We start from the raw sequence: 57671 nt of genomic DNA, 5'->3' as shown, positions 1-57671 counted from the left end.
ATGTGCGCACACGAGTGATGAGCGACCAACCGACAGACCAGATCGTCCGCCTTGGCGACGTCCCGTAAATAGCGGGCGCCGTCGAGCTGATGCATACCAGTCACGACCAGGTCGGGTGCGTAACCGACATCGTGGAGCCAGGCAGACGCCACCAACACCGACGCCTGATCTCCGGCCAGGTGCGCAACCGATGCGGCCTTACGCCCCACGCCCTGACTATGCGCCCACCGGCGCGGAATCGACTCCGCCAGCAACCGACGCGCAAGGTCCGGGGCACGTTCCACCTGATCCACACAGGCAGACTATGCGACCGTCCGAGCAGCAACCCAAGGTCACGTACCGACGTCACTTCCCCGCCAGCGCTTGCCCGGCCAGCACCTCGGAGAGCCGGTCCGCGACTGCCGGCGAGATATCGCCGATCCGCACCACCGCTGCACCCCGGCGCCCCACCGCGTGGTGCAGAGCCGGGAACTCTTGGCCGACGTCGAAGCCTGCCTCTTCAAGGGCCAGCGCCAGCCGGTCAGTCGACCTTCGGGCGGCCTCCTCCCCTGGTGCATCGCCCATCGCTACCGCCATTCCGCCCATCCGTTCAACGCTCGCCGTTGGAATCGATTTTTCGCGGTCGGTGACGGAACGTGAACCGCACCTCTAGGACGTCTAGGGACTTCTTGGCTACGATGACGCTCTCGCCAGCGATGGGAGTCGTTGCGTGAACCACCCACTCGCACGAGCGCTCCACAGCGCCGGACTCACCGTCATCGACGTCGCAGCACGCCTCAACGTCGACCCGAAAACCGTCCAACGGTGGACCAGCGGTCGCATGCCCTACCCCCGCCACCGCGACGCCTTGGTAAAACTCACCGGCTGGACGGCCTACGACCTATGGCCGGGACTCCCCCGCCCACAGGCAGCCAGTCCGACGACTACCGAGGTGCGCGTCGTCTACCCGCATCGTTCCTCCGTGCCCTCGGATGCCTGGGCTCGCCTTCTCAGCCGCGCCGAGCGTGAGATCGATATCCTCGCGTATAGCGCACTATTCCTGGCCGAAGACGCATCCGTGCCCTCCCTGCTGCGGGACAAGGCATACGACGGCGTACGCGTACGCATCGCCCTCGGCGACCCAGACGGCCACCACATCGCCAACCGCGGAACCGAGGAACGCGTCGGAGCCGGCATGAGCGCCCGCATCCGCACAGCTCTCGTCAGCCTTCAACCCCTCACCAGCGCACCCGGCATCGCCGTACGCCTACACGACACCGTGCTCTACAACTCCCTCTGCCGCGCCGACGACGAAATGCTCGTCAACCCCCACGTGTACGGCAGCCCAGCCTCCCACGCTCCAGTGCTCCACCTCGCCGGCGCCGCCAACGACGGCATGGGACCGACTCACATCACCGCGTTCGAACGAGTCTGGGCCTCGGCAAAGCCGTTGAAAGTCTGAGCGGCTGAAGCGGTAACACCAGCCGCACCGGGTCGCCGCCTCGGGAGAACCCAGTACCGATTGAGAAACCGCAAGGCGTCGTAACGCGCTCGGCACGGCTCCGGCTCCCTACATGCGGCGCACAGCCCATCGGCGGTGACCGAGAGATGTTCATAGAGGTCCCGCTCGGCCTGCCCAATTCGATCAAGCACCACACGGCCGAGGTAGACACCCTCGCTACTCGCTTCGGAATCCATCACAACCCCTCGGCCTCGCCCTGGGTGATCCGCGCGTAGGCCTCCGGGCGATGCAACCTGACCCAGGCCACGACATCATCCCTACGCCAGATCCTCCCTGACGCAAGTTCTGCGACGGGCTTAGGAAACCCATCCCGGCAGGAGACCATGAACGCCCGCTGACGGCTGACACCAAGCAGATGCCTGATCTCGTAGGTCCCGACAAGATCCGGCATCGGGTCCGACACGGGACTTTCGTCGGCGTCGGCGCAGATTCGGAGGACAGCCTCAGGAATGCTTCCTTCCACGATCACTCCGATCTACGGTCACGGCAAGCTCATTGGTCCGGTGACGTTCAGCAAGGATCGGCCGAGGCAACACCGTCGAAGGACAGCCCGACCGCCCGGAAACTGCACACGGACGGCCGGGGTCCTCAGCCACCGGTGTCCCAATCCCTCCTGCGACCTGAATACCGGCTGCTCACAACCCTGCATCCTGGAACCAGAGATGCCGACTTCTTCCATAAGGACGTCTCATCACGTCTCCGCGTCCTTCGACGTCCGAAGGCACCGACCTGCCAAACCTCAGCGAGGACTCTCCGGAGCAACTACCAGGTAGCCAGGACCTCAGAACGACGTCTGGCCGGCACCTCGATCAAAGACGGTGGATCACCTGGGACCTTCGCCGACACGGAATACCGGCAACACCGATCGCTTGACAGCCAAACTGGACCTCTAGACTGTTGCCGCCGTGGGCGCCCCGGAGAACTTGCGCCGGAGACACCAGACGCGCCGGCGTCGGTGGTAGATTTCCCGTCGGTCCAATGTGGAGTTGACCGGAAGGGTGGAGGGGTGATAGGGCCTTCTTCGCGGCGCGTCGCAAGCTCGAAGCCGATTGAAGGCTCGATAGAACTAGAATCCCTGAAAGACAAGGTGCTACGCCATCTTGAAGGCATGGGTTTCTCAGTCAATAACGGTCGCCTTGTCGCGCCGAATTTTGAAGACAAAGAGCGTCTGCGCAAGTTGCATTCGGAAGCCGTGGATTTTCAACGGGCGAAATCTGCCGGCGCTCTACGCACTCATGAAGACCTTTTTCTTCGGAAAATGGCGCGCGGCGAGACGATTGACGTCCAGCGCATTGATCCTATATTAGTGCCTGTGATTGACCGGCGTTCGTTCGAGGGTCTGCTGTGGCGATGGTGTTCCCTCCATTGGTCCGTGCCAGTATCGGCAGGGTATGGTCGGAGGCTGCGATTCCTTGTCATGGACAGAGGCCATGCGAACAAAGTCATGGGCCTCATCGGATTGGGTGACCCTGTGTTCGCCCTTAGGGCGCGTGACAATTGGTTGGGCTGGACTGCTGAGCAGCGGCGCGAGCGACTAACTAATGTCATGGACGCTTTCGTCCTCGGAGCCGTGCCCCCTTATAGCAATCTTTTAGGCGGGAAACTTGTAGCTCTGTTAGCCACCAGCCTCGAGGTGCGTCAGGCGTTCGAACTTCGATACAGCCATCGGCAGACTCTGATAACCCAAAGGGATCCGAACGCGCAGTTGGCCCTAGTGACTACATCTTCGGCGCTTGGCAGGTCATCAATTTACAACCGACTGACCCGACCGGACGGCACGCTTGCGTTTCTCCCAACCGGCTACACGGAGGGCACGGGCGATTTCCACCTATCTGGCAGCATCTATGATGAACTCGCCCAGCTTGCGGCAGCGGCGAATCCGCAGAAGGCGAGTCATGCGCACGCCCGCTGGAAGGAGTCCGGCGCCCGCAACCGACGCGAAGTGATCCAACGGGCGCTGCACACGCTCGGCCTAGATGGCAGGCAGCTACGAGTCCATGGCGTGCGCCGACAAGTGTTCCTAGCTCCCCTAATGGCGAACGTCAGTGATCATCTTATCAAGGGCGTGGATGCGCAGTGGATCACGTCATCAGTATCAGAAGCTTCTTCATACTGGCTCAAACGGTGGGCGACCCCGCGTGCCGCGAGAGCCGACAGTTGGCGCGACTTTCAGCCAAGCGATTGGCGGCTCTACAAGCAGTGAAAGAAGTTTTAGTACTCATGCCGTAGCCTCATCCGGTGACCCTCGAACACCCTCTTGATGGCACGCCGCAACTGCCCGCCGAGGTACTGGCGACAATGTTGCGGGAGATCAGACCCTTGAGCGACGAGGCGCGCGGTCTTCTGCTGCCCATGATCGAACAGCGGGACGAACTTCGCGATCGGCTACTCGGACGAGGCTGGATTGAACCCGTTGACAACAGGCGGGCCATCGGTTCGACGGTTGCCGTTGACGGTGCTCAAGTTCAAGAGCCGCTTTACGCTGGAGATCTGGTAGTCGCTGTCGCTGTCGCCGCCGAAGGACTCACCCCGGCCGGCCGACTGGGTGAATCTCCCGTCCACAGTACGTGGCAGCGGTTCCTTAATCATGACGGCGATAACGACCGTCTAGCCAAGGTCGCGATGGGCGCGCAAGAGCTCAAATTGCTTCAAGGGCTTCGGCATGACATGTGCATACTCGACGGATCCCATCAGACACCGGTCATTGTAATCAACTCAGCCTTGTCTTCTCAAAGCGCACAAGTCCGTGAAAAGTCTCTAGAAGTGCTACAGCGGTATGATTGCGCTGCCGCCCTTCGTGATCTTTGTGATCCAGAATTAGGCGGGAAGATAGTTGCGTCCCCAAAGTCAGATTCATCACGCGACTTGATCGGTCTGCTGCAGGAAAGATTTGCGCAGGACCGGGTATTCGACTTGCCTGGCACCGATAAAGTTCTAGCGTCCTTGGTACTCGAACAAGGCGAAATGTTCCAAGCTTTTCGAGTCCCAAAATCATGGGAAGGCCTACACATAGCCACTCGAGAGGAGCTACGCAGAAACAGAGATGACCCATTGGTAAAGATTGCGAACGAGCTCAATCAGGCGATCCAACCTCTACGCGATAGGAAGATCCGCATCACCTATGTGAAGCCGTTTGGATCTAATACAGCAGTCAAGGTTGAGTTCAAAGAGCGGAAAGGTGCGGACTGGCGGAGAGATGTCGGTGCCATGGTTAGTGCCGAAACACCAGCGCCCCATCTTCAGGAGCCTTTCGCACAACATCTTGCTGACCAATGGGCAAAATCGATTGGAGTCGGTGTTCAAGCGCAACTCCAAGGCATGCGGCTGGATCTTGCCGAGAGTAGCGATCCAATGTTTCTCGAATATGTCCTTCGTTCCTACCGCACAACTGGAGGGTAGCCCGTGGCGTTCGAGGGTGCTGAAGAAGTGGGTGTTGTGGGCAGTCCGTCGACAACGAGCGAAGTGACTGTCGACGTTGTTGGTGACGCCGGAAGTCGCCCACTTGTTGGTGCGATGGTGCTGCTGCAACAGCAGATGGATACGCAGGTTGAGTGCGCTTTAGGGACGGTCACCGAAATTACAACTCGGAATCAATGGCACGAGAACACCTCTATGCGAGGTGTTATCGCCTTGCAGGGCAGGCTCTTGGCGCTATCAGGACGCGCCGACGTCAAGGGAGCGGAAATCAATGTACAGGCGGTTTACGCCTCCGAGGACGGAGCGTACCGACCAGCCGGCTCCACGCTTTCGATGTCACCTACGACCGGAACTGGAGTTATACGAGTTACTGACGAAATTCTTCAGGAGTTGACCGTCCAGGCCAACGAGAATATTTTCTACCTAGGTGACATTTATCGGATGGCCGGTGTTCGGCTTCCTCTCAACCCTAGCGACTTCTCCGGAGCACGCGGAGCTTTCCATGCCGGAGTCTTCGGACCGTCCGGTGTGGGTAAATCGGTCTTCACTACGTACTATATTGCTGGCCAGCTGCGGCATACTGACCTAGGTGTACTGATCATTGATCCTCAAAGTCAGTTCACGAGAGAGCGAGGTTTCACGTTCTCACTTCAAAGCCTCGCTCGACTCCAAGGACGTGAGGTGATTACGAAGACCCTGTCGACCGAAGTAAGGCTGCCGCAGGATAAGGGCTTGTTTTGCGAACTCCTCAGCAAAACTCCTTTCTTCCGAACGGGCCTCGTGTTCAGAAGCGCTGGGCCCCTCGAAGGCGCTCTGGCCGCAGTCGAGGATTCTTTGGACAGCCTGGCCAACTGGGCCAACCAAGATCTTGATGTAGTGCTCGATGCCGTGCTTCGGGGCTTAAGAGACGCTACTACGAACGGTGACGTCTACAAGACTATGAAACTGGACAGAGATGGGAACATCAAACCGGAAGGTCCGGCATATAAGCTCATCCAGATTCTGGACGAAGCCTTGAACCAAGGAAGCCGGCGCAACAGGTTGATGCGGTACTTCGGGCCAATCGCTTCATTGTTTTCCGCCTCCGGCCCGAACGGTGAACAACGTGTAAAAATGCTGCAGCTACTGCACCAGGCGTTCGAACGCGACCCGTCTCGAGCTCGCCCAGTCATCATTCTCAACATGGCCTTCTCTGCACCGCCAGGAGACGCAGACACAGAGATGATTGAGGCGATCAAGAAGCTAAATAGCGAGAGCACAAAGGCCAGGATTCTGCGAACAGTATTCGATCATCTTGAGAGGATTGCCGCAGACGACTATCAAAGGGGCGAGAAACTGCTCAATACTCTTATAGTATTTGATGAGGCGTGGCGGTACGCACCCCGTTCGGCTACGGATCCCGAAATCAAGTCCTTGGCTGACCAACTGGCCGGATACGCTCGGGAGACGCGCAAGTATGGCGTCGGCTGGATGTACGTTCTACAGTCGCCACATACATTACATCCTGATGTTTGGGATCAACTTAAAAGCGGTTTTCGCGCACTAGGGTACGGGCTTACCGGCGCAGACTTAGACCTCGTTCGCGCGCAAGTTGATAGAGCTGAGTCGATCTCACTGTATCGCAGCTTCACTCAACCCAGTGAATCGAATCGGCAATACCCATTTATGCTAGTTGGCGCTATCAGTCCGCTTTCTTTTACGATGGCACCGCTCTATACCTCCATTTACAATGAGTTCAAGAGTTGGGTTGAGGCTAATAGGGAATGGCTACCTCCCAACGCTATCAACGTCGAGCTGGATCCAGTGACTGGATCACTGCTGTCAGGCGGGAATTTAATTCCGACCCAACGCTCGGTCGTTGCGAGCCACGCGATCGTGAGTAAAGACGGCGACGACTTCATATAGAGTATGGGCTTTCTGCACTGGCCTGCGTGGATTTCGCCGACTTCTCCACCTGGGAGGCGCCTGTGCCACCTTCCTAATGCGGTGATCTGGCTTTCTCGGCCGGCCTTGCCATGCCTTGAGCTTGTCGCGGTGTCCGGCACCAGGTGGCCGCCGGATACGCCGCAGGACCCCCGCGTTGGCAGCACTCCTCACAGACGGACCCACCCTGGATAAGGTTAAGAAGGTCGCAACGAAACCGACCGGCAGGAGGATCTTTGAATCTCAACGAGGAATTTATCCGCGGCGACGGGTACAATGCTCCACGCGCCTTCGCAGATTACTCGACAATGACTCCGATTGTCGATGTTCATTTCCGCAATCTTGAAAGCAAAATTGTAACTCTAATAGGCGAACACGGGTGGGCAGCAGGGAACGTCGCGTGGCTCACCAGCCTTCCCATATTGGAGGCTTTATCACGCCTGGATCGAGTATCGATCATAGTTCAGAAGGAAGATTTTCTTCGGCCGGACGCGACCTCCTGGAGGCAGCTACGAGCCGCTTATGGCAAACTTCCCACAAGCTACAGGCTGGACTGGCCGCATGTGGGTAAACTCAGTTTAGCTAGCTATCCGGACCTGGAGCCGATCCGTTGCGTGGGTAATCTCAATACAGAGAAGAACCCTGCGCATCCTCGGGCACATAATAAATTCGTCGTACTTGGAAACGGTAGTTCGAGCCACCGACGGATGCTTCCGGCAGGTAGCTCCAACCAATACGGCGACGCATGTTGCGTATGGACCGGATCCTTCAATTTCACGAACAATGGTCGCAGATCACTTGAGAACGCTGTCGTGATTCGAGATCGTTCGATCGTGGAAGCGTACCTCGCCGAGTGGGGGCAAATAGCATCAATATCGGAGTCATTGGATTGGTTCCAGCCGTGGATCGAGCCGGATTTCCGTATAGGTACTTGACTTATCTTGCAGTGAGGGTGGCAAGGTGTCACAGCTTGCAAGCCAGGCCCGATAGGCGAATCGCCATGTAGACCGGTCCTCGGCTGGCACCATCGGCGCGGCGCCTTATATCTTCCCCTCCCTCACCGGCGACTCGGTCGGCACCGCATTCTCGGCCGGGATGCCGTCCGCCTGCACCGCTTCGGCGGGGGAAGGATCCGTCGGCTCACCACCAGTGGCCTCCTCGATCATTTGAATGCCGGGGCCGCAGACGACCACCATGTCCCGTGCCTGTAAATACGCCGCCACCTCGCCGGCATCTGCCAGATCGACCAGGTCCGGGTTCGCTGCGATCAGATCCTCCACGAGGCGCGCTTCGGACCGGTACACCCAACGCGGCGCATCCTCGGTGACCGGCTGGGCGCTGGTGTGCCGTGACGGCAGCGGTAACTAGCACGGCTGTTATCGGATCCGGGTCGCATTCTCGAAATTAGTATTTTGAAATTGGTTCGTCCGGCGAAGGCCTCGAGCCGAGATTTGCTCAACCCTCTGACTTCCCTTGCAAGGCGGCAATGAAGAGATCAGAGCGTTCTTCTGATTTGTCGCGAACAACCATACCAACCACCGACGAGGACAGTACGTTCGGATTGCCGATCAGCCCGCTCAGTCTAGTGTGGTTACTTTCGGAGAATCTGGCATAGTCGCGCGACTTGAAGACGCAAATGATCTAGTACCTGATTTTTGAGCAGAGCTGCTGCAGCGCTAGCATGGCTCGGTCTTCTTCGTATAGGCTCGATTTCATGGTTAGCCCTGCTCTAGTCGACCGACGTGAACTGCTTCAGTGGGCGGACACTGTCGCGGCACGAAGTGATCTTCCGAGGCTGATTCGACGCCTTATACTGGAAACTGGCCGTGACGTGTTGCGGCTGGGTTTTCCTGCGGGGGAAGGTGTGCAACTGGGCGGTTGGGACGGGAACCTAATCGCCACTGAGCCCTCCGCCTATATTCCCCGAGGGCTCTCAGTATGGGAACTCAGCGTTGAAAAATCGCCTGGAACAAAGGCGGATAAAGATTACGACAAGAGAAATGCCACGCCAGATGGCTCCCCGCGGTCGGACTGCACTTACGTGGCCCTCATCGTGAGACCGTGGAAAGACCGCCAGACTTGGGCGAATCGTCGCACTGCCGAGGGAGTATGGAAAAAGGTAATCGCGCTTGGAGTCGACGACCTCGAAACATGGCTTGAGGTTGCACCTGTCACACAGGCATGGCTTGCACAGCATCTGGGCTCTAACCCATACGGCCTCCGCCCCGTAGATTTGTGGTGGGAGACTTGGGCGCAGGCCACGACACCGCCGATATCACCGCATTTGATTATTGGCGGTCCGAATTCGAACCAGCCCTCGCGTGCTCTACTGACTACTTCTTTGATCGAGCGTCTCGCCGGAATGCCGCAAGTAACAACCATCAAGGCAGACAGCCTCGATGAGGCCCAAGCCTTCATCGCCGCCGCGCTGCTCAATGCTGCAAAAGAGGGCGACGATCAACTGCTTGCCAGAGCAGCATTCGTTGATGACCTTAACACTTTGCGGGCACTCATGTCCCGGCCGAATTCACTCATAATTATTCCAGTCACCGCTGAGACACGGCGTGAGGCTGAAACAGCGAAACGGCATCACATTCTGACGCCTTTAATCGATACTGTTAACGCCGACATTGCGCTTCCCCCGATTGACCCCGACGCCGCTCTCGAAGTCCTAAAAGACGCGGGGCTAGAGCAACATAGAGCCGCGCGGCTAGGCCGGGTTGCTCGGCGAAGCCTGCTCGCTATGCGCCGAGAGATTGCTAATAAGCCGGAATTGCATCAACCGCCATGGGCGCGGCCACCCGTCGATAGAAGCCGACGCGGATTCCTCCTTGCCGGCCGATGGCATGACGGAAATGATCATGACCAAAGTGTGGTGGCTGCTCTTGCCGGAATGAGCCATGACGAGGCTCGTGAGCGCGCCGACGAGCTGTCTACCGTCGCAGACCCCATGATGGGCCGGATCGACAGAATCCGCGCACTGATTAGTCCGTACGATGCTTGGAGTCAGATGGGTCCTAGGATCCAGCCGGACGACTTCGACCGGCTTGAGTTTCACATGCTCTCAGTGCTAGGCGAGGTGGACCGTCGGTTGGAGTACCCCGCCGGCCGAGAGAGGTTTCGTGCTGGCCTAGAGGGAGTGGGGCCCAAGTACTCCGCTCACCTTCGTAATGGGCTAGCGTCATCGTTAGCTTTGTTGGGTGCATCCGGTGAAACCATCGACGCTGGATCAGGGCGGACTGGGGCGAGCTGGGCTTCTGCGGTAATATCTAAACTCCTACGAACAGCCAACGACGACCTTACCGGAAATACGTGGAGGTCAGCCGCCCCTATCCTTCCGTTGTTAGCCGAGGCCGCCCCAGACGCCTTCCTTGCAGGTACTGCCAAAGGCCTTGAAGGGGAGCCGCCACTCTTGGCCTCTCTTTTTGAGTCACCGGAAGAAGATGGCCTCCTAGGCGCAGGAAGTCATCACACACACCTGTTGTGGTCATTGGAAAACATCGTGTGGTCCGCGCCGCACTTCGGACAGGCGGTAGAAATTATCGCCAGGCTGGCCGAAATTGACCCTGGCGGACGCCTAAGTAACCGGCCAGCGGCCACGCTAGCGGCCATCTTCAGCCCATGGCATCCAGACAACTCTGTCGATGCGGTACGACGTCTCGCCGTTCTGGACGCGATGAGACGCCGGCATCCGTCGGTTGCGTGGCGCCTAATGATCAACATGTTGCCAAGGACGCATAGTATTCACTTCCCCATACACGAGCCAGCGTACCGTAGTTGGAAGCCCTCCAGCGCTACAGTTACGTATGGCGAGCTGGCCACCGTAATTGAGAATGTTGTCGAGCGGCTAACGCAGGACGCAGGTGGCGACGCCGCTCGCTGGGGTGAGTTGATCGTCAGGATATCGGATATTGCGCCGGCGGAAAGAGCACGGCAACTGGATCAGCTTACGCACCTTGCGGCCGAAGGTGCATTTTCGGAGACGGATAGAGCAAAGCTGTGGGATTCGCTCAGGGAAGTCGTGGCGAAGCACCGCGAATACGCTGATTCTTCCTGGGCGCTTCCTGCCGATGAGGTTGCGAAAATTGAGGAAGTCATGGCTCCTCTGGAGCCTCCGCCATCCGAACTCCATTTCCTCTGGCTTTTCCAAGACTATACGCCAGAGCTGACGGAGTACTCTATTCGCAATGACCACAACGCCTACTTTATTACTCTCGCGGAGCGGCGCCGGAACGCCGTTCAGCAGATTTACGAAAGCGAAGGATTCGTGGCGGTGCGGGAGCTGGCCGTCCAGGCGGAGCAGGTTGCATGGGTTGGGACCGCCTTAGCGGACGCTGCAGAGGATTACTGCGTCGACATTCTATTGCCGCTGGTTGGATCGACCGACCGCGTTGACAGAGAGCTGGCCGCCAGCTTTGTCTGGCGTAGGTTCCACGCCAGTGGATGGCCTTGGCTCGAGGACGTGCTATCGCGCAGTACGTTGACGGACTCACAGCGCGGGATCGCTCTCCTGGAGTCCCGGGATTTTCCTCTAGCCTGGGAGCGAGCGGACGAACTGGGAGCGGAAGCTTCGCACGCCTTCTGGCAGAATTTCCAACCGTACGGTCTAGGTGGCGACTTTGCTAGCGTGGATATCGCTGCAGAGCGTCTCATTGGCGTAGGGCGCGCTAACGCTGGGATAGCGCTGATAAATTTGTATGTTAAGCGAGGAGGGCAACAGACGATTCGGCTTCTCGGGCTTGCCGCCGATGCGCTTGAGGCGCTTTTAGTGCAGGAGGATATTGATTTCAGAACTTTGCGTCAGCACGACTTCCAGCAGCTTTTCGATCTATTCTACGAACACGAAGATGCCTTGGGCTGGGAGCGTATTGGACGACTTGAGTGGCACTACTTGCCCGCCCTGGGATTCGACGCTGAGCCAAGAATGCTTGGAGCAGTTTTAGCTCGCGATCCGAATTTCTTTGTGCAAATTGTGAAGTTGGCGTTTCGACCCGAATCTCAAGAGATCGTGGAGGATCCTTCGCCCTTCTCGGAGCTAGAGCAGTACCAAGCGACGAACGCCTACAGGCTTTTGAGGGAGTGGTCAGTTCCGCCGGGTTATCAGGCTTCGGGTCAACTCGATGCGCAGCAGCTTCGAAATTGGATTGAACAGGCGAAACGTGGACTGAAGACTTCGGATCGATCGACCGTGGGTTTACAATTTATCGGGTCCGTTCTTGCCAAGGCGCCAGCGGACCCTGACGACAGTTGGCCACGTCTGGTCGTTCGTGACTTGATCGAAGAGGAGCGCAGCGAGGCTCTAGAGGCTGGCTTTTTTATGTCTGTCGTCAACTCGCGTGGCGTCACATCGCGTGGGTTGGGCGATGGAGGACAACAAGAACGAGACCTGGTAGAAAAATACCGACGTTATGCGGATATGTTGGCAGACGAATGGCCGAGGACCGGAGCGGTGCTGCGGGCACTCGCGGACCAGTACAGCGAGGATGCAAGGAGGCAAGATGCTTCGGCAGAGTATTTCCGTCGCGGGGAAGAACGTCCGTAGGTAGTAGCGGTACTCGACCAGGTCGTGGGGTAGTGCTCCCGCAGCAGGCTGTCGACGAGTTGATGAAAACTCGGCAAGCCGGTGCCGCGTGCGCGGGAGCAGGACCTACGCGACGCTCTACTCAAAGCCATGACAGGACGACATGGCGTCAACACCACGCGCTCCAGGCGTGGCGTGTCGACCTATATCTCAATTCGATCTTGGATCGAAGGTCACGCCCCAATCCAGGATTACGACGGGCATGACAGCGTTGCGGCGGCGATTACAGTGTGCGTGTTGCCAGTGTCGGGCCTCGGACACAAACCGAATGCCAACGGTGCTGGGCAAGATCTACATCTGCCCGCACCGTTCGGCTTTCAGGCTGAAATGTCAGCCGCAGCCCTGAATCCCGATAGACGTCCAGTTTGTCGTCGGGGTTGGCCTCTCGTAGAGCGGTGACCACACCGCCCACCTCGTCGATCATCGCGTTCAGCTCGTCGCTGGTCATCCGGTAGGTCCGGTCGGTGTCCGACTTCTGCGCCCGCGCCCGTTCCAGGGACTGGACGGCGCGACGCTCGGTCTCGACTTCGGCGATCCAGCCGGCGACCACCACCGGATCTCCTCCGGCGTCCAACGTCGCCCGATACCGGGCGAGCTTCGCATCCAGTTCCGCAAGGCTGGGCCCGCCCAGATCCGACATCGGCGCGGAGACGGGCAAACCGATCGCCGCTTGTTCGAGAATCGTCGCCACCGTGTGATCGCGGTGCAGCGGCCCGAACGCTTGAGCGAGCCACGCGTCCAGCGGCCCGACCAGTGTGTCCTCGCGCAGCACCACCGTACGGGGGTGCTGCACCTGTCCGCCACCGGTCCGGTCATTCCCGCGGCCGAACGCGAACGACTCTTCCAGCGCTTCTTCCGCACCAGAAGGCCATCAGCAATACCGTTCCCGGTACCGGGCTGGGACTCTCCCTGGCCCGCGTCATCGTCGAACAGCACCGCGGAACGATCACCGCCAGCACCGACGACGACCCGCCCGGCACAACGATCACCGCCCGGCTGCCCATGGAACGGCCCGGCGAGTGACCTGGCGGTTCTCTTCTCGCCGAGCCGTATCGGGCGGAAGGGCACCGCCACCCTTATCATCGATGGCAGCGGTGACGCTGTATGCGGTGCCGTCAGCTGCCCCAGACCCCGGCAGTGCGCCCTATTGCCGGTGCGTTCCCGGGAGCTGCCTTGATCGTCAACCTTCGTCTCACCCGCCTGGTGCCGTCGCTCCCCCAGCGTCACCACCATCAGAACGACCGGACCGCCGGTACCGGCGCCTTCATCGCGGTCGCTGCCGTCCGATGAGCGTCATCGATCGTGATCCCTCCGGTGCGCACGCCCCTCCTCCATACCTCTTCACCACGCCGGGGACGCGCATCGGCCCACTGGTCTCAGTGACCGCGGACTCCGACACCACCCTGGTGGAGATCGGCGTGCACGGCCGCTGGTCGCGGAGCCTCGGCGCCGACGTGTCCGCAGCGATCGGAAAGTGCCTGGCCGAACCACCGGCGGGCATCATCGCCGACCTGTACGACCTCGGTGACCCCGATGCCGCCAGCATGCCGCTGTGGCTGGCCGCCCGGCGTGCCGTGAGCGCGGTGCAGCCGGCCGTGCAGTTCGCGTTGTGCCTGCCCACCGCCACCGCGTTGAACCGCCGGCTCCGACGCACCGACGTGGTGCCGCATGTGTTCCTGTTCGCCACGTTGGCCGAAGCCCGCGCGGCCGTCACCCGCCGGCTGGCGCCGGTGCCACGACGCCAAGCCGACATGCCCCCACACTCGGCCTCCGCCGGCCTGGCCCGCGACCTGGTGACCCGGGCAGGTGCCGACTGGAATCTGCCGGAGCCGCTGCTGATGCGAGCCAGGCTGGTGATGTCCGAACTCGTCGTCAACGCCGTCGAGCACGCCGGCACCCGCATCCGCGTCACCGTGTCGCACCGGGGCGCCGATCTGCACCTCTCGGTACACGACGGCACTACCAGCCGTCCCAGCCTGCGATCCGCTCAATCCTCGTCCGGGACAGAGGTGTTGACACGGCCGGGTACGAGGCTCGGGATCGTCCAGGCCGGCGCCGACGCCTGGGGGTCGATGCCCGCCCGCGGCGGTAAGGTCGTCTGGGCGGTCGTCCGTCCTCGGTCCGGTGACTGCACCGCCCCCGGCCTGTAGCGGCGGCTATGTGGAGAGGAATTGTCGCAGGGTTTGCGGGTCGATGACGATGGCGTGGGCGACCTCGGTCAGCCGGCGGTTGTGGTTGCGGGCGTAGGCACGGATGACCGTGAACGCGTCGTCGACGCTGATGCCGCGGGCCTGCGCGACCGCGCCTTTGGCCTGCTCGATGATGATCCGGCTGTTCAAAGCTCCCTGAAGTTGCTCGGTGAGGACCTCGCCGTGGCTGACGGCACGTTCCTGCAGCAGCCCGATGGTGGCGGCGTCAGCCAGGGCTTGCATGATCATGACGTCGTCACGTCCGAACCTCTCGCCGGCGACGTCACCGAAGACGTTCAACGTCCCGATCACCTGCTGGCGCAACCGCAGCGGGAAGGCATGCACCGACTGGAAACCCGATGCGACGGCGAGCGGAGCGAAGCGTGGCCATCTGCCGCCGGCATGGTCGAGGTCCACGTTCACCACCGGCTCGCCGGTACGGAACGATTCCAGGCATGGCCCTTCCTCGTTCTGCACCACGAACAGTTCGACCAGGGTGACGCTCTCGTTCGACCCGGCGACGAACTCCAGCCGGCCATGCTGGTCGGCGAGCAGCATCCCGACGGCCGGCGCCTCCGTCAGGTCGGCGACCCGCTCGGTGATCATGTGCATGTAGTCGAGCACGTCGAACTCGTCGACCAGCGTGTCGGCGATCTCGACGAAGATCGTCGCCAGTTTCTGTACGGATACGGTCATCATGCCTGCCTCCCGGCCTGGCCGGCGGTCACCTGCGCGGTCATGGACGCTCCCGGTCGAAGTGCAGCCGACGAGCGACCACGTCACGGGCCACATCGTCCAGACGGCGGCCGTGCACGAACGCATACGCCCTCATCCGGGCCATCGCCTCCCCGATGGACACCCCCAACTGCACCATGACCATCCCCTGGGCCTGGAACAACTCCGCACGATGCTCCCCCGCGTCGGCCAGACCGTCACCGGAACCGCTCGCCGAGGCCTCCTCGTGCCGGTCCAGCAACGCCGCCATGGTCACCTCCGCGAGAGTGATCGCATCAGCGAGTTCCTCTCCGGTCAGCGAACCGGTTCGTTTCCGGAACACGTCGAGCACCCCGAGCCGTATGGCGCCCATCTGCAGCGGGAACGAGAAGACCGCCCGAATCCCGCTGTCCTGGACGGCCGGGATGTACATCGGCCAGCGCGCCGGCGACACCTCCCCGAGGTCGGGCACCAGCACCGGGCGCCGCAACGAGAACGCCTCCCAGCAGGGTCCCTCGCCGAGGACGAACTGCAGTTCCTCGATGTGCTCGGTCAGCGGGTCGGACGCGGCGTACAGTCCCCGCGCCCCTTCCCCGGTCATCATGCTGATCCCGGAGCCCGAGGCCGCCAGCGTCTGCGTGGCGGCGGTGCAGACCCGGTACAGCAACCCGCTTCCGCCACCCGGTGGGAGGGGCTGGTCATCGATCAGGTTGCGGATCATGTCGCGGCGGTCAGTCACCGCCGCCCCCTGTCCGGCCCCCGCCGGCACGGCGACATCCTGGCGAGCCGGCGCTATCACGCTGCTCACGACGTGACACGGCGACACCTCCACACCGGGGCCCGGTAGACGGGCCGGACAGTAAGGGCGAACACCACACAGCTTACAAACCGTACCGTGCCGCTGGACCCGCCTGCCCCTCGACACGATCGCTGTGCATACTCTCCACCACCACCGCCCGTCGGCGGCCGGAGCCTACGCCGCCGACCGGTCATTCATCCGGCGCAATAACATGCCTGTTGCGGCCCCGTTAGGCCGTTCCCGCACGAGAAACGCACCGCGTGGGAACGGTTCATCGACGCCGGCTGTCAAGACACCGGGCCGGTGGAGCACCTCGGCGAGCCGCCCCTGGCGGACAAGTCGGTGACGGCGCCGGTGACGCTGGCCGCGGCAAGGGCCGTGGCGGGCAGGACGAGCTGGTTGATGATGTTGAGGGAGTACAGCAGTCCCACCGTTCCGCGACGGGTATTCGGGCAGGCGCCACACCTTGCGGATGGACGACCGCATGGCATCGACCAGAACCACCCGGTGATCGGTAGTCCCAGGAACGCGATCACCCCGATGGTGCCGCGGGCTACACGGATCTGCTCGACGTCGAGGCTGGGCAGCAGGTTCTCGGCCAGGTACCGCTGCAGCGCCTGCTGCGCCTCCGGCCGGTCGAGGACGAACCCGAAAGCCGAGAAACCCAGCAGGACGAACGCGAACGTCGCGAAGAACGCGTAGTAGGTGACGGCGGCAGCTAGGCCTCGTCGTACCGAACGGCGGCGCGGGCGAGGTGATCGAGCCGGCCGTGGCGGCGCGGGGCACGCTGCCACGCCGCAGCGACGCGCCTCACCATCCGACCGTCGGTGCCGCCATCGGGTGGGTCCCTCCTCCCCGCCGGCACGGCTGCGCTTCTGCCTCGATGAGTGAGGTGTCCGATGGACTCGCCGGTCCGATGGGGAACTCGTTCGGCTGCGGCATCGCGGCCAGCCGGTTGTGGCCTCACGTCGCCGGTCACGCACGCTTCCGTGCGAGTGCGGTGCCCTGTGTCATCCGGAGGTCGTCGTCATCGGTACGCCGTTGATCAGTGGCATACCGGCCGGCGCGCTCTCCCGTTGGATGTCCTTGAGTTCGACCAGGGTGACCTGGACACCCCAGTCCTCGGTGGCGATGTCCAGGACCGTCTTGATGTCGATGGTGATCCGGTCGGTCTCGGAGAGGGTCTCGTCGAGAGTGTGCCGGCCGACAACCTTGCGCAGGGTGATCTGGGTGATCTGATTGATCGCCGCACCGACGTTCTCGATCGCGACGACGGACTTCCGCACGTCGACGATCCGGAAGTAAACGACCGCAAAGACGTCGACGCTGACGTTGTCGCGGGTGATGATGCCCGGTGATTGGATCGGCATCGTGACGATTCGCAGGCTCACCCGGTCAAGCACGTCGACGAACGGGACGATCACGGTGAGGCCGGCCTTCCGGACGGCGATGACCTTGCCGAGCCGAAAGAGCACTCCCTGCTCATACTGCTTGACGACCTTCACAGCGAGGTAGGCCAGGCCGAGAATGAAGAGAACGAGGAGGGCGATCCACAGGTACCACACGGTGGAATCCTGACTTCGGCCGTAGCCGGATATTCGTGCCCGGGAACAATCTGCATGAGGAACGCAGCCGATCGCTGCGGAGGCGAGAGCCCAACCACGCACAGCAGCCAACCACCTGGCCACCGGGGTCCCGGGCGACAACCTTGACACTACGCCTGTTCGCGACACCCGGCAGCGTGGCTGTCGCACGGGTTCGGCAGGCCCGGCAAAGAGGGCGTACGGTCGAAGGGCCGCCCGGGACCCCGGTGGCCGCTGAGACCCACCGTCGCTGAGCTGGGAACTCCGCCGTGTAGCTGGGGAGAGCACGGCTCGCCGCCTGAGCAGGTGGCGCCGCTCCCCGCTCGATCCGTGGATGCGCGGGACCCGCCACGGTGCCTGTGCCATGGAGGCCGGGGAGGAACCCTATGCGCCTTCAGCAAACCCGCCAGGCGCACACCACCGCGCCCAGACACCGCATCGTTGAGAAGAGGGAAATGGCCGACACCGCTGTCGAGAGCAGCCACCGCATCGTCGTGTGAGTCGACGGTTCGCCGGGATCGAAGAACGCATTGAAGTGGGTCATGAACCAGGCGCGACCGTCGAAGCGGTCACCAGCTGGCAGGACCCCGCCAAACAGGGAACGGCCTTCGGCTGGACTTCCGCAGCCTTCGAAGGTGACACGTACGCCACCACGATGGTCAGGGTCCTCGCCGACACCATCGCCGAGGCCGTCACTCAGACGTCATATCCCGGCAAGGTTCTCGCCCAGGTCGTCGAAGGCCACCCAGCCGAGGCGCTGGCGCGCGCGGTCACCGGAGCGGATCTGCTGGTGGTGGGCAGTCGCGAGCACGGCACGTTCGCGGGCATCATGCTCGGCTCGGTCAGCCAGCAGTGCGTGCAGCACGCACCGTGCCCGGTCGTCGTCGTCCGGTGAACGGATGACGACCATCCCGACGGGAACGGTGGTCGAGGCGACAGTCGATGGCGAGGCTTCCGCTCGCGCCTTGACACGCAGATGATCACGCCGCCCGCACCACCAACGAGAGGAAGAGTCATGACCGCCACACACGCCAGAAAAGCAGAGATCGTCTCCATCCTGCGGTCCAGGGGAAAGCTCGCACGCGCCGACTGGTTCGATCGCACGCTGCCCGACATCGGCGACATCGGCGAGAACAGCAGCCTCCTGGCGAATCTCGGGATCGACGCGGACGTGTTGGCCTCAGCGGGCCGTATCCCTCAGAACGCGTGAGCACGGCGGTCCGCCCGGCGAGCCGCCGGCCACGGGTCAGGTGCGCCGCGTCCGGGCCGAGCGGCCCGAAGGGCACGGCGCATGCCGGGACCGGCGCGCTTCACGCCGCGGCGACACGCAAGGCGATGGAGAGGCCGATGCAATGGGCGGCGAACGCGGCGATGGTCAGGGCGTGAAAGACCTCGTGAAAACCGAACCAACGCGGGTTGGGGTCAGGTCGCCTGAGGCCGTAAACGACGGCTCCAAGAGTGTATAGAACGCCGCCGAGGAACAGGAAGGTGACGACCGGAGCGCCGCCGGAGCGCCAGAACCCGGGTAGGTAGATCACAGCGACCCAGCCCAAGGCGATGTAGACCGGCACGTACAGCCAGCGCGGGGCACCGACCCACAGGACACGAAAGGCGACGCCGGCCAGCGCGCCGCACCACACGATCCACAACAACGTCCGAGCCTGTCCGGGCGGCAACACCAGCACGCAGAACGGCGTGTACGTCCCGGCGATGATGAGGAAGATATTGGCGTGGTCGAAGCGTCGCAGCATGCTCTCGACGCGCCCGGTCCAATGGCCGCGATGATAGAGCGCACTGATGCCGAACAGCAGCGCCGCCGACAGCGTGAACAATGCCAAAGCCACCCTGGATCGGTCGTCCGGGGACAGAACGGTCAGGAAAGCGCCGACCGTGACGGCGACCGGGAAGGTGCCGGCATGCAGCCACCCACGAAGGCAGGGTTTGACGATGGCGCTGATGTGCTCCAGGCCCTGCTCGACCCGGTCCTCCAGCTGACTCGGACCGGCATCCCGGCCGGGCTCCGGCCGGCCGCCCGATTCTGCTCGTCGGGCGCGATCGGTACTCACGACACTACGGTTACCCCTCCACCCGCCGCAGCTAACTCGGTCGCGGTCGTGAGCATCGGCATCGCAGGGCTCGGCAGCGTCGGCCTGGGCGACGAGAAAGCCTGTGGAGAGGGCCTCGCCGGCGCGCAGCCAGCCGATCACGTTACCGCTGGACCCCTGCAGGGCCGCAAGGTCCCAGCCCGGTCGCTCACACCCGGTAGTTGCTGACGGCTACACCAAGCCGTTGGGCCATACCGGCGAGTTCAGTGGCGGCATAGCGGGCTTCCGAGTGCAGAAACCATGGTCGACGGCGTGCACGCCTTCATCAGGGCGTACGGCAGGCGTTGAGCCGGCGGCGGTACCGAGCCGGAGCTCACACGGCAGCCGGTGATGGCGGCGATGCTGCAATTGACGCGCACACCCCCCGTAGGCGGCCGTCGACTAGCCGAAGATCGCACCAGTGTCACCCCCATCGACCGGCATGCAACCTCAGCCACCTGACCAGCCGTCAAGGGCACGTGAGAGCGAAGAGGAAGCCGTGAGCACCGACCATGACGAGCCTTTTGACGAGTTCGTGCGCAGCCGCCACTCGGGGTCTGCGCGTACCGGCACGCTGCTGATTGCCGGCGACAAGCACCTGGCCCAGGATCTCGTCCCGTCCGCGTCGACGAATTCGGACGTCGCCCGCACACGGTCCCGGCCCGCCTACTACCCCGAGCCTTGTCCGTGCCGGACCCGGGCCAACGCGGCCGCGGCTGAGCAGGTGCAATGACGCTTCTGACCCATCCCGACGAGAGCACCCGGCGTCTTCTTCCCCCGGTCGAGCCGCGGCGCCGGTGGCGGGACGCCTCGCTGGCTGCCGCTGCCGTGTGGGCCGTCCTCACCGTCGCCCACGTAGGTGTGCAGATGCTGGCCTGGCTGCCACGCCGCGACGGCGGTTCCACTCCCGCGACGACGCAGCTCCTGCTCAGCTTGAACCAGTGGGATACCGGCCATTACCTACGGATCGCCGAATCCGGCTACCAGGCGGACCCGGCTTCCCCTGCCTTCTTCCCGCTCTACCCGGTGCTCATCCGCGTCACCGACGCGATCTTGCCGGGCGGGGCCCTGGTCGCGGCACTTCTCGTCGCCAATGCCGCCGTGTTCGGCGCGCTGACCATGCTGTACCGGCTGACCCACCACGAATTCGGCACCGAAGTGGCGCAACGCGCCACCTGGTACCTCGCGGCCTTCCCCACCGGCTTCTTCCTGTTCATCGGTTACAACGAGTCGCTGTTCATCCTGCTGCTGACCGGCGCGCTATATGCCGGACGACGTGGTCACTGGTGGCTGGCCGGGACTCTTGGCGCGTTGTCCTCAGCCACCCGGCTGTTCGGTGTGCTGCTCATGGCTCCGCTGGCTGTGGAGTACGTGCGCCAGATCGGCTGGCGACCCCGCCGCGTTCGCCCCGACCTGCTGAGCCTTGCGCTGGTGCCGATGGGCGCCGCCGCCTACAGCCTGTACTGTCTGGTCGTCCTCGACGATCCGCTGGCCTTCAGCAACGCCCAGGACCATTGGGGCCGGCGATACACCTTCCCCGGCGCCGCTTGGGTGAGCGCAGTGCAGCACGCGGGAGGCGGGCTGCTGAGCACCGACACGCTGGGCGCCGCGCTCGACGCCGGCACCGTGGTAGTCGTAGCGGTCCTGTTGATCCTCTGCGTGGCCGGGCCTGCCCGCTTCCGGCGCGATCAGATGTACCTGCTAGTGCACGGCGTCCTCACCCTCGCCCTGCTGACGTCCACCGAGCTGTGGTTCCGCCCGATGATGTCCTCGTCCCGCTATGTCCTCGAAGTGCTGGCCATCTTCATGGTGCTGGCACGACTCGGCGCCAGGCAGATGATCGACCGAGCCGTCCTGATAATCGGCGCCGCACTGCATGCGGCGTTCCTGACGATCTTTGTAGCCGGAACCTTCTTCATCGCGTGAGACCCAGCGCGCGGCTGGGTCAACGCCGCGAATCGCGCCGTACGGGCCGCAGCAGCGCCGACGGTGGTGAGAGGCGGCCGCCCGGGCGTCGCTGCGCGCCCCGTCGGTGCTCAACACTCAGCCGTGGAGATGGCGGCTCGCCGGCGAGATGCTGGAGCCGTCGTCCGACCCGGCTCGCCGGCTCGGAGTGACGGACGCCGAGGGCCGCCTCCGGCAAGGTCGGCATGAGCGGCACCTCCTACCTCGCCGTCTCGCCGTGGTTCACCACCGCCGACCAACCGGAGCACCTGGCCGCGATCAACCCGTGGGAGGGCGTCAGCGACGTCTACCGCGACCTGGTGATGCGCGGTGGCATCCCCGACACCGGGTTCGCCCGGCAACTGCGCGACCGTGACCGCGCACGGTCCTGACGACCGCGTCGTCGTCCACACCGGGATCGGCGAGGGCGTCCGCACTGTCACGCCGAGCGTTCTCCGCCTCGTACGCATACTCCTTCGTCGAGCGTCGAATACAGCAGGGCGGCCACCCAGAGATCGGAAGGGAAACGCCGCCTCAGCTTCACCGGATCGTGGTCGAGCCGTGGCTTACGGTCAATTCACGTGGGTTCTACCCGCTCTTGCCGGGTAAGCCGAAACATACCGAGTCCTCGACGACAGGAGACACCATGCGGCAGCGTGCAGGCCTGCTCATGACCACTGCCCTGATCTTGACGCCCGCGCTGCTCGCCGGGTGCGCCGAAGACATCGACGAACCGGCCGTGGTGCCGACCCCGTCGGCGGCCACAGGCGGCTCACCGGCCTCCGGCACCCCGGCCACAGCGACCGGCACGTTCGCGCCGTACGCCGCGGGCGCGACCGCCGTCACCTACGACTCGGCGCTCGTTCCGGCCGGAGCCACCGCCGCCGTCAACCTCATGCCGGCCGCCGACAGCACGGCGGTCCAGCTGACGGTGAGCGGGCTGCAGCCCAGCCGCGGCTACGGCGCTCACCTGCACGTCAACCCGTGCGGGCCCACCGGTGACGCGGCCGGACCGCACTATCAGCAGCAGGCCGACCCGGCCGCGTCGGCCTCACCGCCGTCGGTCGACCCCAGTTACGCTAACCCCCGCAACGAGGTGTGGCTCGACTTCACCACCGACGCCGGCGGCAACGCCACAGCCACCGCCACCCAGCCCTGGGTCTTCGACCCGCCTCGGGCGCCCCGGTCCCTGGTCATTCACGCCCAGACCACCAAGACCGCGCCGGGCGAGGCCGGAAGTGCGGGTACCCGGGTGGGCTGCCTCACTCTGCCCGGCTGATCCCGGCCGCACGCCACGACCTCCGCCCGGTTGTGGTGACTCGCGTCAGCTGCTCATCCTGGCCGGGACCCGCTCGCCGAACGGAGGACGACACCGCGCTGCTACCGGCCGAGAACCGCCCGCACGACATCACTCGGATGACCTGCTATTCCACGCTCGATCCGAACTCTGCGCGAAGGCCCGAAGATCGGCATCGGTGACTGCACACTCCGGCCGCCCGCCCCGTCACCTTATTCGCCGGCGTCCTTCTTGTCCGCGTCGCGCGCCATGGCCAGGTCGAGTGCCAGAACGCTGGCCAGGATCAGCAGATGGTCCTCGCCCTCCGCGATACGCACGCCGTAGGTGTCACGGATGCTGATCCAACGTTTGGACGCGGCGGCCACTTCGCGTCCATCCCGCTCGACGGTGAACTCGTGGTCGAGTAGGTCGCCGCTGATCTCCAGGTCGTCCGGGCCCGGGATGTCGACGGTGAACTTCTCCCGGAACGGTGTGAAGAAGTGTTTGCGTACCTCGGCCGCTTTCTCGCCGCCGATGGTCACCTGATAGGTGGGCCGCAGCGCGACGAGGTGCCGATGCACCGCAGCGACCTCCCGGCCGGAGGCATCCTCGATCACCAGGCGGTCTCGCATGGTCAGCACTTTGCCGTCGACGTGGTACAGCCGCCGGCCTTGGTCGTCGGTGATGTCGAAGTCGTCACCGATGTCGAACAGACGGGCCTTGATGATGTACACGGGTTCGCGCTCCCTCGTTGGTCGATCGGCGGACCGAGCTTGTCCGAACAGCCATCACCGAGGCGTACGGCGTCCATTCACCACGCCATCAGGATCGTGGCCGACAGCGCTGCCACGCCGATAATCAGCAGCAGCTTTTCTGATTCCCCCTGTCGTGTGCCGCCAACCGCGACCGGAGATTCCCGGCTGCGGCCCTCACCACGCTGCGCGACGTGATCGGCCCCCTCGGCCTGGACCGTACCCTGACCAGCCGCGAGGAGATCAACCGTTGCCTGTGGGACACACTCGACGAGACGACCGGCCGGTGGGGCATCAAGGTTGCCCGGGCGGAGGTCACGGCGATCGAGCCGCCGCCCTGCGTCCACGACTCGGATGGAGAAGCGGATGCTCGCCGCACGTGACCGCCGGCTAGCCGTAGTAGGCGTACCGGGCAGCCATCCGCTCGTCACGGTCGACGAGCTCCCGGTCGTACTCGGGTGCGGCGGCGACCTGTACCCGGAACGACTGTCAGGCCGGGCCGGCGAGTTCCTTCACCGCGGCGATCAGCGGGGCGCCGTCAAGAAGGATCGGGTCGTTGTGGTCGGCGCCGTCGACTACAACGACCTGAGCCAGGTTGCCGGCGGCGTCGGCGACCGCGCGGCTCTGCTGCGGGGGAACCACCTGGTCGGCGGTGCCGTACACGACCGCCGTCGGGGCCGCCACCCGCGAGATCAGCGATCGGACCGGGAACCGGTCGCGCAGCAGCGGGCCCACCGGCAGGAACGGGTAATGGGTGCGGCCGGCGGCGGCCAGATCGGTGAACGGCGAGCGCAACAGCAGCCCGGCCGGTGGATGCCGGATCGCCAAGGCGGTGGCCACGGCGGCGCCCAGGCTCTCGCCGTAGTACACGATCGGCCGGCCGCTCTGTGCCAGGTAGGCGCGGGCGGCGTCGGCGTCCTGCGCCAGCCCGTGCTCCGACGGGCTGCCGTCGTTGCCGCCGTAACCGCGGTAGTCCACCGCCAGCACGGTCAGGCCCAGCCTCGTCAGGGCGGTCGCCAGCGGCGCCCGCCCGGCCCGGTTGCCCGCGTTCCCGGGCAGGACCAGCACGGAGACGCCCTCGTCCGGCGTACCGGACGGGGGTGTGAAAAGCCACGCGCCCAACCGCAACCCGTCCGCGGCGCGCAAGGTGATCTCGCGGGCGCCGGCCGGGACCGGTGGCGTCGCCCGGTCCGGGAAGTAGATCAGCCGCCGCTGGCCGGCCCAGACAAAGATCAAGATCAAGATCAGGGCGATGAGTACGGCCACCGCGCTGCGCACCATCATCCTTCCCATCCTGCCAGTGTGCGCCGGTGAGCCGCGGCGGTCAGGAAGCGGCGATCCGGAACCACCGGCTCATGCCGGTCAGCCGCCGGTGACCGGCGGGACCAGCTCGAACCGTACTCGACTCAACCATCCCGGGTAATCGCTGAGAACGTACAGCTCGCCGTGCACGTCGGCGCCGATCGCGGTCGGCTGGGTGGGGAAGTCACCGATCACGGCGGTCTCGTAGCCGCCGCCACGCGCGGGCCGCACGGCGAACACGCGGGGTGCGCAGTAGTCGCTGGCGATGTAGGTGCCCCGCGCCGCGGGGGTCCGCGACCCCCGGTACACCACGCCGCCGATCACCGAGCAGCTCTCCGTGAGGAAGTGCTCGTACTCGAAGATCGGGTCGACGTACCGTACGCCCGGCCGGCATTGCCCCGCGTCGAACACCGGGGTGCCCTCCTTGCAGGACCACCCGAGATTCGCGCCACCCTGCCAGGGGCGGATGTGGTTGATCTCTTCGACCAGGCCCTGGCCGACATCACCGATCCACAGCGAGTTGTCGACCGGGTCGACGGAGAACTTCCAGGGGTTGCGCAGCCCGTAGAGCCAGATCTCCGGCCGTGCCCCCGGCGTACGAACGAAGGGGTTGGTGGAGGGCACGCAGTAGGGCTTGGCCCCGCAGGCGCGGTTGACGTCGATCCGCACGATCTTGCCGAGCAAGGTGCCGAGGTCCTGACCGGCCTTGAACGGATCGTTCGCGTGGCCGCCGTCGCCGGTGGACCAGTAGAGGTAGCCGTCGCGCCCGAACGCCACCTGTCCGCCGTTGTGGTTGCCGTACTCGGCGTGCTCCTGGGTGAGCAGCACCTGCAAGCGCTCCGGAGCCCCGATGGGCAGCCGCGCCAGGGTCAGCGCGCCGGCCGGCAGACTCGTGTAGGCGACGTAGAGCATCCCGGTCCGTGCGAAGTTCGGCGCGGGTGTGATGCCGAGCAGGCCGCGCTCGTTGTCCGACGTGTCGATGCGGGCGGTCAGGTCGAGCACCGGCTCGGCCGCCAGGCCGGTGTCGGGATGGTAGGCGCGAACCGTGCCGTTCTTCTCCGCGATCAGCATCCGGCCGTCCGGCAGCCCGGTGATCGCGATCGGGCGCTGCAGTCCGGAAGCCACCTGCTCGGACACCACGGTCAGCTCGCTGAGCGGCACGGCCCGGCTGCGTGACGTGTCGGCTGCGGGGGCGCCGGTCGCCGACACCGAGGCCGACGGCATTGCGAACAGGGCCAGAACGAGCAGGCCGACCAGCAGGGTGGCCGGGTGACGACGCCATCGCGACATGGTCGGCTCCTTGAGCAGAGTGGCGGGCGCGTTTCGGGAGCGCTCCCACAATACATCGAGAATCAACGATGCATAACCGGCCGGAGGAGATCCGGCCGGAGCCGGCGAACCGCATCTTCACCGGCATCCACGGCGCCCCATTGACCGTGCCGAGCCTGGAACCCCGCCGAAGAGAGGGCCCTCACCGAGCGGGCATGCCGTGAAGGACATGCACCGTCCAGGTCCGAATTGTCAGGGTGATCGAATTCTGCCGTGATCGGTCCCACCCTGACACAGGCATTCTGCCGTTGAATCTCCGTACGTCGGGTCCGTCGCCGCCACCGTGCCCGCCTCCGTCAGTGGCTGGGACCGACTGCCGCTGGTCTATGGTGTGCTCGATGACCACATCGAGGCGGCTGCAGATCGCCACCATCCTCGCGTTGTTCGCTCTTGCGCCGCTGATGGGAACGATCGTCAAAACGGTGATCCTCTGGGACTTACACGGTACGACTTACCACCTCGTCACCGGTCTCGCGGTGCTGTCGTTCGCGGCCGCCCTCAGCATCAGCCTGCTCATAGGACTCGACAGCGACCTTGACGACATTCCTTGGGCGAAACTGGGGATCTTCGTTCTCCTTCTCTTCGTAGGCGGCCTCTTCGGGTGGGCGCGATACCTGGCGGAAGGCTGAACACTCGTTGTTCGTAGCTCGAGTGGCCGGCGAGGACAGGGTCTGATCCGCAGTCGCTCAGCCGGATCACCCCCTTTCAGGTCGGCTCGAGGTTGTCTGAACCGGTTCACGTCACGCTCACGCGAAGGACGCCCTTCGGCACACCCCACGCTCCACAATGGCGGTCGCAGGAGTGCAGGTCGAGCGAACGGGAAGCGCGCATGGATCAGATCGACGACATCGACGTACGGAAGGGCCCGGGGTTGACCCTGCCAGGAGCAGCGGTCGTCGTGACAGGGGCAGGGTCCGGCATCGGGCGAGCGCTGGCGCACCGGCTCGCGGCAGCGGGGGCGCGGATCGTGGTCAACGACCTCGATGCGGCGTCGGCCGCGGCCACCGCGCAGGCGGTGGGAGGCCTGGCCGCCGCCGGCGACATGACCGACCCCGGCGACGTGCAGGCGCTGGTGCAGCTGTGCTGGGACGAGTTCGGGGCCCTCGACCTCTTCTGTGCCAACGCGGGCGAGTCCGTCCCGGGCAGCGTGGCCACCGGGGACGCGTCCTGGCAGAGCGCGTGGGAGGCGAACGTCATGTCCCAGGTCTACGCCGCGCGATACCTGCTGCCGGCGTGGCTCGAGCGGGGCCGGGGCCGCCTGCTCAGCACCGTCTCCGCTGCGGGGATGCTCACCGTCCCCGGCATGGCGCCCTACGTCGTGAGCAAGCACGCCACCTTCGCCCTGGCGGAGTGGCTGCGCGCAACGCATGCGCACGAAGGGATCGTCGTACAGGTGCTGTGCCCCATGGGTGTACGCACCCCGATGCTCGACCGGGTCGCCCCACTGTGCTCGCCGATGCTCGAGCAGAGCGCGATCGAGCCCGAGCTCGTGGCCCGCGTCGCGGTGGAGGCGTTGGCCGATGACCGGTTCCTCATCCTCCCGCACCCCGAGGTCGCCGAGTGGTACGCCGCACGCGGCAGCGCAACCGACGAGTGGCTGGCGAGCATGAACGGCCTGCACCAGCAGCTCGCGGGCTTGGGAAGCACGACGTAGCGGCAGGCGGCAGCCGGCGGCTGCGGGTCCTGCCGACAGTTCATGGGCTGAAACTCATGGGCTGAAACCACGCGAGCACGGGGACCTGACATGACCACCGCCGGCCGAGTGCCGCTGTGGAAGCCGAACCGCAACGGCTCCACGGACTCGTGGTGCGGCCGGCCGGCTTCGCCGGGTCGAGGGGCTCCGGTGATCTCTTGCCGACGAACGTTGCTTCGGCTCCTGTCACCGCAGGACACGTATGGCACCCTGCATGCCGCACAGTGAACAAGTGCGGCGTGCGGGTGGCGGTGATGTCCTCGAACACCTTGAAACCGAAACGCGCCGGCTACATCGCTCTTGTCCTCGCCGGTGGGCGAGTACTTGTGCCTTCGTGAGCCCGCCCGGGAGCGTTCCCTGCCATCCCTTTCTTGACCAGCGCGCGGCGCCTTCGAACCCGAACCCGAGGTGGGTGAACCGGTCCCGGATGCGCTACCGCACCGGCGCTGACGCGGGCGTCCCGACACGATCGAAGCCGTCGCGCCCCAGCCCTTCGACGACAGACCATCCTGTACGCGATCGTCGACATCCGCCCGTAGAACGCGAACCGCAGCGACCTGACTCGCTGCGGTTCCGCGGGCTGAACGTGGTCCACGCTCCGGGCCGAACCTGCCGCCCTATGGGCGAGGGTTGTGTTGCCGCCTTGAGGAGTATGCCCTACCGCTACGGGTAGACATACCGGGCATTATGCCCAACGGAGAGGTGCACATCGTGGCCAAGGACCAGTACGACCAGCAGGATCCGCAGCAACAGTTCCGTACTCCGGACGACCAGGGCAGCGGACAGATCTCGCATCCGGGCCTCACCGGTGAGATGGACACCGAACCCGATCATGGCGAGGACAGCTACCGCGGCAATGGCCGCCTGAACGGCAGACGCGCTGTGATCACCGGCGGTGACTCCGGGATCGGGCGTGCGGTCGCCATCGCTTACGCGCGCGAGGGTGCGGACGTTCTGATCTCTTACCTCCCCGAGGAAGAGGACGACGCTCGGGAAACGACACGGCTGGTCGAGGAGGCGGGCCGTAAGGCGGTCGCCGTGCCAGGCGACATCCGCGACGAGACCCACTGCGCCGGCATCGTCGACACGGCGATCACCGAGCTGGGCGGGCTGGACATCCTGGTCAACAATGCCGCGTACCAGATGTCGCAGGCGGAGGGGATCTTCGACATCTCGACCGAGCAGTTCGACCGGGTGATGAAGACCAATCTGTATGCGATGTTCTGGCTCAGCAAGGCAGCCGCCTCCCGCATGGGACCCGGCTCGACGATCATCAACACCGCGTCGATTCAGGGCTACCAGCCCTCGCCGCAGCTTCTGGACTACGCCACCACGAAGGCCGGCATCATCGCGTTCACCAAAGCGCTCGCCGCGAACCTGGCAGACAAAGGAATTCGCGTCAACGCCGTCGCACCCGGCCCGATCTGGACCCCGCTGATTCCGGCCACCATGCCCAAGGAGAAGGTCGAGTCCTTCGGAGAGGACACTCCGCTGGGCCGCGCCGGTCAGCCGGCCGAGCTCGCGCCGGTCTACGTCTTCTTCGCCTCGCAGGAATCGAGCTACGTCACCGGCGAAGTCCTCGGTGCCACCGGCGGCAAGCCGCTCGCCTGAGACCACGCCTCAGTTGGCCGCGGGCAGACCGTGTCGATGTTTTCCCGCGTTCTATCTCATTTGATGTCATTTAACGAATCAGTATTTTTGTGGCATGTAAACGCGTAGGCAATGTTCTGGGCGGTGACGTGCCACTTACGGGGGCATGCATGATGCAAGAGATATGGCCGGGCAGCAGCTATCCGCTGGGTGCCAGCTATGACGGGACGGGAACGAACTTCGCGGTGTTCAGCGAGGTCGCCGACCGGGTGGAGTTGTGCCTGTTCGACGACGCCGGCATGGAGACACGGCACCGGTTGTGCTCGGTGGACGGCTTCGTCTGGCACGGCTACCTGCCCGGCGTCGGAGCCGGCACGAGATACGGATACCGGGTCGACGGCCCGTACGAGCCGGCAGCCGGATTGCGGTGCAATCCGTCGAAGCTGCTGCTCGACCCGTACGCGAGGGCGATTCAGGGCGACATCGACTGGGACGAGTCGCTGTTCGGCTACCGCTTCGGCGATCCCGACTCCCGCAACGAGCTGGACAGTGGTCGGCACATGATGAAGTCGGTAGTGATCAACCCGTACTTCGACTGGCGCAACGACCGCCCGCCCCGCATCCCCTATCACCAGACGGTCATTTACGAGGCGCACGTCAAGGGCTTGACGCAACTGCACCCGAAGGTTCCGCAACACCTCCGGGGCACCTATGCGGGGCTCGGGCATCCGGCGATGATCGAGCACCTTTCCCAGCTGGGGGTCACCGCTGTCGAGCTGATGCCGGTGCATCAGTTCGCCCAGGACCACCACCTCATCGAGCGGGGCCTACGCAACTACTGGGGGTACAACAGCATCGGCTTCTTCGCTCCGCACAATGCGTACGCCGCATGGGGTCAGCGTGGCGAGCAGGTGCAGGAGTTCCGGGCGATGGTACGTGAGCTGCACGCGGCCGGGATCGAGGTGATCCTCGACGTGGTCTACAACCACACCGCCGAAGGCAATCACATGGGGCCGACGCTGAGTTTTCGCGGCCTGGACAACGGCGCCTACTACCGGCTCGTCGACGACGAGCCGTGCTACTACATGGACACCACCGGCACCGGCAACAGCCTGTTGATGCGAAACCCGCACACGCTCCAGATGATCATGGATTCGCTGCGGTACTGGGTCACCGACATGCACGTCGATGGCTTCCGTTTCGATCTGGCCGCCACCCTGGCCCGGCAGTTCCACGAGGTCGACAAATTGTCGGCCTTCTTCGACCTGATCCAGCAGGATCCGATCGTGTCGCAGGTGAAGCTCATCGCCGAGCCGTGGGACATCGGTGACGGCGGGTACCAGGTGGGCAATTTCCCACCGGCATGGACCGAGTGGAACGGCAAATTCCGCGACACGGTGCGTGACTTCTGGCGCGGCGAGCCCGCAACCCTCGCCGATTTCACGTCGCGGCTGACCGGGTCGGCAGACCTCTACCAGGACGACGGGCGACGGCCGGTCGCATCCATCAACTTCGTCACCGCACACGACGGTTTCACCCTCCACGACCTCGTCTCGTACAACACCAAGCACAACGAGGCCAACGGCGAGGACAACAACGACGGTGAAAGCCACAACCGCTCCTGGAACTGCGGTGCGGAAGGGCCCACGGACGACCCGGAGATCCTCGCTCTGCGGGGCCGGCAGCAACGCAACATGCTCGTCACACTGATGCTGTCGCAAGGCGTGCCGATGCTCCTGGCCGGCGACGAGTTCGGCCGGACCCAGGGCGGCAACAACAACGCCTACTGCCAGGACAACGAGATCTCCTGGATCGACTGGTCGCTGGCCGAGTCGCAGGCACCGCTGCTGGCGTTCACCCAACGCCTGATCATGTTGCAGCGAAAGCACCCGGTCTTCCGGCGCCGCCGGTTCCTGCGCGGCGAACCGGTACACAACGCCGGCGAGGCGCTGCCCGACATCGCCTGGCTCACTCTCGACGGCACCGAGATGGCCGAGCAGCACTGGGACGTCGACCACGCCCGCACCGTCACGATGTTCCTCAACGGCGAGGCGATCACCGAGCAGGGCCCGCGCGGCCAGCGCATCCGGGACGACTCGTTCCTGGTGATGTTCAACGCCCACCACGAACCGTTGCGGTTCGCCGCACCGGATCCCGGCTACGGCAAGGAATGGATCACCGAGGTCGACACCGCCCGGCCGACCCTGGACTCCGAGGAGTCCCTCGCCGCCGCGGACACCACGGAACTGTCAGGACGAAGCATCAAGGTCTTACGCCGGCGGACGTAGCCACGGGCAGGCAGTTCCTGTTCCGGTCCGGGCCGCCCCGTCATGGACGGCCCGGACCACGACGGCCGGCGATTGAGCGGATCACGACGCGACCGGCGATCGGTTCGTCGTCAGGCGTCGATGGTGTCGAGCTGGCCGCGCAGCTTGGCAAGGGCCTTCGCCAGCAGCCGGGACACGTGCATCTGGGAGATGCCGATCTGCTCAGCGATCTGCTGCTGGGTGAGGTTGCCGTAGAAGCGCAGACTGACGATCTTCTGCTCCCGCTCGTCGAGCGTGGCCAGCGCCGGACCGAGCGCGATCCGCGTCTCCGCCTCGGCGAAGCCGGTGTCCTCGCCGCCCAAGGTCTCCCCCAGCTCGGTACCGCCTTCACTGATCGGCGTGGACAGACTCGTGGAGTTGTACGCGCGGGCACCTTCGAGGCCTTCGATGACCTCGTCCTCACTGACCTGCAGGTGCGCGGCGATGTCAGCAACGGTCGGTGCACGACCGAGGGTGTGGCTGAGCGTGTTGTTCGCGCCGGCGATCGCCAGACGCAACTCCTGCAGGCGCCGCGGCACCCGCACCGACCAGGTCTTGTCCCGGAAATGCCGTTTGAGCTCGCCGACGATGGTGGGGATCGCGAATCCGGCGAAGTCGACACCGCGGTCGGCCTCGAACCGGTCTACGGCTTTGATCAGGCCGACGACGGCGACCTGGTGGAGGTCGTCGCGCGGCTCACCGCGGTTCGCGTAGCGGTTCGCCAGGTGCCGGGCCAGCGGCAGCCACGCCTCGATCGCCCGGTCCCGCAGGCCGGCCCGGGAGGGGTGCCCGGCCGGCAGTGCGGCCATCGCCACGATCAACTCGCTGGCCCGGTCGGTGCTCGTCTCGGCATCCGCACGGACAGCGGTGTCAGCGATGACAGTCATTCAGGTGCTCCTCTGGTCGACCACTTCGTCAGGTCCGGTAGCTGTTCAGCGCAATCAGCCACGGCCCCGTCGTAGCGATAGATCCCCGACTGGTCGCCATCGAAAACCACCCGATCGGTCATCTAAACCAGGCTGAAGAGTGGTTGCACCGCGACAACGCGCCGTTCGGCTGCATGCCGCTTGGCAGCTCGCCCGGTTACGGAGACCCCGGACTGCCGGACGTTCACCGGGCACCTCCATTAGCCTGACCGTGACAGCACTGCTCGAATCCCCCGGACCGGATGCCGCCGGCGAAGAGCCGTATTCCACCGGGAGAAACGATGGCAGCAGAAGCCGACCGGAGCGGTGACCCGAGGCGGTCCGACCCTCCCGCCGTTCTCGCCGCCGCATTGGAGGCTTATCTGGCCTTCGACGCCACCGGGCGTGTAGTGGCCTGGAATCCTGCCGCCGCCCGCGGCCTCGCCGAAGCCGAATCCAGCACCATCGCCGCAGCCCGCGTCGTGGAGGCCCTCGGCGTCAAGATGTGCTGGCCGGTGACCGAGCTATGGCTCATCGACCACGACCGGCAACTACTGACCTGCGCCGCCCGCCACACCCAACCCGGCCGACGGCTCCGGGACTTCGCTGTCAACACCCTGGAACCCGGCGCCGCCCTGCCCGGCCGGGTCTGCACCAGCGGCACCGCACACTGGATCCCCGACCTGAGCACCGACCCAGGCTCCCCGCGCAGCCGCGCCGCCGCCCGCATCGGGCTACGGGTGGCCGTCGGCGTCCCGCTCTGCACCAGCCGGCACATCCTCGGCGCGCTGTGCGTCTACGGCGACCGCGTCGAAGATCCCGAAGACACCCTTCTCGGCCTGCTCAGCGGCCTCGCCGCCCAGATCGGCCAGTACGTGGAACGGCGCCGAGCCGAAGAACTCGCCATCGAACTGGCCCGCACCAAGGACGAGTTCCTCTCCATGGTCACCCATGAAATCCGCAATCCACTGTCAGCGATCACCGGCACCGCCGCCCTGCTCGAAGACGAACTCGACGACCTGACCCGAGACGAGCAACTGCACTACCTACGAACGATCACCCGCAACGCCGAGCGCCTGACCGTCATGGCCGAAGACCTGCTCGACCTGGCCCGGCTGGAGTCAGGGCACCTGGCCATCAACCCCGCCGGCACCGACCTGTGCACCATCATCCGCCAGGCCCTACAGGGCACACCGACCGACGACAAGAATCTCACCGTCACCGTACGGCTGCCTGAGCACCTCGAACTGCACGCCGACCCGCACCGGCTGCGCCAGGTCGCCGACAACCTACTGTCGAACGCCGTCAAGTACACACCCGCAGGCGGCACCGTCACCGTCTCCGCAACGACTGACGACACCGGCCAGAAGATCATCTGGACCGTCACCGACAACGGTATCGGCATCCCCGCCGCCGAACGACCCCGCCGCTTCTACCGCGCCTCGTCCGCGCTCGAACGGCGCATCCCGGGAACCGGCCTCGGCCTGGTCATCGCCCGCACCATCATCGAATGCCACCACGGCACCATCGTCCTGGCCGACCACGAAGGCCCCGGCACCACCTTCGTCGTCGAACTCCCCACCTTGCGTGGCCGGTCCGTGAGCAGCACCTGAGATGCCCGGGGATCGGGTCAAGGCGCTGCCCGGCACGGTTCCAGCGGATGAGGGCAGTCTGACTTGACATTGCGGACGTTTTGTTCCCCTCGGCTCGGGCACCGATTACGGCAGGCGCTACCACGCCGAACGGCGCACAGGTCGAGGGCGGCCTGAAGTGCGGAGCCATGAGGAGGTCCGATGTGTCGGTGTCACTTCGCCTGACGCTGCACCTGCCGCGGGATGCCGGCACCGTCACCATGGCGCGGCGGCTCCTGGATCAGGCATTGGGAACGCTGCGCGTAGCAGAAGACTGCCGTGGCGAACTCGCGCTGATCTTGACAGAAGCGTGCGCGAACGTTGTCCAACACGCTGCAGGAAGCCAAGCGTATGAAATCTCGGTCTGCGTATCCCACGACGAATGTGTCATCGAGGTGATCAACACCGGGCCGGTTGTCGACCCCTCCATCTGGATCGACCGAGGCGAAGCACCGGCTACAGCAGAGGGCGGCCGCGGTCTACGCCTGATCATGTCTCTCGCGGACGAAGTCACTCTCGACCCGGACGACGGCGGTGGAGTGGCCCTCCGAGCTGTGAAGAAGCTCGCGTGGTGCCAGGAACCGGCCTCCTGACCTTCGTATCGGTCGCCCAGGGAGGCCCCTCGAACACCGTCGTCGACCCGTCAGGCGGCTCGCATGACGGTCGACGGCTTGGTCGTGACGCGTGGAGAGTTGGATGCGCTGGGAGGCAGGTGCCGGATACGCGGCTGCGGGCGAGCCGTGCCTCAGCTGTGCCCGCGGAGGTTCGGGATGGGTGCTGAGGGCGAGGCCGCGTGGCACCGGGGGATCGAACGGGAATGCCCGGATGAGGATGTGCGGGGGAACCTGCAGCGTAGGGCGACTGCCCGCCGGCGAGGCGGGAAGGTAGGGTCACCGCTCGTGAACACACTGACCAGGAGCAACGTCCGGGTGACCGGCCCTGCTGACGGTCGCACCATCGTCCTGGCTCATGGCTTCGGCTGTGATCAGAACATGTGGCGATTCGTCGCGCCGGACCTCGCGGCGGACCACCGGGTGGTGCTCTTCGATCACGTCGGAGCGGGCGGCTCCGACCTGACGGCCTACGACCCGCAGCGGTACGGGTCACTGTCGGGCTACGCCGACGACGTCGTGGAGATTCTGGCTGCGCTGGAGGCGTCCGATGTCGTCTTCGTGGGCCACTCGGTCAGCGCGATGATCGGTGTGCTCGCCGCGGTGGCCGAACCTGACCGCTTCTCAGGGCTGGTGTTGATCGGGCCGTCGCCTCGGTACATCGACGACGAAGGCTACCGGGGCGGCTTCAGCCAGGCCGACATCACCGAGCTGCTGGAGTCGCTGGACAGCAACTATCTCGGCTGGTCGGCCGCGATGGCACCGGTCATCATGGGCAACCCCGACCGCCCGCAGCTCGGTGCCGAGCTGACCAACAGTTTCTGCCGCACCGATCCGGCGATCGCTGCGGACTTCGCGCGTGTCACGTTCCTGTCCGACAACCGTGCGGACCTGGCCAAGGTCGCGGTGCCGAGTCTGGTCCTGCAGTGCAGCGAGGACGTGATCGCGCCGTACGAGGTCGGTGAGTACGTCCACCGGCAGCTTCCGCACAGCACCTTCGTCCGCCTGGAGGCCACCGGGCACTGCCCCAACCTGAGCGCGCCGGAGGAGACCATCAAGGCTATCCGGGCGTTCCTGGAACGCCTGTGAGCGCAGACCCACCGGCTGAGCACATCGGCCCGTTGACCGAGAGCGCCGAAGAGCTCTACGAGAACGCCCCGTGCGGCTATCTGTCGATTCTCCCCGACGGGGCGCTGTTCAGGGTGAACCAGACGTTCCTCGACTGGACCGGTCACCGTCGCGAGGATCTGCTCAGCCGCCGCGTCCAGGACCTCTACGGCGTCGGCAGCCGCATCTTCTACGAGACCCATCTACGTCCGCTGCTGCATATGCAGGGCGAGGTCCGCGGGCTCGCCATGGAGTTCCGCCGCGCCGACGGCACCCTGCTGGACACGTTGGTCAATGCGACTCTGCGCGGCGATCCGGCAACCGGTTCGACGGTGCTGCGGATGACGGTCTTCGACGCCACCGACCGGCGCGCCTACGAGCGGGAGCTGCTCGCCGAACGCCGGCGCGCCGAACGCACCACGGTGCGGCTGCGCGCCTTGCAGGAGATGGTCCTCCGGTGCGCGGCCATCGAGCGGGCCACTGAACTGGTCGATCCGATCATCGAGGCCGGCACGGCGGCGTTCGGGGCCGCCACCACTACTGTCTGGCTACTGGACATCGACGGCTCGGTGTTGACGGATGCGAGCGCCGGCCACGACGACGCCGCGTCCATCGCCCTGGACAGTCCGGCTCCGCAGGCCCGCGCGGCCCGCAACGCAGAGCTGGTCGGGCCCCGGCAGGGCGAGGTCGCCGACCAGGTGTCGACCCCGCTGGCCGCCGACGATCAAGTGCTCGGCGTCGTCTCGTTCGGCTTCGCCACCGCCCGGCCCTTCGACGACGACGAGATCGAACTGATGCGGACCCTGGGGCGGCAGGCCGGTCAGGCGATGGAACGGGCGCGGCTGTACGAGGAGACCACCCGGCGAGCCTGGCAATCGGCGTTCCTCGCCCGCCTCGGCCGCGACCTCGACGAACCCGTTGCGCCCGCCGACCGTGCCCGCCGACTGGTGTCGCTGGTGGTACCAGAACTGGCGGAATACGCCCAGATCGACCTGGTCCACGACGACCGGGCGGGATGGCTGGCCGGCGCCGTCCCACCTGCCGCCCCTGATCCGGTGGGCAGCATCGGCCCGGCGGGGCCGTGGCCGCTGACCGATCTGGTGCACGAGACGATCCGACAGGTGCAGACCTCAGGTGAGGCCCGGCCGGTGCCACTCGCGGCGCCGGACGGCCGCCCGGCGGTCGGGTTGCCGCTCCGGGCACGCGGCGAGGTGGTCGGCACTCTGCTGCTCGCCGGCCAGGCCCTGATGCCGGAGCGCATCGACGCGGAGTTCCTGCTCGATCTCGCCGATCGAGCCGGCCTCGCCCTGGACAACGCCCGTCTCGCCGAGCGGGACCGTGAGGTGGCACTGACGCTGCAGCGCAGCCTGCTGGCCGGCGAACGGCCGATCGACAGCCGCTTCCACGTGACGGCCGTCTACCGCCCGGCAATCGAGACCCTCGAGGTCGGCGGCGACTGGTACGACACCTTCGTCACCGCCAGGGGCAGCGTCGGTGTCGTCGTCGGCGATGTGGTGGGGCGCGGTGTACGGGCGGCCAGCGCGATGGGACAGCTCCGCAGCGCCGTGCGCGCCCTCGCCCAGGCGGAGCGCAGTCCCGCCACCGTGCTACAGCACATGGACGACTTCGTCGCCACCCTCGAGGCCGGCCAGATGGCCACGCTGGCATACGCGGAGTTGACGCTCGACACCGGCCGGCTGCGGTACGCCTGCGCGGGGCACCCCCCGCCGCTGCTGCTGTCCCGCGATACCGGGCCGAGCTACCTGTGGGAGGGGCGTTCCGGTCCGCTGGGCACCCGGGCCGGCAGCCGACGGCGGCGTGAGGCGGAGCTCAGCATGCCCGTCGGTTCACGGCTGCTCCTGTACACCGACGGTCTCGTCGAGCGCCGGGGCGAGCGCATCGACGAAGGGCTGAGCCGTCTGGAGGCGTTGGCCGACCGCTGGGACACGCCGCTGGTGTCGCTGACCGAACAGATCAGTGACGCGATGCTGGCGGGCGACGGCGGCCACGACGACATGTGTCTGCTGGCGCTCGCCTTCGACGGGGCGCCACGATTCGACGCGGAGATTCCGGCCGACATCGGGACGCTACGCCCGCTGCGTACTGAGCTCGACCGGTGGCTGGCGAGCTACACGGTGGCTGAACGGGAACGGTACCGCGTCGTGCTGGCATGTTCCGAGGCGGTGGCCAACGCCATCGAGCACGGATATCAGCGGGATCCGGCCCAGCTCGTTCGGGTCAGCGCGACGATTGACGGAAACACCGTGGAGCTGCGGGTCCATGATGCCGGCCGGTGGCGAGCGCCGCAGGCAACCAGGGACCGGGGACGGGGAATGGCCTTGATAGGACGGCTGATGGACGACCTCATCGTGGATCGGGGCGAGGGCACAACGGTGCTGATGCGCCGCACTTTTCGGGAGGCGGGACGGTGACGGTCGCCAACCAGGTCACCCTGCTGACCGAACGAGGCTGTGCTGTCGTACGGCTCCACGGCGACGTCGATCACGTCAACGCCGGCCAGATGGAAATCGAGGTACTCACCACCACACGGGCGGCCGCCGGAGTGGTGGTCGACCTGACGGCGGTGACCTACCTCGACAGCGCCGGGCTGAGCTTCCTCGACCGGGTGGTGGCCGTCTTCCACAACAGGCAGGCGCGGGTACGGGTGGTGGCCCCGGCCGACGGGGTGGTCCGCTTCACCTTGGACCTCGTCGGCTTCCTGCCCGAGTTGCTCGCCCCGACCCTGGACGAGGCACTGGACGGCCTGCTCCGCCTGGCAGAGGACGATCCGGACTCGGGGACGGTGCGGTAGCACGGCCGACCTCATTCGCGCCATGATCACCACGACGTAGTTCCCCGTAGCATGCCGAAGCGCGGAGAGAGCCGGGGCGGGGCCGGATCTACTTGACCGTGACCCGCTGTTGCGGGTCACCCGCGGTGGTTCGGCCGGCGTTGCGTCGCGGCGGCACTCGGGTGCCGCCGCGCAGTTGCAGGGCTGCCACCGACGCCACGACGAGAAGACCGCCGGCTACCTGCAGCGGAGTGAGGACTTCGCCGAGTGTCAGTGCCGCCAGGGACGCGGTGACGACGGGTTCGAAGGTCGACAGGATGGCGGCGGTGGACGGGCCGGTGCGTCGCAGTCCGGCGAAGAACGTCAGCATGGCCAGGACGGTGGACACTGCCGCGATGCACACCAGCCAGAACCATCCCCGCCAGCCGAAACCGAGGTCGGCTCCGCCGGTCACCAGCGAACGTACGGCCATGGTGAACGCGGCCCCGGCCATCACCAGCGCGGCCAGCTTCACCGGTGGCAGCCGGCGTACGACGGAGTCGGCGATGAGGATGTAGCCGGTGTAGGTGACCGCGGCGCCGATCGCCAGGACCGCGCCGAACGGATGGAGATCCATCCCACCGGTGCCCAGCAGCACCAGCGATGTTCCCCCGGAGGCGGCGACCGATGCCACGCAGCGTCCGGGGGTGAGCCGGTCGCGGCCGAGGAGCACGGCCGTCAGGGTGACGAGTAGTGGATAGGCGTAGAAGACCAGCGACAGTATCGACGCGTCCATGAACTCCAAGGCGGAGAAGTACAGACTCGCCTGCAGGGCATAGCCGACCGCACCCAGGGCCAGGGCCGTCACCAGCAGCATCGGTGTCGTGCCTACCGCGCCTGTCGTCGGGCCGGGACTCATCGGGTCGCGGCGCAGACCCGGCCGCAGCATCAGTAGCAGCGCGAGCAGCGCGGCAGCAAGGCCGAAGCGCACCAGCAGGAGCGTGCCGGACGGAACGCCGGCGGCATAGGCGAGCTTTCCGAAGATCGCCATGGCGCCGAAGCAGGCGGCTGACGACAGGCACAGTGCGGGTCCCATGTCCCTCAGCATCAGGGCCGGGACACTTCAGGTCTAGCGATGGTTTCTGGAGGTCATTGGATAGGATTTCCGTATGGTCACGCTTGATCTGCGACGGCTGCGCCTGCTCCGCGAGTTGCAGGAGCGGGGCACTCTCGGCGCGGTGGCCTCGGCCTTGGGCTACAGCCCCTCATCGGTATCGCAACAGTTGATCGTCCTGGAGAAGGAGGTCGGCGCGCGGCTGTTGGAGAAGGCCGGCCGCGGGGTACGGCTGACCGACGCCGGACGCCTGCTCGCGCAGCACGCCGGCGTCCTGCTGGCAGCAGCCGAGGCCGCAACGGCGGACCTCGCCGCGCTCACCGGCGAGGTCCGCGGCACCGTACGCGCCGGCGGCTTGCAGTCAGCGACTCGACGACTGCTGGTTCCCGCGGTGGCTCGCATGATGGTCGAGCACCCCCGGGTCCGTACCGAGCTCAGCGAACTCGAACTCGAACAGACCCTGCCGGCATTGCGCCTCGGGTCGATCGACCTGGTGATCAGTGACGAGTACGACGGTCATCCACGCCCGCGGCCGGCGGGTCTGCAGTTCACGTTGCTGCACCAGGAGCCCTTGAAGCTCGTACTACCGGCCGGTCATCGCCTGGCCAGAACCGGCGAGCGGATCGCCCTGTCTCAACTGCGAGACGAAGTCTGGGTAGCCTCGGACCTGGGCACCGGTCATCACGACATGCTCGTCGGAAGCTGCCGCTCCATCGGCGGCTACGAACCCGACGTACGACACCGATCCAGCGACGCGGACGTCCAACTCGAACTGGTCCGCGCCACCGGTGCAGTCGCGCTCCTGCCCGCACTGACCCTGCCCGTCACAGCGGATCCGACCCTGGCGGTCCACGACGTCGCCGAGCAGGAGATCGGACGTCGGCTTGTCCTCATCCGCCGCGACGGGCCCGCCGCGCCCGCGCTCACCGCTTTCCTGACCGTCGTCACGAACCAGGCGCGTCACCTCTGAAGCAAGTCCGACCAGAGCCCGCGGGTGCCGATCTCGGTCTGGAGGCCGGCGAAGAAGGACCGCGCAGGCCACTGACGGCCTCGGAATGGAACAGGCTCACCGCCGCGGCGGGCACGGGGCGTCCGTGCACCCCATGCGCGTCCATGCGCCGGCCGCAGACCGGGCAGATCGCCGGCCCCGTGGTGCGGATGACGGGTCGATGGTCGCCATTCGGCTTGGCATGCTGCCTGGTATGACTCTCGATCTCGATGGGGTCCGGCGCCTGGTCGTGGACCTGGATGCCACGCGTGAGTGGCGGTCGCGGGTATGCGAGCCGTACGTGGAACACGCCCTGCGGGTCGAGGCCCGCGTGGCTGAGGCCGGCGGCAGTGACGAGCTGCGGATGGTGGCGCTGTTGCACGGTGGCATCTGGCTCACCATGAAGCGGCGCCGCAGCTCGCTGCGCAACCTCGGTGTGCCACGCCGGGTCCTGGATCTGGTGGACATACTCGTCCACGACCGTGACAAGCCCGTCGGCGAGCACGCCCGGCAGATTCGTGAGGCCGGTCTGGAGATCGTCTACCGGGCCGAAGTCGCCGACCTCGCGGCCGGCTGGCAGCTCGATCGGCTGCGGGTACTGGTGGAGCTCGACCTGACCGACCCCGCCCGCTGCCTCGGCCCGGCCGACGTGCTGCGCCGACTGTCCGTCCCGGTCGACTCCTTCGACTGGTGGTACAGCGTCGCCGCCGCGGGCAGGCTTCGGCTGGCGACGGCCGTACCGCACCTGGCAGGGTTGTTGCGGCAGTCAGCCGAGGAGCGGACGACGTCGTGGTACGGCGCAGGCGTGCTGAAGGGAGCCCTGGCCGAGATCTTCACCGGAAGCACCCGATACCACTACGACGACGTCAAGCCGGACGCGTCGTTCACTCCGGTGCTGCTGCAGCTGGCCGAAGACCGCGTGCCGGTCGTACGTGACTTCGCGTTGCGCCTGCTCCACAAGGCATCGGTCGAGATCGAGCACGTCGCCATGCTGCGACGCGCTCTCGGCGCCGATGCCGAGGTGGCAGCCGCGGCGGCTGTGGTTCTCGGTCGTGGACGGATCCGCGAAGCCGTGCCCGACCTGATCACCGTCGTCACCGATCACGCATCGGAGGCCGGCCGGGCGGGCACGGACTTCTGGCGTGTCGCCCGGCTGCGCAGCGTGGCCGCCTACGCGCTCGGTAACATCGGTGATCCCGCCGCCGTGGACGCTCTCGTCCTGGTGATGGAACAGGAGTCCCGTCTCGATGTGCGGAGGGCGGCCGCTGAGGCTCTCGGCCGGATCGGCGGCCCGCGAGCCATCGCGGCGCTGCTGCGCCAGGACCACATCGAGGCCCTGCGGGTACTGGGCCGGCTGCGGGTACCGGAAGCGGTGCCCGGGCTGCTGCGCCTGCTGCAAGCACAGCCGGCGTCCCGGGTGGACAGCTGCGCAAAAGCCCTCACCCGGATCGGGGCCCGGGAAGCGGTCGGCGCCCTCGCCACCGTGGTCACCACCAGCGACGATCCACTGGACCGGCTTGCCGCGATACGCGCCATCACCCGGCTCGACCCGGACGTCGCTCTCGACGCGGTACTGATCGCCGCCCGTGACCCGGACCGGCGGGTACGCCGTCAGGCCGCTGTCGCCCTGGCCCGGTGTCGCAGCCGCGATCCCCGCGTCATCGCGGCAATGGCGACCGTGCTCGCCACCGGCCCCGGCCAGCGGCAGGTGCTCCGGGCACTGACCGGCCGGCCCGATCCGCGGGCCGCGCCGGCCGTGTTCCAGCTGCTGCGACACACCCCCGACCCGGTGCACCGGCGCCTTGCCGCCCACGCCCTATCGGTCATCACCCCGCTCACCGACGGCATGACCGGCCGCATCGAGGCCGAACTCAGAAAGGCACGCGAGCCGGTACACCACCACCTCGCATGGCTGCTCGGCGAACTGGGCGCACGGCATGCGGCACCAGCTCTGGCCCGTCAACTCACCCATCGCAGCGAGCGCATCCGGTCCGGCGCGGCCGCCGCGTTGGCCCGGATGGGACCACCCGATCCCACCCTGCCGCGACGGGACACCGACAGGGTGACGCGCCGGCTCGCCGTAGCGGTATCCGACCCCAGCCCACACGTACGAGCCAAAGCCCTGCTCGCTCTCGGCAGCCGCGGGCGGACCGAAGACCTTCCCCGCCTGCGTGCCGGACTCGACGATCCACACCCGGCCGTTCGTGCCGCCACGGCGCAAGCCCTGCGCCGCTACGGCCACGCTGTGCGTGACGGCAGCGGTACAGCGCGCCACTGAAGGGAGCCCTCACCGGCCGGGCCTGCGTGGCGCGCGCCTACCGGGGCCCGGCGTACGGCGGAATGGGTGAAGCGGATCCAAGCGCTTGCAGTCCCGTTCGTGCCGGGCCGGTCCGTGCGGGTACTGCGAATGTCTGGGGCTGAAGGTGCATGGCCGGCGTTCGCGGCGGTGTCACGGTGACGTCGTGGGTGTGGTGTGTCGGCGGCTGGGGCCGGTGGGTGTACGTGGGTGGGAGCCGGCAGGGGCGACCGTGCCGGTGTCGGTGCCGCACAGGGCGTGCCAGACGAGTTGGTTGTTGCTGGCGATCGCCTTGTCGGCGAAGACGGGGTCGGTGAACGTGTTGGTGGATGAGGCGACCATGGCGCTGCGTCGGCCGTCGGGGGTGACGCCGTTGGTGTCGGAGTAGCCGATCACGTCGCCGCCGTGGTGCCAGTAGACGCCGCCGCAGGGCAGGTCGGTGCGGAAGATGCCGAGGCCGTACGCGGCGCCTGGCCAGATGGTCTCGTAGGTTTTGCCCATCGGCACGGTGGTTGTCATGGCGGTCAGTTGTGTCGAGTTGAGCAGTTTGCCGGTCATGAGGGCGCGCAGGAACGTGTTGATGTCATGCGGCGTGGAGATCAGCGAGCCCGCGGCGCCGCCCCACGTCATGTTGTGCTGGGTGGTGTCGGTGTAGACGCCGTCGGTGCCGTACAACTGGTAGCCGTTCGGCGCCGGTGCCGGCATGGCCGGGTCGGTGCCGGGCTCGGTGGTGCCGGTCAGCCCGAGCGGGGTGATGATCCGCTTGCGGACCTGGGCGGCCCACGGTTCGCCGGTGACCGCTTCGATGACCAGACCGGCCAGGATGAAGTTGGTGTTGGAGTATTCCCAACGTGCTCCCGGGGCGAAGTTGGGCGCATGGCTCATGGCGACGGCCACGAGCCGCTTCGGGGTGTACGTGTCGAACCGGTGCTGGGCGAAGGCTTCCGGTGTCATCAGCGAGCTGAAGAACGCCTCGTCCTCGGTGTAGTCGTACACGCCGGAGGTGTGTTGTAGAAGGTTTCGCAGGGTGATGTCGGCGCCGTTGTTGCCTCGGCCCTGTACCAGCCCGGGCAGCCACTTCTCGACCGTGTCGGTGAGGGCCAGCCGGTTCTCGCCGGCCAACTGCAGAACAACGGTCGCGACGAACGTCTTGGTGGTGCTGCCGATGCGGAAGTGGGAGTTCCAGTCCACCGGGGATGCCGTGTCCATCCGGGCCGCGCCGGCTCGGGCGCGGGTGACGGTGGTGCCGTCGACGGCCTCGGCGAGGACGCCGGTGGTGCCGATGGCGTGGATCAGGTCGACATCTCGCTGCAGGACCCCCTCAGGTGCAGCGTCGACGACCGCGCGGGCAGGCGAGGCGGTGACCGGTGGCGCGTAGGCAGCCAGTATCGCTGCCAGGGCCAGCCCTGCACCGAGCAGGCGAGAGGGATGCCGGGATCTAGCGCTGTTCATGGTTGTCCCCCGAGACGGATGCCGGAGAACCTGATTGCCCTCCGCATCAATAACACTACGGAGAGTAGATAGTTGCGGTTCTTACTTAGCCGGTCACCGCCGACCACGCCACCACGATCCGGGTACGCGCACCTCGGCAGCCTTGGCCATAGGTGTTTGCGTCGGTGGGTCGCCGCGTGCCGGTCCATCCGGCCGCTGCGGGTGTTCCGCAAGATCGGGCCTCCGTCACGCTCGTGGACGGCCCGGCCGATCGCGCGAGCCGCCTTGAGCTCCAGATCTGTCTCCCCGGCCGCCGCCTGCGCGGCTGCCGCAGGGGGCCTACGGTGTGCGGCGCCATGTGGCCACTGGACCGCGCTGGGCCGACGTTCTGGAGACGATCGCGGCGGAACGGGCCGGGCTCACAGAGGACGCTGCTGTCAACGACTGCCGGAAACGTCCCGGACCGCGTCCTTGTGGCCTGTGCCCACGCCGGCCGGTGCGTCCCGCCGACCGTACCGATCGGCAGACCGACGGGCCCCTGAGCCAGAACGCGGGCTTTCTCAGCTACCGGGAGTGCGGTAGCACGGGGAACCGATGAGCAGCAGCATCGCCGGCGCGTCCCCGCTACTGAGGCTGAAGGAGAACCCGTCGCCGCTCTTCGCGGCGACCTGGCCGCGCTGCCCGTCGGGGAAGGTTCGGTCCTCGGTGATGGTGTAGCCGGTGTCCTCCCACGCTTGCCGGGTCTTGCGCAGCGCTTCCAACTGCTGGTCGGCGGGCACGGATGCCTGGTAGATGCCCTGGATGTAGTAGACGCTGTCGGGGTCCGACAGTTCACCGGCCGCGCCTTCGCATGCGGAGACGTTGGTGTTGGCCTGCGGGAACGTGTCGGATCCGGCCGCGGCACGCGTAGCCTCCGCGTACTGCTGCACCTGCTGCTTGACGTCGTCCTGTGGCCGCAACTGCACATCGTCCCTTCCGAGTGAACAACCGGACGTAGCGATCAGGGTGGCGACGGCCGTGGCGAGTACGAGTCGGCTGGACGTGGTCACGAGCGCGGAGCTTCGCCGAAGATCAATATCACGTCGTCATTGTGACCGGTCGCCACCACGGCCTGGTCGAACAGCGTCCGGCTACCCGGACGCCCTTCGTCGTCTCAGCGCCTCGCGTCGAGGTCACGATCCGCAGTAGCGACTTCGCCTTCACTGTCATGTCAGGGGATGCGGCGAATGGCGGCCGGCTAGCTGAGTTTCTGCCGCGCGCCAGCGTTCTGCAACGTGCCCGCCTGGTTGGCGCGGGGGTCGCGGACGCAGAATGGATCGGTCAGGCGCGTGAGAAGCTGTCGCCGCAATGCCCGCTTCCCCTGTGAGGTGAAGCCCTTCGCATCCGGCACGGGATGCGAAGGCGCCGGAGCCCACCGGGCCGGACCCGGGCCAGGTGATGCCTCCATGACGGGGCCTTATGACGGCACCACACGGTGGCTTCCCCGGCTCGGCCGCACCCGCCACTCTGGACTGGTGGACACCCCCGAGAATGGCTCCCGGCCCGGCCGGCAACGGCAACGTCTGGACTGGCGCGGGCAGATCGCCGGCTTCCTGCTCGGCGTCGTCGCCCTGGGTGTCACCATCAACCTGCTCAGCGACGACTACGGCTATCGCGCCCTCACAGCGATCCTCGGGCTCGCCGCCGTGTTCGGCGTCGCCGCCTGGCTGCACCGCTATCCCGGCTCCGCCCTGCAGCACACCGCCCGCACCCTGCTGTGGGTCCTTGCCGCCGGCTGCGCCCTGACCGCCGCGGTGCTGCCCGGCCGTTGGGCCGTCTGGTTCACCCTCGCCGTCACCGGCCTGCTGGTCGTCACGGTCCTGCTCGCCACCGACCTGCCCACCGCCGGGCTGCTCCTTGCCGGCGCGACGATGGTCGGGGTCGGTGTCGCGGGCGCTGTGGTCGCGGTGGGCTGGTTGCGGGCCGGTGCCGTGCTGCTCGGGGTGGCGGGGATCGGGGCCGGTTCCGCGCTCGCCGTGGCCGGGGTGGCGGTGCTGCGCGACAGCCGTGGCGTGCTGCTCGGGGCGGCGACGATCGGGGTCGGTGCCGCGGTCGCCGTGTTCGGCATGGCGGTGCTGCGCGGCGGTGACGTGCTGGGCGGGGTGGCGTTGGGCGGTGCCGGTGCCACGCTCGCCGTGTTCGGGATGGCGGTGCTGCGCGGCAGTGACGTGTTGTTCGGGGTGGCGTTGGGCGGGATCGGTGCCGCGCTCGCCGTTCTCGGGGTGGGATGGCTGCACGACGGTGACGTGCTGAGCGGGGTGGCGGGGATCGTGTTCGGTACCGCGCTCGCCGTGCTCGGGGTGGCCTGGCTGCGCGCCAGTGGCGTGCTGGTCGGGATGGCGATGATCGTGGGAGGTGCCGCGTTCGCCGTGCTCGGGGTGGCGTGGCTGCACGACGTCGGCGTGCTGTTCGGGGTGGCGATGGCCGGGGTCGGTGCCGCGGCCGCCGTGCTCGGCATTGCGTTGTTGCGCGGCGATGGCGTCCTGGATCGCTTGCGGGAGCGGTGGGCCCGGTTCACCGCCGACCAGCGCCACCATGCGCCCGTAAAGGCCATTCCCGGCTCCCCCGCCGGGCCACGTGGCGGTGAGCCGCCAGCCGGCCCCCAACCGTCCGCTGACGAGAACGTCACCGGATGACCAGACCCTTCACAGGCGTATCCGTGCCATCGCCTCGGCGCCGGTCGGCACGGCGGTGACCGCATGACCGGCCGCCGACAGCCGTTCGGCCAACGACTCGCGTACCTGATCCTGCGGGACGACCACGAGCAGGTGAGCGCCGGCCACCGCCTGCCGAGACACCATCGCCGACCTTTTCGCCGCAATCGGTGTCGCTGTGGTCGCGGTGCTGGTGGCTGCGAGTCGCTCCTGTCGATCGGCTGGCTGGGTACGCCGGGGCGGTGGCGGGCGGTGGCGATGACGACCGGGGTGCGGAATCTGACTCTCGGGTTGTTCTTCGCAGCTGCGGCGTCGCCGACGGTGTTGCTGACTCTGCTCGCCTATGGCCTGGTCATGTGCGGGATGTGCGTTCCTGCCGCGTGGCTGCTCGGGCGCGGTGAACCGGTGCTCGTTCGGTGGGTGTCAGGGGCGCCGGGCGCCGGTGAGCGACGCGTACCCGGTCTCCGCGGGACGGGGCGAGTCGGCGCGGGCGAGGATGCCGGTGACGGCGATGAGGCCGGCGGATCCGATGGCGAGCAGGACGGTCCGGTAGCCGCCGGGTGCGGTGAGCAGTGCCGCTGCGGCGAGTGGGGCGGCGGCTTTGGCGAGGGTGACGAGGGCGGCGAGGGTGCCTGCGATGCCGGCATAGGCGGTGGTGCCGTACCGGTCCGCGAGGAGTTGCGGGGTGGCGAGGCTGGCGATGCCGAAACCGAGCCCGAACACGGTCACGCCGAGGATCGCGCCGATGCGGCTGCTCGCGGCGGTGGGCAGGCTGAACGCGGCGGCGGCCTGCACAGCGAAGATGGCGGCGACGATCCGATGCAGGCGCAGCCGGCGCCCGGCGGCGGTGAGCAGCAGCCGACCGGTGACGGACAGGACACCGAGGAGCCCGGCGACGGTGGCGGCGAAGGTGGCCGGGTGGCCGCGGCTGGTCAGGAAGCCGACGAGGTGCACGGTCATGGTGCCCATGGCGGCGCTGTGGGCGACGAACGCGGTGGCGAGCCACCAGAAGCGGCGGTCGTGGAGTGCGGCTCTCCTGCGGTCGCGGCGCTGGGAGTCCGTGACCCGTCCGCCCGTGCTGGTGGGTGCCGGTGCGCGCTGCACGACCAGCAGATGCAGCGGTACGGCCGTCGCGGCGTAGAGGGCGGCGAGCATGAGCAGGGTGGTACGCCAGCCGTGCCGGTCGGTGAGCCAGCCGGTGAGGGGCATGAAGACGGTGCTGGCGAACCCGGCGACCACGATCATGCCGAGGATCGCTCGGGGCCGGCGGGCGGCGTCGAACCAGGGGACGAGGACGGCGGTGGCCGGCTCGTACAGGGCCATCGCCATCGCCACACCGAGCCCGGCGAAGACCAGGTACAGCTGCCCGACCGTCGTCACGTACGACCAGGCGGCGAGCATGCCGGCGCCGAGGGCGGCGCCGGCGGTCATCAGGGCCCGGCCGCCGTGCCGGTCGAGCAGGCGTCCGACCGGTACGGACATACCCGCCTGCACGAGGATCGCGATGGTCAGCGCGCCGGTCACCGCTGCGGGTGTGGTGTGCAGGTCGGCGACGATCGGGTGCAGCAGGACGGCGAAGGCGTAGTAGAGCGTCCCGTACCCGATGGTCTGGGTCACGGCGAAGGTCGCGACGAGCCACCAGCCGTGGAACACCCGCCGGCCACTGGTGGCCGGCGGGTTCATGGCGCCCATGGGTGTCAGCAGCAGGATCCGGTCTGGCCCTCGGTGGGCTTGTCGCCGAGGGTGATCAGGTTCAGTGGGGCGGTGAGCAGGCCGCCGGCGATCCCGGTGGCGAGCCCCCGCCCGGCCGGCTCAGCGACGGCAGCCGGTGCCGGGGCGCCGCAGCAGCCGCCACCGGCGGCGATGGTGTCGTCACCGTCGACCGGGTTGCTGTTGCAGACGCCGGTCTCGGGCAGATCGAGCTGCACGTCGCGGGCGGCGTCCCAGTCCCCGGCCAGGGCGGCGACCACGGAGCGGGCCTGCTCGTAGCCGGTGGCGAGCAGGAATGTCGGCGCCCGGCCGTAGCTCTTGACGCCGATGGCGAAGTAGCCGGGTTCGGGGTGGGTGAGTTCGTCGATGCCGTGCGGCGGGACGGTGCCGCAGGAGTGCTCGTTCGGGTCGATCAGCGGGGCGAGGGCCCGGGTGGAGCCGAGAATCGGGTCGAGGTCGAGGCGGAGCTCGCCGGTGATCGTGTGGTCGGGCCGGAAACCGGTCGCGGACACGATCCGGTCCACGGTGACCGACTGCTCGCCGTCGGAGACCTTCACCTGGTCGCCGTCGACGACGACGCTCTGCACGGAGAAGCCGGTGATCAGGGTGATGGTGCCGTTCTCGACGTGTGCACGAAGCCGGGAGCCGAGCGCGCCGCGGGCCGGCAGCGCGTCGGCGGACTCCCCGCCGTAGGTGCGCGCCGGGCTGGTCGCCCGGATCGCCCAGGTCACCGCCGTTCCCGGTGCCTGCTCGGCAAGCTCGGCCAGGGCCAGCAGGGTGTTGGCGGCGGAGTGCCCGGCGCCGACGACCAGGGCGTGTTTTCCGGCGAACCGGTCGCGGTCACGGCCGAGCACGTCCGGCAGCGCCGCCTCGACGAAGGTGGCCGCGGTGGTCTCGCCGTGGGCGGGGATACCGGAGGCACCGAGCACGTTCGGGGTGCCCCACGTGCCGGAGGCGTCCACGATTGCTTGGGCGAGGATGTCCTCCCCGTCGGCGAGCCGGACCAGGTACGGGGTCTGCTCGCGGCCGAGGCTGCGAACCCGGTCGAGGCCGAGCCGGGTGACCGCTTGCACGCGGGCGCCGTAGCGGATGTGCGGCTTGATCGCGGGCAGGTCCGCCAGGGGCTGCAGGTAGTCGGCGGCGAGTTGGGCGCCGGTGGGTAGTTTGTCGTCGTCGGGGCGGACCCAGCCGGCGTCGGTCAGCAGCCGGGCGGCGGCCGGATCGATGTTGAACCGCCAGGGTGAGAACAGCCGCACGTGGCCCCACTGCCGGACCGCGGCGGCCGGGCCCTCGCCGGCTTCCAGGACCACGAAGGGCAGGCCGCGTTCGGTCAGGTGGGCGGCGGCGGCGAGACCGACCGGGCCGGCACCGATCACGGCGATGGGCAGTTCGGGGAAGTTGCTGGACACGCGGATGACTCCTGTCGGACGTGACGACGAGTGGACGGGTAGAGCCGGCCGGGGCCGGGCCTCGGCTCGGAGGTGGTCAGCCGCAGCAGCCCTGGCCGTCGGCGATCGCGGTGGTCTTGGCGGCGCTGCCGCAGCAGGCGCTCTCGGCGGTGGCCTCGGCGCTGGTGCCGCAACAGGGGCTGGGGTCCCCGGCCGTCGGCGCGGTGAGGGTGGCTGTGGAGCCGGCACAACAGCCGTCGGCGGCGGGCGCCGCGACAGGGGCAGGGCCGGGAGCGGGTACGGGTGCGCTCATCGCTGTTCTCCTCATCCGTGACGAACACAGCACTGTTTCGATGGATGCTGGATCCGATCGTTATCGAAACCAAGAGTTGCACGCCGCTTCGATAGTTGTCAAACTCGACTCATGTCGAAACCATCCGCCCTCGCCTCCACCCCCGCCGTCGAAGATCAGGCACCGTGCTGCCCGCCGCTGGCGCAGCAGCGCATCGACGCCGGCACCGCGGTGAACCTGTCGGCGGCGTTCAAGGCGCTCGGCGACCCGGTGCGGCTGCAGCTGATGTCGATGATCGCGTCCGCCCCCGACGGCGAGGTGTGCGTCTGCGATCTGACGCCGGCGTTCGAGGTGTCCAGCTCGACCATCTCGCATCACCTCAAGACCCTGCGCGAAGCCGGCCTGGTCGACGCCGAGCGGCGAGCGAGCTGGGTCTACTACCGGCCCCGCCCCGCCCTGATGCGGCAACTCGCCACCCTGCTGACCCCCAACGACTGACCACCGCCATCCGTCCGGCCACGGCCGCGTCTCAGCCTCACCGCGAGGCGGCGGGCCCCGCATACCGGTTCGCAGCGAGCCGCTCAAGGGCCGGATCGAGCGGGACGACGAGGGTCATGTGAAGGTGCAGTCGCCCAGCACCCGCACCAACCCGGGCGGGGTCACCTTCGCGGCATGTCACAGTAGGCCGCCCGATGATCTCTCATCTGCTGTCACCGGATCGTCCGGTGATGGAAGGAGTCGACCATGACGGCGATGGAGCCCGGTTCACCGTGGAGCCCGGCGACGTGGACGCGATGCCGGCAGAACGTCCCGCCATGCTGCGGGCACTGCGGGAGCGGTTCGACGGGTTCGAGGCCCTGCATCTGGTACGCCTGAACCGCAGCCCTTGGTCGACAACCTGCCGCCAGGCGTCACGCTCGGTGGTGCGACGTCGATCAACGACAGCAGCGTGATCGTCGGCTGGCGTTGCCGCGGCGAGTGCTGGCTGGATGAGCGACGGATGTACGGCAACGCATTCATGCTGGTCCCGCAGACCAACTGAGAGCGCGCGGCAGCGGGCGAGACCGGCCGGTCAGGTCAAGCTGATCCGCTGTCCACCGGGGCCGCGCGCTAACGACAACCACGGTCGGGATCCGGCTTCCTCAACTCGTAAGAATCCGCGCCGCCCGGACCATCTACCGTCGGTCTCATGAAGAGACTCACCCTGTCGGTGGTCACGCTGGCATTGGCTCTGGCAGCTTGCGGACGCGCGACCGAACCGGCGGACACCCCCGCTCCCCCACCGGCGACGGCCACGGCCGGCACCGGCAGCGCGGCACCGGCGGGCTCCTCCTCCGCCGCCACGACACCGGCTCAGCAGACTCCCGCCACACTTCGCTTCACCGGTACGACCCTGGAGGGCGCCGCGTTCGACGGCGCGAGCCTGACCGGCAAGCCGGTGGTCTTCTGGTTCTGGGCGCCCTGGTGCCCCAAGTGCCAGGCCGAGGGCCCGGCCGTCGCGAAGATCGCGGAGAAGTACCGCGACCGCGTCACCGTCGTCGGCGTCGCCGGCCTCGACCCCAGCCCGGAGAAGATGAAACAGTTCGTCGACCGCACCGGCACCTCGGGGCTGCCGCAGCTCAACGACACCACCGGCGCCCTCTACAAGCACTTCCGGGTCACCAGCCAGTCGTCGTACCTGTTCATCTCCCCGGACGGCGGCACCGAATCCGCGACCGGGCCCCTCGACGAGGACGAACTGTCCACGCTGATCGAACAGCACCTGCTTTAGATGGACGATCTCACCTTCGCGCTCGCCGCCGGCCTGCTCGCCGCGTTCAACCCGTGCGGCTTCGCGCTGCTCCCGTCGTTCCTGCTGCTGTTGGTGTCCGGCCCCGACGGGGTCCTGCGCGCGCTGCGGCTGTCCGCCGCCATGACCGCCGGCTTCGTCACCGTCTTCGGCGTCGCGGGTGTGCTGATCGGGGTGGTGACCGCCCCGATCCAGCAGCACCTGCCGTGGCTCACCGTGGTCATCGGCGCCGGTCTGGTCCTGCTCGGCGGCTGGCTGCTGTCCGGACGCGAACTACAGATGCCGGTCCCCCGGCTCACCGCCGGCGGCCCCACCGGATCACTGCTCGGTCTGTACGGATACGGCGCCTCGTACGCGGTCGCATCGCTGTCCTGCACCATCGCCCCGTTCCTGGCCGTCACCGGCCTGGTCTCCGGCAGCGGAAACGTGCTCGCCGGGGTGGGTGCCTTCCTCGCGTACGGCGTGGGCATGGGTCTCGTCGTCGGCCTGCTCGCCCTGCTCGCCGCGCTGGCCCAGGACACCGTGGTACGCCGTACCCGCGCGGTGCTCCCCTACGTCTCCCGGGCCAGCGGCGCGCTGCTGCTGCTCGCCGGCGCCTACGTCGTCTACTACGGCTGGTACGAACTCCGTGTCAACGCCGGCGAGAGCGCCGACGATCCCCTCGTGAACACGATCACCGAACTGCCCGGCCACCTCTCGACCCGCCTCGACGCCATCGGCCCCGGCTGGATCGCCGCAGCGTTCGCGCTGACCGCCACGACGGCCCTGCTGCTCCGGGCGAGACGCAACAGAAGAACCGGCGAGCCGCTCGATCAGCAGGGAGAGGCAGCGTCCGATTGCTGAGTTCACCGTGAACGGACGTCATCGGACCAGATCACCATGCCGGGCGGCACAGTCGTCCTGATGGGCGTGTCGACGGTAGCGGCCGGGCCCTCCGCCGCGGCGGCCAGATCCCATCACCCTGAAACCAGGCCCGCAGCGGTACGCCGACGGCTGTCCTCAGTGGGCGACCGCCGTGCGCACCGGTGCGGCAGGGTCGGTCACCGGGCCGGCATCAGGAAACCGAGCCGCGGGTCGGCCATGCCGGGCTCGATCTGGAGAATCTCGGCGTCGACCACCCGGTGGACGACGAAGGGATCCCCGGCGACCCGCCGCTCCAATTGCTCGAGGGAGGTGTTGTGCGCGAGCACCGCCCCGCCGAGGCCGGGCTGGATGCCACCGACGAGAACAAACACCTGATCGTTGAGGCCCTGCTTGATCCATTGCTGATGCGCGGGCATGTGATCCGCTGCGGCGGCCCGGTTCTCGGCGAACCGGAGCAACACGATGAACATCGGTCATCTCTCTCTGTCGGTCACTGCGGGGAATTCTCTGCCGGCCGGAGTTCGGTGGCGAGCCAGTCCTCCAGGCGCTCGACCTCACGGCGTACGAAAACCTCGTCGCCGAAGGCGTTGGCCAGCGTGGCGACGCCTTGACTGAACGCCAGCACGTGCAACGCCTTCTCGTCGGCGGTGCTCGCGTGACCGAGGGCGGTGAACTGCTCGGCGAGCCACCGCCGGAACAGGGTGAACAGCGCGGTCGCCTCGGGCCGCGCCGGGTGACGCAGTTTCGCGAGCTCGGCGGTGAGCGTGCCGACCGGGCAGCCGAAGTCACGGATTTCCGCGCCGTTGGTCAGCACGATCCGGATGAACAGGCGGATCCGCTCCGCCGGATCGGCGGCCCCAGTCTCCCATCGGCGCAACATGCCTCGGGTGGACTCCACCCGGGACTCGATCACCGCGGTGAGGATCTCGTCCTTGGTCCGGAAGTGGTAGTAGAAGTTGCCCCGCGAGATCCCCAGCGCATCAGCGATCGCCGTGAACGACGTGTGCTCGAAACCGTGCTCATAGAACAGCCGGTCGGCCGCCGCGACGATCTGGTCGCGTGTCGGTGTGCTCCGGGCCATTGCTGGGATCCTCCACGTCAAGCCCACGTTCAGGACGCTTGCCCTAAGAGGGGATTCTAGGACGACCGTCCTAGAAGCTGTCAACTCGCCTGTGGGCCGCGACACGGAAGACGGTGCCGTACCGCGACGGTGAACGTGGCCTGCCCGTTCTTGGTAGGCCTGGCGGTGAGCACCGCGCTGCCGGCCTGCTCGCCGAAGCGACCCTGCCGATGGCGTCGACGGCCCGTGCGCTGCTCTACGGCGCGTGCGACGCCTGAGCGAGAACCCAAGATGCGCTCACGACTGGCTGGTCGGCCAGCCTAGGAGGCGGGCCCCGAGAACAGCCGTGTGAAGGGTGAATCGTTGGGTGGGTTCGCCGGGGTGGTATCCGGTGAGGGCTTTGATGCGGTCGAGGCGGTAGGTGACCGCCCGGACGGACAGGTGCATGTGCCGGGCGGTGGCGGTGTAGTTTCCCTGGCTGTCGAAGAGCACGGTGAGTGTCTCCAGGTAGGGCTGGACGCCGCCGCGCGCGTGCAGCAGTGGCCCGAGGACCGTGTCGACCAGGTCGGTGATGGCGTCCCGGTCACGCAGGAGCACCGGGAAGACGAGCAGGTCGGCGGCGCGCAGGACCGGTGTGGTGAATCCGAGCCGCTCGGCGAGGTTCAGGGCGTTGCCGGCCTCCTCCAGCGAGGTGACGATCCCGGTCATGCCGGGGTGGGCCCGGCCGACCGCGATCTGCCAGTTCCCGGCTCCGAGGCGGGTCAGCAGGTGATGGGCGAGTTCGGCGGGCAGACCGCGCAGCCCGCCGGTGCTGATGCAGACCAGTTTGCCGTCACGGTGAATGGTCAGGGTGTTGCCTGCGCCGTAGCGGGCGGCGAGGGCCGCATCGATGTCACGGACGATGGCGTCGGTGAGCGCCGGGCCGACCGCCAGTGCGACGACGTGGGTACCGGACAACCGGATGCCGTAGCGTTGCGCGCGCTCGGCAAGGTGACCCGGATCGGCGCGGCCGGTGAGCAGGTCATCGACGAACATGGTGCGCTGATCGTCGTGGTCAGCGAGGTGCCGGCGGAGGTGGTCCCGGTAGCCGGTGAGGACGGCCTCGAGGGCCTGTGCTGTGGTGTCGAGCAGGTCTGCGGCGCGCGTGTGGACAGCCGACGACGTCTGGCTCGCGGCCGGGAGTTGGCCGGCCCACGCCGCGCGCGCCGCGTCGAGCATGGCCGCGACCACATCGTCGACCGGGTGCGGGCTGTCGGCGGCCCAGCGACCGAGTTCGGTGGCGTGCTGATGGCGCGGGGCACCGGGCGGCAGGCGTAGCAGCGCGGCGCATCCGTCGGTGAGTGATCGCGGGTCAGGGCTCATCCGTCTTTCCTCCGGCCGCTGGTGGCCGTCTCTGTCAGACGCCGACGTCACGGCGGTCGAAGAGGACGACGCCGGCGGCGGCGGTGGTGACGCCGATGCCGGCCAGCAGCAGCAGGTGTGCCGGATTCCAGCCGTCGTGCAGTGGGTCGCCGCCGATGAAGTAGTAGAAGGGCGAGACCCATTTGAGCCCGCTGACACTGTCGGAGATGTTCGACAGGGCGTTGGCCATGTAGGTGGTCACGCCGATGACGCCCGTGACCGCGAGGACGGTGCCCCGTTTGCCGGTGACGGCCCCGGCGAGGAACGCGATGCCGGTGAAACACCAGGCCAGCAGCACCAGGCCGGCGCAGGCGGCGGCGACGTTACCCAACGGTACGTCGATGCCGATGGCGGGGACCAGGATGCTGAGCACGATCCACGGTGCGACCGCGACCAGAGTGATCGCCGTGGCCGCTGCTGTCAGGCGCTGGGTCGCGAAGCCTTTGCGGGACAGCGGGTTGGCCAGCAGTAGTTCCATGCCGCCATCCTCTTCGGGGCGGGCAATGGTGCGTGCTGCCAGAGTCGTGGCGCACATCAGCACCAGCAGCGGGCCGATCAGGGAGAAGACGGTGGCCTGCAGGTAGCCGGCGGGCGACAGCATGTCAGCGATCCCGAGGAAGTCGAGCATGCCCTGTGGCAGAGCGTCCTGCTTGAGTTCGGCGGCGCCCTGGAACTGGCTGTAGAAGCCGGTGTAGACGGCGGTGAACGCGCCGACGCCGGCGGTCCATCCGATGGTGGTGCGACGGTCGTCGCGCCAGGTCTTACGCACCAGCGGCGGCAACATCGCTCGTACCTTCTCCCGTGTAGTAGTAGGACAGGAACGTCTCTTCCAGATCCGGCTCGGCCGACAGCAGGTCGATGACCTCATGCCGGGCGGCGGCCTTGATGAGCGGGTCGAGACGGCCGTCAACCGTGCAGCGCAGCACCGGCCCGGTGACCTCGACCTGGGTGACCCCGGGCAGGCCGGTGAAATCGGCGGCCTCGACGGGATCGGCGAAGTGGATCTCGACGCTGCGCACGGCGCGGCGCCCGAGGGTCTCCACCTTCTCGACCGCGGCGAGCCGCCCGTCCCGGACGATGGCGACCCGATCGGCGGTGGACTGAACCTCCGCGAGCACGTGCGAGGACATGAAAACGGTCTGCCCGTGGTCACGGGCCTCGCGGACCATCGCGAGGAACTCCTGCTGCATCAACGGGTCGAGCCCGCTGGTCGGCTCGTCGAGGATCAACAGGGCCGGCCGGTGCATGAACGCCTGCACGAGCCCGACCTTCTGCTTGTTGCCCTTCGACATCGCCCGGACCGGCCGGGACAGGTCGAGGTCGAGACGCTCGGCCAGGCCGGTGACGGCGGTCCACGGGACACCGCCGCGGGCGTCACCGAAGAACCTCAGCAACTCCTCAGCGGTCTCCCGCCCGGGAAAGGCAAGCTCGCCGGGAAGATAGCCGATCTGCCGGTGCAGAGCCGCCTTGTCCCGGCGGGAATCCATGCCGAGAACGCGGGCATGGCCGCGAGTCGGCCGGAGGAAGTCGAGCAGCAGGCGGATGGTGGTGGTCTTGCCGGCGCCGTTCGGGCCGAGAAAGCCCATCACCTCACCGGCACGAACGTCCAGAGTGAGTTCTTCGATGCCGCGCCGGGGG

At 66.8% G+C, this 57671-nt stretch carries 54 protein-coding genes and 2 pseudogenes (2 of these 56 cut by a window edge); 31 read left to right on the top strand and 25 right to left on the bottom strand.

The features are described 5' to 3' along the window. Both Aut01nite_RS32780 and Aut01nite_RS32775 read right to left on the bottom strand, forming a co-directional pair. Positions 1-293: the 5' portion of an HD domain-containing protein gene (locus tag Aut01nite_RS32780; RefSeq protein ID WP_043524433.1), read on the bottom strand. 256 nt of this gene lie to the left of the window's left edge; 293 of the gene's 549 nt are visible here — the first part of the coding sequence; its start codon is at positions 291-293; its stop codon lies beyond the left edge, outside the window. A 52-nt stretch (positions 294-345) separates the two neighbouring features. After that, a complete protein-coding gene (locus Aut01nite_RS32775) occupies positions 346-576 on the bottom strand; it encodes a hypothetical protein (protein WP_043524434.1) in 231 nt (76 codons plus the stop codon). A gap of 133 nt (positions 577-709) precedes the next feature. On the opposite strand from Aut01nite_RS32775, the gene Aut01nite_RS32770 reads away from it, so the two are divergent. The 5 genes from Aut01nite_RS32770 (at position 710) to Aut01nite_RS32750 (ending at position 7776) form a co-directional block, all read left to right on the top strand. Beyond that, positions 710-1441: an XRE family transcriptional regulator gene (locus Aut01nite_RS32770; RefSeq protein ID WP_043524435.1), complete on the top strand. Its 732-nt coding sequence runs from the start codon at positions 710-712 to the stop codon at positions 1439-1441. A 1168-nt stretch (positions 1442-2609) separates the two neighbouring features. After that, positions 2610-3704, top strand: coding sequence for a Druantia anti-phage system protein DruA (locus Aut01nite_RS32765; protein ID WP_161790614.1), 1095 nt, complete (start codon positions 2610-2612; stop codon positions 3702-3704). Positions 3705-3739: 35 nt separating this feature from the next. Further along, positions 3740-4900: a hypothetical protein gene (locus tag Aut01nite_RS32760; RefSeq protein WP_152628639.1), complete on the top strand. Its 1161-nt coding sequence runs from the start codon at positions 3740-3742 to the stop codon at positions 4898-4900. A 3-nt stretch (positions 4901-4903) separates the two neighbouring features. Further along, positions 4904-6823, top strand: a complete 1920-nt coding sequence (locus Aut01nite_RS32755; RefSeq protein ID WP_152628640.1) for an ATP-binding protein — start codon at positions 4904-4906, stop codon at positions 6821-6823. Between the two features lie 254 nt (positions 6824-7077). Further along, a complete protein-coding gene (locus Aut01nite_RS32750) occupies positions 7078-7776 on the top strand; it encodes a phospholipase D-like domain-containing protein (RefSeq protein WP_063958756.1) in 699 nt (232 codons plus the stop codon). 105 nt (positions 7777-7881) lie between these two features. Here Aut01nite_RS32750 and Aut01nite_RS32745 read toward each other — a convergent pair whose 3' ends face one another. Then, on the bottom strand, positions 7882-8121 hold the full coding sequence (locus Aut01nite_RS32745; RefSeq protein ID WP_152628641.1) for a hypothetical protein: 240 nt from the start codon (positions 8119-8121) through the stop codon (positions 7882-7884). 2201 nt (positions 8122-10322) lie between these two features. On the opposite strand from Aut01nite_RS32745, the gene Aut01nite_RS32740 reads away from it, so the two are divergent. Then, positions 10323-12383: a hypothetical protein gene (locus tag Aut01nite_RS32740; protein WP_152628642.1), complete on the top strand. Its 2061-nt coding sequence runs from the start codon at positions 10323-10325 to the stop codon at positions 12381-12383. A gap of 262 nt (positions 12384-12645) precedes the next feature. Here Aut01nite_RS32740 and Aut01nite_RS32735 read toward each other — a convergent pair whose 3' ends face one another. Continuing rightward, positions 12646-13197, bottom strand: a complete 552-nt coding sequence (locus Aut01nite_RS32735) for a hypothetical protein (RefSeq protein WP_152628643.1) — start codon at positions 13195-13197, stop codon at positions 12646-12648. On the opposite strand from Aut01nite_RS32735, the gene Aut01nite_RS44955 reads away from it, so the two are divergent. Then, positions 13176-13445 (top strand): ATP-binding protein, encoded by a 270-nt coding sequence (locus Aut01nite_RS44955; protein ID WP_083998806.1) that lies wholly within the window; start codon positions 13176-13178, stop codon positions 13443-13445. The genes Aut01nite_RS32735 and Aut01nite_RS44955 overlap by 22 nt on opposite strands. A 356-nt stretch (positions 13446-13801) precedes the next feature. Beyond that, on the top strand, positions 13802-14572 hold the full coding sequence (locus Aut01nite_RS32725) for an ATP-binding protein (protein ID WP_052163566.1): 771 nt from the start codon (positions 13802-13804) through the stop codon (positions 14570-14572). Positions 14573-14578: 6 nt separating this feature from the next. On the opposite strand, the gene Aut01nite_RS32720 is transcribed toward Aut01nite_RS32725, so the two are convergent. The 4 genes from Aut01nite_RS32720 to Aut01nite_RS32705 all read right to left on the bottom strand — a co-directional run bounded on the left by Aut01nite_RS32720 (position 14579) and on the right by Aut01nite_RS32705 (position 17689). Next, positions 14579-15310 (bottom strand): GAF and ANTAR domain-containing protein, encoded by a 732-nt coding sequence (locus Aut01nite_RS32720; protein ID WP_043524439.1) that lies wholly within the window; start codon positions 15308-15310, stop codon positions 14579-14581. Positions 15311-15347: 37 nt separating this feature from the next. Continuing rightward, the gene (locus tag Aut01nite_RS32715) at positions 15348-16064 is read right to left on the bottom strand and encodes a GAF and ANTAR domain-containing protein (protein ID WP_236642654.1); all 717 of its coding nucleotides are present in this window, start codon (positions 16062-16064) and stop codon (positions 15348-15350) included. A 347-nt stretch (positions 16065-16411) separates the two neighbouring features. Next, positions 16412-16918 carry a YhjD/YihY/BrkB family envelope integrity protein gene (locus tag Aut01nite_RS32710; RefSeq protein ID WP_052163568.1) on the bottom strand — a complete coding sequence of 169 codons (507 nt, stop codon included), beginning with the start codon at positions 16916-16918 and terminating at the stop codon, positions 16412-16414. Between the two features lie 216 nt (positions 16919-17134). Next, a complete protein-coding gene (locus Aut01nite_RS32705) occupies positions 17135-17689 on the bottom strand; it encodes an SPFH domain-containing protein (RefSeq protein WP_201775497.1) in 555 nt (184 codons plus the stop codon). A 514-nt stretch (positions 17690-18203) separates the two neighbouring features. Between Aut01nite_RS32705 and Aut01nite_RS32700 the strand changes: the two genes are divergently transcribed. Both Aut01nite_RS32700 and Aut01nite_RS32695 read left to right on the top strand, forming a co-directional pair. Then, a complete protein-coding gene (locus Aut01nite_RS32700; protein WP_083998808.1) occupies positions 18204-18602 on the top strand; it encodes a universal stress protein in 399 nt (132 codons plus the stop codon). 120 nt (positions 18603-18722) lie between these two features. After that, positions 18723-18917: a hypothetical protein gene (locus Aut01nite_RS32695; protein WP_043524441.1), complete on the top strand. Its 195-nt coding sequence runs from the start codon at positions 18723-18725 to the stop codon at positions 18915-18917. A gap of 100 nt (positions 18918-19017) precedes the next feature. Here Aut01nite_RS32695 and trhA read toward each other — a convergent pair whose 3' ends face one another. Further along, positions 19018-19914 carry a PAQR family membrane homeostasis protein TrhA gene (trhA, locus tag Aut01nite_RS32690; RefSeq protein ID WP_236642655.1) on the bottom strand — a complete coding sequence of 299 codons (897 nt, stop codon included), beginning with the start codon at positions 19912-19914 and terminating at the stop codon, positions 19018-19020. Between the two features lie 376 nt (positions 19915-20290). On the opposite strand from trhA, the gene Aut01nite_RS32685 reads away from it, so the two are divergent. The 4 genes and pseudogenes from Aut01nite_RS32685 to Aut01nite_RS32670 all read left to right on the top strand — a co-directional run bounded on the left by Aut01nite_RS32685 (position 20291) and on the right by Aut01nite_RS32670 (position 23014). After that, a complete protein-coding gene (locus tag Aut01nite_RS32685; protein WP_043524442.1) occupies positions 20291-20524 on the top strand; it encodes a hypothetical protein in 234 nt (77 codons plus the stop codon). 134 nt (positions 20525-20658) lie between these two features. Next, on the top strand, positions 20659-21717 hold the full coding sequence (locus Aut01nite_RS32680) for a mannosyltransferase family protein (RefSeq protein ID WP_204037754.1): 1059 nt from the start codon (positions 20659-20661) through the stop codon (positions 21715-21717). A gap of 215 nt (positions 21718-21932) precedes the next feature. Beyond that, positions 21933-22127, top strand: a pseudogene (locus Aut01nite_RS32675) (CocE/NonD family hydrolase); the annotation flags it as partial. 254 nt (positions 22128-22381) lie between these two features. Then, the gene (locus Aut01nite_RS32670) at positions 22382-23014 is read left to right on the top strand and encodes a superoxide dismutase family protein (RefSeq protein WP_083998810.1); all 633 of its coding nucleotides are present in this window, start codon (positions 22382-22384) and stop codon (positions 23012-23014) included. Between the two features lie 230 nt (positions 23015-23244). On the opposite strand, the gene Aut01nite_RS32665 is transcribed toward Aut01nite_RS32670, so the two are convergent. Beyond that, positions 23245-23745: an LURP-one-related/scramblase family protein gene (locus Aut01nite_RS32665; RefSeq protein ID WP_043524448.1), complete on the bottom strand. Its 501-nt coding sequence runs from the start codon at positions 23743-23745 to the stop codon at positions 23245-23247. A 194-nt stretch (positions 23746-23939) separates the two neighbouring features. Here Aut01nite_RS32665 and Aut01nite_RS32660 point away from each other — a divergent pair. Continuing rightward, positions 23940-24177, top strand: a pseudogene (locus Aut01nite_RS32660) (SPFH domain-containing protein); the annotation flags it as partial. A 75-nt stretch (positions 24178-24252) separates the two neighbouring features. Here the strand turns inward: Aut01nite_RS32660 and Aut01nite_RS32655 are convergent. Both Aut01nite_RS32655 and Aut01nite_RS32650 read right to left on the bottom strand, forming a co-directional pair. Next, the gene (locus tag Aut01nite_RS32655; RefSeq protein ID WP_201775498.1) at positions 24253-25056 is read right to left on the bottom strand and encodes an alpha/beta hydrolase; all 804 of its coding nucleotides are present in this window, start codon (positions 25054-25056) and stop codon (positions 24253-24255) included. A 69-nt stretch (positions 25057-25125) separates the two neighbouring features. Then, a complete protein-coding gene (locus tag Aut01nite_RS32650; protein WP_043524557.1) occupies positions 25126-26355 on the bottom strand; it encodes a PQQ-dependent sugar dehydrogenase in 1230 nt (409 codons plus the stop codon). 377 nt (positions 26356-26732) lie between these two features. Between Aut01nite_RS32650 and Aut01nite_RS32645 the strand changes: the two genes are divergently transcribed. From Aut01nite_RS32645 to glgX, 4 genes are all read left to right on the top strand, one after another. Next, positions 26733-27023 carry a hypothetical protein gene (locus Aut01nite_RS32645; protein WP_152628645.1) on the top strand — a complete coding sequence of 97 codons (291 nt, stop codon included), beginning with the start codon at positions 26733-26735 and terminating at the stop codon, positions 27021-27023. 200 nt (positions 27024-27223) lie between these two features. Continuing rightward, a complete protein-coding gene (locus tag Aut01nite_RS32640) occupies positions 27224-28048 on the top strand; it encodes an SDR family oxidoreductase (protein WP_204037752.1) in 825 nt (274 codons plus the stop codon). Positions 28049-28798: 750 nt separating this feature from the next. After that, positions 28799-29698, top strand: a complete 900-nt coding sequence (locus Aut01nite_RS32635; RefSeq protein WP_275409734.1) for an SDR family oxidoreductase — start codon at positions 28799-28801, stop codon at positions 29696-29698. Positions 29699-29847: 149 nt separating this feature from the next. After that, a complete protein-coding gene (gene glgX, locus Aut01nite_RS32630) occupies positions 29848-31965 on the top strand; it encodes a glycogen debranching protein GlgX (protein WP_052163570.1) in 2118 nt (705 codons plus the stop codon). Between the two features lie 110 nt (positions 31966-32075). On the opposite strand, the gene Aut01nite_RS32625 is transcribed toward glgX, so the two are convergent. After that, a complete protein-coding gene (locus Aut01nite_RS32625; RefSeq protein ID WP_043524456.1) occupies positions 32076-32870 on the bottom strand; it encodes an RNA polymerase sigma factor SigF in 795 nt (264 codons plus the stop codon). Between the two features lie 320 nt (positions 32871-33190). Between Aut01nite_RS32625 and Aut01nite_RS32620 the strand changes: the two genes are divergently transcribed. From Aut01nite_RS32620 to Aut01nite_RS32600, 5 genes are all read left to right on the top strand, one after another. Then, positions 33191-34501, top strand: coding sequence for a GAF domain-containing sensor histidine kinase (locus tag Aut01nite_RS32620; RefSeq protein ID WP_161790616.1), 1311 nt, complete (start codon positions 33191-33193; stop codon positions 34499-34501). Between the two features lie 188 nt (positions 34502-34689). Then, a complete protein-coding gene (locus Aut01nite_RS32615) occupies positions 34690-35112 on the top strand; it encodes an ATP-binding protein (protein WP_043524560.1) in 423 nt (140 codons plus the stop codon). A 306-nt stretch (positions 35113-35418) separates the two neighbouring features. Then, positions 35419-36219, top strand: coding sequence for an alpha/beta fold hydrolase (locus Aut01nite_RS32610; protein ID WP_043524458.1), 801 nt, complete (start codon positions 35419-35421; stop codon positions 36217-36219). Next, entirely contained in the window at positions 36216-38669 is a 2454-nt protein-coding gene (locus Aut01nite_RS32605) for a SpoIIE family protein phosphatase (protein ID WP_083998816.1), read from the top strand. The genes Aut01nite_RS32610 and Aut01nite_RS32605 overlap by 4 nt, the downstream gene beginning before the upstream one ends. Next, positions 38666-39049 carry an STAS domain-containing protein gene (locus tag Aut01nite_RS32600; protein ID WP_052163574.1) on the top strand — a complete coding sequence of 128 codons (384 nt, stop codon included), beginning with the start codon at positions 38666-38668 and terminating at the stop codon, positions 39047-39049. The genes Aut01nite_RS32605 and Aut01nite_RS32600 overlap by 4 nt, the downstream gene beginning before the upstream one ends. An 88-nt stretch (positions 39050-39137) precedes the next feature. Here Aut01nite_RS32600 and Aut01nite_RS32595 read toward each other — a convergent pair whose 3' ends face one another. Next, positions 39138-40103, bottom strand: coding sequence for a DMT family transporter (locus tag Aut01nite_RS32595; protein WP_052163576.1), 966 nt, complete (start codon positions 40101-40103; stop codon positions 39138-39140). Positions 40104-40176: 73 nt separating this feature from the next. On the opposite strand from Aut01nite_RS32595, the gene Aut01nite_RS32590 reads away from it, so the two are divergent. After that, positions 40177-41091, top strand: a complete 915-nt coding sequence (locus Aut01nite_RS32590; protein WP_043524460.1) for a LysR family transcriptional regulator — start codon at positions 40177-40179, stop codon at positions 41089-41091. Between the two features lie 232 nt (positions 41092-41323). Further along, positions 41324-43387 carry a HEAT repeat domain-containing protein gene (locus Aut01nite_RS32585; protein WP_043524461.1) on the top strand — a complete coding sequence of 688 codons (2064 nt, stop codon included), beginning with the start codon at positions 41324-41326 and terminating at the stop codon, positions 43385-43387. Positions 43388-43558: 171 nt separating this feature from the next. Here Aut01nite_RS32585 and Aut01nite_RS32580 read toward each other — a convergent pair whose 3' ends face one another. Then, positions 43559-44857: a serine hydrolase domain-containing protein gene (locus Aut01nite_RS32580; RefSeq protein WP_052163577.1), complete on the bottom strand. Its 1299-nt coding sequence runs from the start codon at positions 44855-44857 to the stop codon at positions 43559-43561. Positions 44858-45396: 539 nt separating this feature from the next. Continuing rightward, positions 45397-45795, bottom strand: a complete 399-nt coding sequence (locus tag Aut01nite_RS32575; protein ID WP_152628647.1) for a hypothetical protein — start codon at positions 45793-45795, stop codon at positions 45397-45399. 555 nt (positions 45796-46350) lie between these two features. Between Aut01nite_RS32575 and Aut01nite_RS32570 the strand changes: the two genes are divergently transcribed. After that, positions 46351-47511 carry a hypothetical protein gene (locus Aut01nite_RS32570; RefSeq protein ID WP_043524463.1) on the top strand — a complete coding sequence of 387 codons (1161 nt, stop codon included), beginning with the start codon at positions 46351-46353 and terminating at the stop codon, positions 47509-47511. Between the two features lie 9 nt (positions 47512-47520). On the opposite strand, the gene Aut01nite_RS32565 is transcribed toward Aut01nite_RS32570, so the two are convergent. From Aut01nite_RS32565 to Aut01nite_RS32550, 4 genes are all read right to left on the bottom strand, one after another. After that, a complete protein-coding gene (locus Aut01nite_RS32565; RefSeq protein ID WP_161790617.1) occupies positions 47521-47676 on the bottom strand; it encodes a response regulator transcription factor in 156 nt (51 codons plus the stop codon). A 276-nt stretch (positions 47677-47952) separates the two neighbouring features. Next, the gene (locus Aut01nite_RS32560; protein ID WP_052163579.1) at positions 47953-49221 is read right to left on the bottom strand and encodes an MFS transporter; all 1269 of its coding nucleotides are present in this window, start codon (positions 49219-49221) and stop codon (positions 47953-47955) included. A gap of 5 nt (positions 49222-49226) precedes the next feature. Next, positions 49227-50648: an NAD(P)-binding domain-containing protein gene (locus Aut01nite_RS32555; protein ID WP_204037750.1), complete on the bottom strand. Its 1422-nt coding sequence runs from the start codon at positions 50646-50648 to the stop codon at positions 49227-49229. A gap of 76 nt (positions 50649-50724) precedes the next feature. After that, entirely contained in the window at positions 50725-50940 is a 216-nt protein-coding gene (locus tag Aut01nite_RS32550; RefSeq protein WP_083998820.1) for a hypothetical protein, read from the bottom strand. Positions 50941-51051: 111 nt separating this feature from the next. Here Aut01nite_RS32550 and Aut01nite_RS32545 point away from each other — a divergent pair, with 111 nt between their 5' ends. The 4 genes from Aut01nite_RS32545 (at position 51052) to Aut01nite_RS32530 (ending at position 53551) form a co-directional block, all read left to right on the top strand. Then, on the top strand, positions 51052-51417 hold the full coding sequence (locus Aut01nite_RS32545) for an ArsR/SmtB family transcription factor (protein ID WP_043524464.1): 366 nt from the start codon (positions 51052-51054) through the stop codon (positions 51415-51417). A 388-nt stretch (positions 51418-51805) separates the two neighbouring features. Next, positions 51806-51961 carry a hypothetical protein gene (locus Aut01nite_RS32540; RefSeq protein ID WP_161790618.1) on the top strand — a complete coding sequence of 52 codons (156 nt, stop codon included), beginning with the start codon at positions 51806-51808 and terminating at the stop codon, positions 51959-51961. Between the two features lie 147 nt (positions 51962-52108). Further along, a complete protein-coding gene (locus Aut01nite_RS32535; RefSeq protein ID WP_043524465.1) occupies positions 52109-52690 on the top strand; it encodes a redoxin domain-containing protein in 582 nt (193 codons plus the stop codon). Beyond that, a complete protein-coding gene (locus tag Aut01nite_RS32530; RefSeq protein ID WP_043524466.1) occupies positions 52691-53551 on the top strand; it encodes a cytochrome c biogenesis CcdA family protein in 861 nt (286 codons plus the stop codon). Between the two features lie 197 nt (positions 53552-53748). Here the strand turns inward: Aut01nite_RS32530 and Aut01nite_RS32525 are convergent, their stop codons facing one another. The 5 genes from Aut01nite_RS32525 to Aut01nite_RS32505 all read right to left on the bottom strand — a co-directional run. Then, positions 53749-54042, bottom strand: a complete 294-nt coding sequence (locus Aut01nite_RS32525) for a YciI family protein (RefSeq protein ID WP_043524467.1) — start codon at positions 54040-54042, stop codon at positions 53749-53751. Positions 54043-54062: 20 nt separating this feature from the next. Then, entirely contained in the window at positions 54063-54653 is a 591-nt protein-coding gene (locus tag Aut01nite_RS32520; RefSeq protein WP_043524469.1) for a TetR/AcrR family transcriptional regulator, read from the bottom strand. 276 nt (positions 54654-54929) lie between these two features. Further along, the gene (locus Aut01nite_RS32515; RefSeq protein WP_043524470.1) at positions 54930-55994 is read right to left on the bottom strand and encodes a PucR family transcriptional regulator; all 1065 of its coding nucleotides are present in this window, start codon (positions 55992-55994) and stop codon (positions 54930-54932) included. 34 nt (positions 55995-56028) lie between these two features. Continuing rightward, positions 56029-56817, bottom strand: a complete 789-nt coding sequence (locus Aut01nite_RS32510; protein ID WP_043524471.1) for an efflux permease Rv1217c-related protein — start codon at positions 56815-56817, stop codon at positions 56029-56031. After that, positions 56795-57671: the 3' portion of an ABC transporter ATP-binding protein gene (locus Aut01nite_RS32505; RefSeq protein ID WP_043524472.1), read on the bottom strand. It continues 50 nt past the right edge of the window; only the last 877 of its 927 coding nucleotides appear in the window; the start codon falls outside the window, past its right edge; its stop codon occupies positions 56795-56797. Before Aut01nite_RS32505 ends, Aut01nite_RS32510 begins: the two co-directional genes overlap by 23 nt.

The organism is Actinoplanes utahensis (genome assembly GCF_016862455.1).
Classification (GTDB): domain Bacteria; phylum Actinomycetota; class Actinomycetes; order Mycobacteriales; family Micromonosporaceae; genus Actinoplanes; species Actinoplanes utahensis.
This window is presented reverse-complemented; position numbering and strand designations above follow the sequence as displayed.

Coding starts and splice junctions, on each gene's coding strand:
- Aut01nite_RS32775 (WP_043524434.1), bottom strand. CDS start 576: ATGGCGGTAGCGATGGGCGATGCACCAGGGGAGGAGGCCGCCCGAAGG.
- Aut01nite_RS32765 (WP_161790614.1), top strand. CDS start 2,610: ATGGGTTTCTCAGTCAATAACGGTCGCCTTGTCGCGCCGAATTTTGAA.
- Aut01nite_RS32720 (WP_043524439.1), bottom strand. CDS start 15,310: ATGATGACCGTATCCGTACAGAAACTGGCGACGATCTTCGTCGAGATC.
- Aut01nite_RS32695 (WP_043524441.1), top strand. CDS start 18,723: ATGACCGCCACACACGCCAGAAAAGCAGAGATCGTCTCCATCCTGCGG.
- Aut01nite_RS32680 (WP_204037754.1), top strand. CDS start 20,659: ATGCTGGCCTGGCTGCCACGCCGCGACGGCGGTTCCACTCCCGCGACG.
- Aut01nite_RS32670 (WP_083998810.1), top strand. CDS start 22,382: ATGCGGCAGCGTGCAGGCCTGCTCATGACCACTGCCCTGATCTTGACG.
- Aut01nite_RS32655 (WP_201775498.1), bottom strand. CDS start 25,056: ATGGGAAGGATGATGGTGCGCAGCGCGGTGGCCGTACTCATCGCCCTG.
- Aut01nite_RS32650 (WP_043524557.1), bottom strand. CDS start 26,355: ATGTCGCGATGGCGTCGTCACCCGGCCACCCTGCTGGTCGGCCTGCTC.
- Aut01nite_RS32645 (WP_152628645.1), top strand. CDS start 26,733: ATGACCACATCGAGGCGGCTGCAGATCGCCACCATCCTCGCGTTGTTC.
- Aut01nite_RS32640 (WP_204037752.1), top strand. CDS start 27,224: ATGGATCAGATCGACGACATCGACGTACGGAAGGGCCCGGGGTTGACC.
- glgX (WP_052163570.1), top strand. CDS start 29,848: ATGATGCAAGAGATATGGCCGGGCAGCAGCTATCCGCTGGGTGCCAGC.
- Aut01nite_RS32625 (WP_043524456.1), bottom strand. CDS start 32,870: ATGACTGTCATCGCTGACACCGCTGTCCGTGCGGATGCCGAGACGAGC.
- Aut01nite_RS32620 (WP_161790616.1), top strand. CDS start 33,191: ATGGCAGCAGAAGCCGACCGGAGCGGTGACCCGAGGCGGTCCGACCCT.
- Aut01nite_RS32595 (WP_052163576.1), bottom strand. CDS start 40,103: ATGGGACCCGCACTGTGCCTGTCGTCAGCCGCCTGCTTCGGCGCCATG.
- Aut01nite_RS32590 (WP_043524460.1), top strand. CDS start 40,177: ATGGTCACGCTTGATCTGCGACGGCTGCGCCTGCTCCGCGAGTTGCAG.
- Aut01nite_RS32585 (WP_043524461.1), top strand. CDS start 41,324: ATGACTCTCGATCTCGATGGGGTCCGGCGCCTGGTCGTGGACCTGGAT.
- Aut01nite_RS32580 (WP_052163577.1), bottom strand. CDS start 44,857: ATGAACAGCGCTAGATCCCGGCATCCCTCTCGCCTGCTCGGTGCAGGG.
- Aut01nite_RS32565 (WP_161790617.1), bottom strand. CDS start 47,676: ATGGTGTCTCGGCAGGCGGTGGCCGGCGCTCACCTGCTCGTGGTCGTC.
- Aut01nite_RS32560 (WP_052163579.1), bottom strand. CDS start 49,221: ATGGGCGCCATGAACCCGCCGGCCACCAGTGGCCGGCGGGTGTTCCAC.
- Aut01nite_RS32550 (WP_083998820.1), bottom strand. CDS start 50,940: ATGAGCGCACCCGTACCCGCTCCCGGCCCTGCCCCTGTCGCGGCGCCC.
- Aut01nite_RS32545 (WP_043524464.1), top strand. CDS start 51,052: ATGTCGAAACCATCCGCCCTCGCCTCCACCCCCGCCGTCGAAGATCAG.
- Aut01nite_RS32535 (WP_043524465.1), top strand. CDS start 52,109: ATGAAGAGACTCACCCTGTCGGTGGTCACGCTGGCATTGGCTCTGGCA.
- Aut01nite_RS32530 (WP_043524466.1), top strand. CDS start 52,691: ATGGACGATCTCACCTTCGCGCTCGCCGCCGGCCTGCTCGCCGCGTTC.
- Aut01nite_RS32525 (WP_043524467.1), bottom strand. CDS start 54,042: ATGTTCATCGTGTTGCTCCGGTTCGCCGAGAACCGGGCCGCCGCAGCG.
- Aut01nite_RS32520 (WP_043524469.1), bottom strand. CDS start 54,653: ATGGCCCGGAGCACACCGACACGCGACCAGATCGTCGCGGCGGCCGAC.
- Aut01nite_RS32515 (WP_043524470.1), bottom strand. CDS start 55,994: ATGAGCCCTGACCCGCGATCACTCACCGACGGATGCGCCGCGCTGCTA.
- Aut01nite_RS32510 (WP_043524471.1), bottom strand. CDS start 56,817: ATGTTGCCGCCGCTGGTGCGTAAGACCTGGCGCGACGACCGTCGCACC.